This is a genomic window from Arthrobacter sp. ZGTC212, from assembly GCF_002929255.1.
Lineage (GTDB): Bacteria > Actinomycetota > Actinomycetes > Actinomycetales > Micrococcaceae > Arthrobacter_B > Arthrobacter_B sunyaminii.
Genome location: NZ_PJIJ01000004.1, coordinates 114,400 through 165,964, shown reverse-complemented (window position 1 = coordinate 165,964; position 51,565 = coordinate 114,400). Strand labels below are relative to the sequence as shown.

The 51,565-nt window shown below is 64.2% G+C and carries 44 protein-coding genes and 1 pseudogene (1 of these 45 cut by a window edge); 21 read left to right on the top strand and 24 right to left on the bottom strand.

Translation table 11 applies throughout. The annotated features are described in order from the left end of the window. Positions 1–4: 4 nt before the first annotated feature. A pseudogene (locus CXQ89_RS16305) lies at positions 5–154 on the bottom strand (isopenicillin N synthase family oxygenase); the annotation flags it as partial. Between the two features lie 49 nt (positions 155–203). Then, positions 204–1,010 (bottom strand): hypothetical protein, encoded by an 807-nt coding sequence (locus CXQ89_RS16300; RefSeq protein ID WP_104162024.1) that lies wholly within the window; start codon positions 1,008–1,010, stop codon positions 204–206. Positions 1,011–1,114: 104 nt separating this feature from the next. On the opposite strand from CXQ89_RS16300, the gene CXQ89_RS18230 reads away from it, so the two are divergent. After that, positions 1,115–2,101, top strand: a complete 987-nt coding sequence (locus tag CXQ89_RS18230; RefSeq protein ID WP_146067281.1) for a hypothetical protein — start codon at positions 1,115–1,117, stop codon at positions 2,099–2,101. Positions 2,102–2,206: 105 nt separating this feature from the next. On the opposite strand, the gene CXQ89_RS16295 is transcribed toward CXQ89_RS18230, so the two are convergent. Beyond that, positions 2,207–3,238, bottom strand: coding sequence for an isopenicillin N synthase family oxygenase (locus CXQ89_RS16295; protein WP_104162023.1), 1,032 nt, complete (start codon positions 3,236–3,238; stop codon positions 2,207–2,209). A gap of 314 nt (positions 3,239–3,552) precedes the next feature. Here CXQ89_RS16295 and CXQ89_RS16290 point away from each other — a divergent pair, with 314 nt between their 5' ends. From CXQ89_RS16290 to CXQ89_RS18665, 4 genes are read left to right on the top strand one after another with little or no spacing between them, the layout of a single operon-like run. Beyond that, positions 3,553–4,686 (top strand): ABC transporter substrate-binding protein, encoded by a 1,134-nt coding sequence (locus CXQ89_RS16290; RefSeq protein WP_104162022.1) that lies wholly within the window; start codon positions 3,553–3,555, stop codon positions 4,684–4,686. Continuing rightward, on the top strand, positions 4,667–5,782 hold the full coding sequence (locus CXQ89_RS16285; RefSeq protein ID WP_104162021.1) for an iron ABC transporter permease: 1,116 nt from the start codon (positions 4,667–4,669) through the stop codon (positions 5,780–5,782). The genes CXQ89_RS16290 and CXQ89_RS16285 overlap by 20 nt, the downstream gene beginning before the upstream one ends. After that, positions 5,779–6,678, top strand: a complete 900-nt coding sequence (locus tag CXQ89_RS16280; protein ID WP_219815630.1) for an ABC transporter ATP-binding protein — start codon at positions 5,779–5,781, stop codon at positions 6,676–6,678. The genes CXQ89_RS16285 and CXQ89_RS16280 overlap by 4 nt, the downstream gene beginning before the upstream one ends. Beyond that, positions 6,675–8,072, top strand: coding sequence for a hypothetical protein (locus CXQ89_RS18665; protein WP_219815629.1), 1,398 nt, complete (start codon positions 6,675–6,677; stop codon positions 8,070–8,072). The genes CXQ89_RS16280 and CXQ89_RS18665 overlap by 4 nt, the downstream gene beginning before the upstream one ends. Before the next feature lie 128 nt (positions 8,073–8,200). Here the strand turns inward: CXQ89_RS18665 and CXQ89_RS16270 are convergent, their stop codons facing one another. After that, complete coding sequence (locus CXQ89_RS16270) at positions 8,201–8,797, bottom strand: LysE/ArgO family amino acid transporter (protein WP_181032409.1); 597 nt, start codon at positions 8,795–8,797, stop codon at positions 8,201–8,203. A 69-nt stretch (positions 8,798–8,866) separates the two neighbouring features. Between CXQ89_RS16270 and CXQ89_RS16265 the strand changes: the two genes are divergently transcribed. After that, positions 8,867–9,736 (top strand): LysR family transcriptional regulator ArgP, encoded by an 870-nt coding sequence (locus CXQ89_RS16265; RefSeq protein ID WP_104162020.1) that lies wholly within the window; start codon positions 8,867–8,869, stop codon positions 9,734–9,736. Between the two features lie 12 nt (positions 9,737–9,748). On the opposite strand, the gene CXQ89_RS16260 is transcribed toward CXQ89_RS16265, so the two are convergent. Beyond that, positions 9,749–10,642, bottom strand: a complete 894-nt coding sequence (locus tag CXQ89_RS16260; protein ID WP_258060166.1) for a hypothetical protein — start codon at positions 10,640–10,642, stop codon at positions 9,749–9,751. A gap of 186 nt (positions 10,643–10,828) precedes the next feature. On the opposite strand from CXQ89_RS16260, the gene CXQ89_RS16255 reads away from it, so the two are divergent. The 3 genes from CXQ89_RS16255 to CXQ89_RS16245 are packed head-to-tail and all read left to right on the top strand — an operon-like array spanning position 10,829 to position 12,196. Continuing rightward, a complete protein-coding gene (locus tag CXQ89_RS16255; protein ID WP_104055710.1) occupies positions 10,829–11,128 on the top strand; it encodes a type II toxin-antitoxin system VapB family antitoxin in 300 nt (99 codons plus the stop codon). Further along, a complete protein-coding gene (locus CXQ89_RS16250) occupies positions 11,121–11,804 on the top strand; it encodes a LytR C-terminal domain-containing protein (protein WP_104162019.1) in 684 nt (227 codons plus the stop codon). Before CXQ89_RS16255 ends, CXQ89_RS16250 begins: the two co-directional genes overlap by 8 nt. Positions 11,805–11,806: 2 nt before the next feature. After that, complete coding sequence (locus tag CXQ89_RS16245) at positions 11,807–12,196, top strand: hypothetical protein (RefSeq protein WP_104162018.1); 390 nt, start codon at positions 11,807–11,809, stop codon at positions 12,194–12,196. A 4-nt stretch (positions 12,197–12,200) separates the two neighbouring features. Here the strand turns inward: CXQ89_RS16245 and CXQ89_RS16240 are convergent, their stop codons facing one another. The 4 genes from CXQ89_RS16240 to aceA form a co-directional block, all read right to left on the bottom strand. Beyond that, on the bottom strand, positions 12,201–13,562 hold the full coding sequence (locus CXQ89_RS16240; RefSeq protein WP_104162071.1) for an amino acid permease: 1,362 nt from the start codon (positions 13,560–13,562) through the stop codon (positions 12,201–12,203). Positions 13,563–13,731: 169 nt separating this feature from the next. After that, positions 13,732–14,445, bottom strand: coding sequence for a DsbA family protein (locus CXQ89_RS16235; RefSeq protein WP_104162017.1), 714 nt, complete (start codon positions 14,443–14,445; stop codon positions 13,732–13,734). 122 nt (positions 14,446–14,567) lie between these two features. Next, positions 14,568–16,199: a malate synthase A gene (gene aceB, locus CXQ89_RS16230; protein ID WP_104162016.1), complete on the bottom strand. Its 1,632-nt coding sequence runs from the start codon at positions 16,197–16,199 to the stop codon at positions 14,568–14,570. Positions 16,200–16,297: 98 nt separating this feature from the next. Further along, positions 16,298–17,596 (bottom strand): isocitrate lyase, encoded by a 1,299-nt coding sequence (gene aceA, locus CXQ89_RS16225; protein ID WP_181032408.1) that lies wholly within the window; start codon positions 17,594–17,596, stop codon positions 16,298–16,300. A gap of 145 nt (positions 17,597–17,741) precedes the next feature. Between aceA and CXQ89_RS16220 the strand changes: the two genes are divergently transcribed. Continuing rightward, positions 17,742–19,241 (top strand): helix-turn-helix transcriptional regulator, encoded by a 1,500-nt coding sequence (locus tag CXQ89_RS16220; protein ID WP_181032407.1) that lies wholly within the window; start codon positions 17,742–17,744, stop codon positions 19,239–19,241. Between the two features lie 16 nt (positions 19,242–19,257). Here CXQ89_RS16220 and map read toward each other — a convergent pair whose 3' ends face one another. Further along, entirely contained in the window at positions 19,258–20,034 is a 777-nt protein-coding gene (map, locus tag CXQ89_RS16215; RefSeq protein ID WP_104162015.1) for a type I methionyl aminopeptidase, read from the bottom strand. Between the two features lie 70 nt (positions 20,035–20,104). On the opposite strand from map, the gene CXQ89_RS16210 reads away from it, so the two are divergent. Next, complete coding sequence (locus CXQ89_RS16210) at positions 20,105–20,992, top strand: Fpg/Nei family DNA glycosylase (RefSeq protein WP_104055726.1); 888 nt, start codon at positions 20,105–20,107, stop codon at positions 20,990–20,992. A gap of 71 nt (positions 20,993–21,063) precedes the next feature. On the opposite strand, the gene CXQ89_RS16205 is transcribed toward CXQ89_RS16210, so the two are convergent. Then, positions 21,064–24,954: a S8 family serine peptidase gene (locus CXQ89_RS16205; protein WP_104162014.1), complete on the bottom strand. Its 3,891-nt coding sequence runs from the start codon at positions 24,952–24,954 to the stop codon at positions 21,064–21,066. A gap of 295 nt (positions 24,955–25,249) precedes the next feature. Here CXQ89_RS16205 and CXQ89_RS16200 point away from each other — a divergent pair, with 295 nt between their 5' ends. Beyond that, on the top strand, positions 25,250–26,227 hold the full coding sequence (locus CXQ89_RS16200) for a glycosyltransferase family 2 protein (protein WP_104162013.1): 978 nt from the start codon (positions 25,250–25,252) through the stop codon (positions 26,225–26,227). Then, entirely contained in the window at positions 26,224–27,675 is a 1,452-nt protein-coding gene (locus CXQ89_RS16195; protein ID WP_104162012.1) for a polysaccharide pyruvyl transferase family protein, read from the top strand. The genes CXQ89_RS16200 and CXQ89_RS16195 overlap by 4 nt, the downstream gene beginning before the upstream one ends. Positions 27,676–27,757: 82 nt before the next feature. Here CXQ89_RS16195 and thiD read toward each other — a convergent pair whose 3' ends face one another. The 3 genes from thiD to CXQ89_RS16180 form a co-directional block, all read right to left on the bottom strand. Beyond that, on the bottom strand, positions 27,758–28,603 hold the full coding sequence (thiD, locus tag CXQ89_RS16190; protein ID WP_104055736.1) for a bifunctional hydroxymethylpyrimidine kinase/phosphomethylpyrimidine kinase: 846 nt from the start codon (positions 28,601–28,603) through the stop codon (positions 27,758–27,760). 97 nt (positions 28,604–28,700) lie between these two features. After that, positions 28,701–29,177, bottom strand: coding sequence for a hypothetical protein (locus tag CXQ89_RS16185; protein WP_104162011.1), 477 nt, complete (start codon positions 29,175–29,177; stop codon positions 28,701–28,703). Beyond that, the gene (locus CXQ89_RS16180) at positions 29,170–29,847 is read right to left on the bottom strand and encodes a TetR/AcrR family transcriptional regulator (protein WP_104055741.1); all 678 of its coding nucleotides are present in this window, start codon (positions 29,845–29,847) and stop codon (positions 29,170–29,172) included. The genes CXQ89_RS16185 and CXQ89_RS16180 overlap by 8 nt, the downstream gene beginning before the upstream one ends. A 248-nt stretch (positions 29,848–30,095) precedes the next feature. Here CXQ89_RS16180 and CXQ89_RS16175 point away from each other — a divergent pair, with 248 nt between their 5' ends. Further along, positions 30,096–30,836, top strand: a complete 741-nt coding sequence (locus CXQ89_RS16175) for a queuosine precursor transporter (protein WP_104162010.1) — start codon at positions 30,096–30,098, stop codon at positions 30,834–30,836. Between the two features lie 8 nt (positions 30,837–30,844). Here CXQ89_RS16175 and tgt read toward each other — a convergent pair whose 3' ends face one another. Continuing rightward, the gene (gene tgt / locus CXQ89_RS16170; protein WP_181032406.1) at positions 30,845–32,119 is read right to left on the bottom strand and encodes a tRNA guanosine(34) transglycosylase Tgt; all 1,275 of its coding nucleotides are present in this window, start codon (positions 32,117–32,119) and stop codon (positions 30,845–30,847) included. 187 nt (positions 32,120–32,306) lie between these two features. Between tgt and CXQ89_RS16165 the strand changes: the two genes are divergently transcribed. Next, positions 32,307–33,356 (top strand): FUSC family protein, encoded by a 1,050-nt coding sequence (locus CXQ89_RS16165; RefSeq protein ID WP_258060164.1) that lies wholly within the window; start codon positions 32,307–32,309, stop codon positions 33,354–33,356. A gap of 51 nt (positions 33,357–33,407) precedes the next feature. On the opposite strand, the gene CXQ89_RS16160 is transcribed toward CXQ89_RS16165, so the two are convergent. After that, positions 33,408–34,280: a DUF6707 family protein gene (locus tag CXQ89_RS16160; protein WP_104162008.1), complete on the bottom strand. Its 873-nt coding sequence runs from the start codon at positions 34,278–34,280 to the stop codon at positions 33,408–33,410. A gap of 61 nt (positions 34,281–34,341) precedes the next feature. Further along, positions 34,342–34,881, bottom strand: a complete 540-nt coding sequence (locus CXQ89_RS16155; RefSeq protein ID WP_104055750.1) for an NUDIX hydrolase family protein — start codon at positions 34,879–34,881, stop codon at positions 34,342–34,344. A gap of 232 nt (positions 34,882–35,113) precedes the next feature. On the opposite strand from CXQ89_RS16155, the gene CXQ89_RS16150 reads away from it, so the two are divergent. Together CXQ89_RS16150 and CXQ89_RS16145 are read left to right on the top strand one after the other, a co-directional pair. Next, positions 35,114–35,656 carry a YdeI family protein gene (locus CXQ89_RS16150; RefSeq protein WP_258060180.1) on the top strand — a complete coding sequence of 181 codons (543 nt, stop codon included), beginning with the start codon at positions 35,114–35,116 and terminating at the stop codon, positions 35,654–35,656. A gap of 157 nt (positions 35,657–35,813) precedes the next feature. After that, complete coding sequence (locus CXQ89_RS16145; protein WP_104162006.1) at positions 35,814–36,686, top strand: class II glutamine amidotransferase; 873 nt, start codon at positions 35,814–35,816, stop codon at positions 36,684–36,686. Between the two features lie 7 nt (positions 36,687–36,693). Here the strand turns inward: CXQ89_RS16145 and CXQ89_RS16140 are convergent, their stop codons facing one another. Continuing rightward, positions 36,694–37,818: a glycoside hydrolase family 76 protein gene (locus CXQ89_RS16140; protein ID WP_104162005.1), complete on the bottom strand. Its 1,125-nt coding sequence runs from the start codon at positions 37,816–37,818 to the stop codon at positions 36,694–36,696. A 155-nt stretch (positions 37,819–37,973) separates the two neighbouring features. Here CXQ89_RS16140 and CXQ89_RS16135 point away from each other — a divergent pair, with 155 nt between their 5' ends. The 4 genes from CXQ89_RS16135 to CXQ89_RS16120 all read left to right on the top strand — a co-directional run bounded on the left by CXQ89_RS16135 (position 37,974) and on the right by CXQ89_RS16120 (position 41,053). After that, entirely contained in the window at positions 37,974–38,747 is a 774-nt protein-coding gene (locus tag CXQ89_RS16135) for a 3-hydroxyacyl-CoA dehydrogenase (RefSeq protein WP_104162004.1), read from the top strand. A 5-nt stretch (positions 38,748–38,752) separates the two neighbouring features. Next, on the top strand, positions 38,753–40,009 hold the full coding sequence (locus tag CXQ89_RS16130) for an acyl-CoA dehydrogenase family protein (protein ID WP_104162070.1): 1,257 nt from the start codon (positions 38,753–38,755) through the stop codon (positions 40,007–40,009). 147 nt (positions 40,010–40,156) lie between these two features. Beyond that, positions 40,157–40,630 carry a hypothetical protein gene (locus CXQ89_RS16125; protein WP_104162003.1) on the top strand — a complete coding sequence of 158 codons (474 nt, stop codon included), beginning with the start codon at positions 40,157–40,159 and terminating at the stop codon, positions 40,628–40,630. A 117-nt stretch (positions 40,631–40,747) separates the two neighbouring features. Further along, positions 40,748–41,053, top strand: coding sequence for a hypothetical protein (locus CXQ89_RS16120; protein WP_104162002.1), 306 nt, complete (start codon positions 40,748–40,750; stop codon positions 41,051–41,053). Positions 41,054–41,068: 15 nt separating this feature from the next. Here CXQ89_RS16120 and CXQ89_RS16115 read toward each other — a convergent pair whose 3' ends face one another. The 6 genes from CXQ89_RS16115 to CXQ89_RS16090 all read right to left on the bottom strand — a co-directional run. Next, positions 41,069–41,998: an NADP-dependent oxidoreductase gene (locus CXQ89_RS16115; RefSeq protein ID WP_104162001.1), complete on the bottom strand. Its 930-nt coding sequence runs from the start codon at positions 41,996–41,998 to the stop codon at positions 41,069–41,071. A gap of 73 nt (positions 41,999–42,071) precedes the next feature. Continuing rightward, positions 42,072–43,034: a hypothetical protein gene (locus CXQ89_RS16110; protein WP_104162000.1), complete on the bottom strand. Its 963-nt coding sequence runs from the start codon at positions 43,032–43,034 to the stop codon at positions 42,072–42,074. Positions 43,035–43,121: 87 nt separating this feature from the next. After that, positions 43,122–44,036, bottom strand: coding sequence for an RluA family pseudouridine synthase (locus tag CXQ89_RS16105; protein WP_104161999.1), 915 nt, complete (start codon positions 44,034–44,036; stop codon positions 43,122–43,124). Positions 44,037–44,139: 103 nt separating this feature from the next. Next, entirely contained in the window at positions 44,140–44,958 is an 819-nt protein-coding gene (locus CXQ89_RS16100) for an Fpg/Nei family DNA glycosylase (protein WP_104055776.1), read from the bottom strand. A 23-nt stretch (positions 44,959–44,981) separates the two neighbouring features. Continuing rightward, positions 44,982–49,976, bottom strand: coding sequence for a DNA glycosylase AlkZ-like family protein (locus CXQ89_RS16095; protein ID WP_258060162.1), 4,995 nt, complete (start codon positions 49,974–49,976; stop codon positions 44,982–44,984). A 72-nt stretch (positions 49,977–50,048) separates the two neighbouring features. Beyond that, positions 50,049–51,565 carry the 3' portion of an HNH endonuclease signature motif containing protein gene (locus CXQ89_RS16090; protein WP_104161997.1) on the bottom strand. It continues 232 nt past the right edge of the window, so 1,517 of the gene's 1,749 nt are visible here — the last part of the coding sequence; its start codon lies beyond the right edge, outside the window; it ends in the stop codon at positions 50,049–50,051.

The window sequence follows — 51,565 nt, the reverse complement described above, 5'->3', positions numbered from 1 at the left end:
CGCGTTACTTGGCGGAAACCAGCTCCGGGTGATGCAGCTGGGCAACCTGCGGATGGGCGCGCAGCCAGCCCTTGAGGACATTGGAGCCGTAGGACGCCAGCATGGGGTTTTCCGGATCATCGGAGATGCCGCGGGACTGTGCCGCCAGCTCGGCGCATTTGGCATGGTTGTCAATGGGAGGTAACTACGCCAGATCCTCCCACCTATTTGGTCATCTCAATGTATTTGGATTGTTCCGTCGTAAAGTGTGGAGTTGACTCGTCATCGCCGTAAATAATGAATTCACCAACTGTCTTCTCTATAATGTCATTGTCGCCTCCGGTTTGATATGAAACAATAATCGAGAAAGTAGAACTTTTGGTTCCGCTAACCCAGATTCTCACGGTTGCAGGACTTTCTGAGGTCAAACTAAACGGATGGAACTTGATTCCGGGCTGTAGTTCGACGGAAGGATCCAGATTACTCCAAGACTGTGTGTCCAAGGCAAGGGATAATTCCACATTATTTGTGGATGGCCCGGAACCCGCAGACGGGGGAGGGATGAAGTACCACTGTGGTTCTGGGAGATCAGACTCCGTGGGCTCTACCCTAATGTCAGTGAAAACGTAATTGCGATCCTTTTGGGCAGTTAGCGATATCAACAGGACTCCCTCGTGGAACGCCTCCAGGTCGGGATCCTTGAAGTTTTCGGGGTCGTAGTCATGACCGGCTCTGGGCATGGTGTCGGAGGTAACGCCAACGTACTGAGAGAAATCCCAACTGGTAGCAATGCCCAGCTTATCTTCGCGCAACATAGCCTTATCTTCGCGCAACATAGCAGGGCCAAAGACGGTCGCGGCGGCAGTTAGAAGGCCGGCTGCAGCCATGACGAGAACGTTCAAGACGCTAACTCTGTAGGTCTTGGCCTCGAATCCCGGCGTGTACAGACTGTCCAAACGGCCTCTGAGCAACTGATTCTCTTGTTCGAGCTTTCGTTTCTTAGCGGAAAACATGAGGATCCTCTTCTCCATGCACGCCGGTGATGGGTCAAAGGTAGCTCACTCGCCGATCGGTCTCACCAGGAAGATTAGATTTTTCTGTTGCAGTCTGAGCGGAACCGAGTAGCTTGAGCCCCATGATGGCGAAGCTGAAGTACCCATTGCTAATTTTCGGTATTTTCTTTGTAGCCGGATTGCTGATATTTTCGGGCACTTTTGGGCGGGTGATACTTGCCCCAGAAACGCCCGCGGAGCTTCAGTCTGAGACTGAAGCTCCCGCTGAAACGCCAGTGCCGTCCGACGTGAGTCCCATGGAACTCGATCCCCTAACAGCAGAAGTTCCCTCACTATGTGGTCATCCAGCAGGAAGGTTGGTTGAGGGAGCATTGCCTCAAGATGCCTCAAGATTGGGGGACACATACGTCAGAAGGTATCCGGCGGGGCAAATCATGTGGGCGACGCCGCAGAGACCCCTCTTGCAAACTGATGTCATAGCAGCGGTTCTGGCTGTCGGCTGCAATAAGGGTGGAGTGTCTTGGCCAGACACCATCCTCGCCTACAACCAGTCAGCTGAGCTTATCGGGCATATTACCTTGGATTCGGTGACCGGCGGGAGCCGTGAGGCCCTCAATTCGCTGAGTGTAGAGAATGAGAGAGTCTCTGCTTCGTGGACAACTGAGGCGAAAGGGGATCATGCATGCTGCGGAACAATTCTGGCCTCATCGACTTTCACCGTGGATGGGCCAAATCTAACAGCAGGCGACATTGACATTAAAAATGAAGAGCAATCCATGTTGGCGCTCTTGGCGGCGGTGAACGATGGTGATGAAGCGACGGCAATAAGACATATAAATGACGAAAAGACATATTCACTGCTCTTAAAGCAAGTCTCCTATGGGCCTTTGGAGTTGAGTCGTTGCTATGGGCTATTGAACTCGTATGAGATGCCAGCATCAGCAAAGAGTCTTTTCAAGCAAACCGATGCCAGTGGCAACGTAGTTTTCCCGCCTTCCGATGACATCGTGCGAATCTGTGTAGTGGAAAGTGCAAACGGTAAGACAATAGTCTTTGGTTATGCTCAGCCGAACATCGCCCAGTGGGTAGTCCGATTAATTCTGAGCTGACATTCCTAGCCCAAGGGGACATGCGTAATACAACGGCACAACCCCCTCGATGTGGTGGACGATTTCCTCGGCTTATAGGAAGCGGGGAGACGGCCACAGGCCGCGTTACTTGGCGGAAACCAGCTCCGGGTGATGCAGCTGGGCAACCTGCGGATGGGCGCGCAGCCAGCCCTTGAGGACATTGGAGCCGTAGGACGCCAGCATGGGGTTTGCCGGATCATCGGAGATGCCGCGGGACTGTGCCGCCAGCTCGGCGGGAAGTTCCACCGAGTCAATGACGGCGTCCAGGCGCGGGGACCAGAAGAACGGAATGGCGTAGCGGTCCACGCCGGGAGCCGGTGCGGTGACCCGGTGAATGGTGGCGGAAAGGTAGCCCTGCGTGGCAACCTCGAGCATCTCGCCCAGGTTGACCACCAGCGCACCCGGGATCGGCTCCACCGGAATCCACGTATCCGATTCATGCGGACGAACCTCCAGGCCGCCCACCGAATCCTGCAGCAGCAGGGTCACGAAGCCATAGTCGGCGTGCGACCCGACGCCCTGGGTGCCTGCTTCCTTGACCACGCCACCCACGTAGTGGATGAGCTTGGCCATCCACGCGGGAGTTCCTTCGAAGGGCTCGGCGAAGTGGTCTTCGGGCAGATCCAGCGAGACGGAAATGGCGCTGAGCAGCTCGGCGCCCACTTCCGACATCAGCTCGCCCCACTCCATCGACTTCTGCCGCAGCTCGGGCAGCACCTCATCGGGGAACAGGTTGGGACCCTGAACCAGCCAAAACGGCTGATCTTTCGGATAATCCGCCACGGGCTCGCGCTCCGGGCCGAAGTCCACCTGCTCGCGGGCATCCGGACGTCCCTGCGTCAGCTCGGTGCCCAGCCTGGTGTACCCGCGGAAGTGCGGAGACTTCCGGTTATCCAGCTCCAGCCGGTTTTCCAGCGGCAAATCAAAGAAGCGCTTCGTGACGTCAAACAGATCGTCCACCTTGGCTTCGCCTGCGCCGTAGCCCACCAGCTGGAAGAAGCCGATGCGGTGCGTGGCATCACGCAGCTGTGCAATGAACTCGGGGTTGAAGGAACCGTCGGCATTACGGGCGGTGCTCAGGTCCAGGACGGGAATCGAGGTGGGGATCTCAGTCATAGAGCGAAGCTACCACCGGCCGCTGTCAAGTAAGTAGCAAATGTTACGACGGCGCCATCTTGTCCCGCGCTGACCTGCACTTTTATTCCGCCCACTGTGGACGGGTGCGTAATACGGCGTCTTGTGGCGACACGATCAGGGGTTAGACCGGCCCGGCGGCGGATGGGGATTCGTGCCGGGATGAGTGATTGTATCCGCGCGGGGCGCCGTCGAATAATTAGTACACATAAATGTGCGCTAATCCGTTCCATATGGTCTGATATACACATCAGTCTTTAGGTAAGCCTTACCTACCAACCCCGATAGGAACGTTGTTGAGCGCCTCCCACCCTCCCCGCGGAACCTCCCGCCGCCATGTTCTCGGCGGTGCCGGTCTGGGTCTTCTTGCCCTTGCCCTCGGTGCCTGCTCCTCCCGTGAAACCGTTGCGGCAGCCGGAAACGCGGCGGGTTCCGGCGGCTTCACCGTCACCGACATGCGCGGCGTCGAGGTGTCCTTCGACGCGCCGGTGCAGCGCATCGCAACCACTGTGATTCCCTCGCCGTCCATGCTCGCCGCGGTGGACGGCGGCTACGGCCGCATTGTGGGCATCAACGAATCCACCCTCCAGGCCAACAAGCAGGGCCTGTTCGGTGAGATGTACCCCGAGTCCAAGAGCACCACCACCATTTCGCCGTCGAGCTTCACGCCCAACATTGAGACCATCACCAATCTGGAGCCCGACGTCGTGTTCCAGTGGGCGGACCAGGGCGACGGACTGGTGGAACCGCTGGAAAACGCGGGCTTCAAGACCGTCTGCCTGCTCTACGGCACACAGGAATACCTGGAAACCTGGGTGCAGCTGTTCTCCACCATCCTGGGCAAGCAGGAGCGCGGCACCGAAATTGTGGACTGGATGCATGCCGAGATCGCCCGGCTGAAGAAGGAACTCTCCGGCGTGTTGACTCCGGTGCGCGTGGTCCACCTGGGCCAGTCCGGTGACGGCTATTCGGCCTCCAACAAGTCCTCCTACATGCACTACTGGATGGAACTGGCCGGCGGGCGGAACATGGCAGCGGACAACATTTCCGCGGAGAACGTGGTCAGCGCCGAACAGCTCATCACCTGGGATCCGGAGGTCATTACGCTGGGCGGTTTCGACGCCCGCACCCCCGCAGAGGTTTACGCCGACAAGTCCCTGGCCTCCGTTTCCGCGGTCCGCAACCGCCGTGTGTACAAGGCGCCGCTGGGAGGCTACCGCTGGGAAGTTCCCTGCGCCGAGTCTCCGCTGATGTGGCAGTGGGCCGCCGAGCTCTACCATCCGCAACTCACCGGCCACACGCTGCGCGCCGCCATGGCCGAGAAAATTGCCTACCTGTACAACTACGAGATGTCCGAAGCCCAGATTGATGCCGCTCTCCGGATGGAACTCAACAGGGAAAGCGCCGGCTATGACGTCTTCCGCGGTTAAGCCCGGCACGACGACGACGACGGCGACGGCGACAGCTCCCCGCCCGCCAGCGCGCAGCCACCGGGTGCCGCTGCTGCTGTGCGTCCTGCTCCTGTGTGCGGTCGCGCTGATTTCGATGGCGGCCGGCCGGTACTGGGTTCCGCCGAACGAAATCCTGCGCATCCTAGCCAACGAAGCCACTGCACTCTTAGGGGCCGGCGGCGGTGAGGGCGCCGTGCGCCGGACCTGGACCGAGCAGGAAGCCACGGTGGTGCTGGATGTGCGCCTGCCGCGGGTCCTGCTGGCCTTCCTCGTGGGCGGAGCCCTTTCCCTGGGCGGTGCCTGCCTGCAGGCACTGTTCCGCAATCCGCTGGTCAGCCCGGACATCATCGGCGTCACGGCCGGCGCATCCTTCGGCGGCGTGCTGGTGCTGACCCTGGGCCTGTCCGGCGGTGCGATGGTGGGCGGAGCATTCGGCTTTGGACTGGCCGCCCTCGCCGTCGTGCTCCTGCTGGGCCGGCTGGGCGGCAGCGGCGGACCCATGCTGATGATCGTGCTCGGCGGCATTGTGGTGGCGGCGTTCTTCAACGCCCTGGTCTCCTTCATCACGTACACAGCGGACCCGTATTCCGAGCTGCCGTCGATTGTGCACTGGCTGCTGGGGTCCATCGCCGCCGCCGGGTATGACAAGGTGCTGACCGCGCTGATCCCGGTTGCCCTCGGCGCGGCCGTGGTCCTGGCTATGCGCTGGCGGCTGAACGTGCTCTCGCTGGGCGACGACGACGCCGCTGCCCTGGGCGTTAATCCGCACCGCTCCCGCGTGGTGCTGCTGTGCGCCGTGGCCCTGATGACCGCCGGGACCGTGGCCGTGGCCGGCGCCGTCGGCTGGGTGGGCCTGGTGGTTCCGCACCTGGCCCGGCTCTGGGTTGGCCCGGACCACCGTGTGCTGCTGCCCGCGTCGCTGCTGCTCGGCGGCACCTATCTGATGCTCATTGATACCCTCAGCCGCTCCCTCACCAGCAGCGAACTGCCCCTGGGCATCCTGACCGCCGTTATCGGCGCCCCGGTGTTCGTGTGGCTGCTGGCCCGTTCCCAGAAAAAAGGCGAGATGCAATGACCACCCTTCCTATCCTGGATTCCGGCTCCGCCGCGGCTTCCTCCCTGGCGGCTGCCGCATCGGAGGCCACCCTGATGCAGGTTTCCGGGCTGGGTTTCCGCTACTCCCGGGTGCGGCCCTGGCTGTTCCGAAACCTCGGCTTCACCCTGGAGCGCGGGGAAATCCTGTCCATCCTCGGGCCCAACGCACGCGGCAAAACCACACTGCTCAAATGCCTGTCAGGCCTGCTTGCCCCGCGGGAGGGGCAGGTCACCACCGCGGCTGCCGTGGGCTATGTTCCGCAGGACCACGGCGCCGGCGGTACGTCCTACACCGTGGCCGAGATGGTGCTCATGGGCCGCAGCCGCCACCTGCGCGCGTATCAGAGCCCCCGCCGGGAGGACCACGACGCTGCCGACGCGGCCATGGAACGGGTGGGTGTGGCCGGCTGGGCCAACCGCTCCTACGCCGAGCTGTCCGGCGGCCAGCGGCAGCTGGTCCTGATCGCGCGGGCCGTGGCCTCCGGCTCCGAGCTGCTTGTCCTGGATGAGCCCGCCTCGGCACTGGACCTGCACAATCAGTCGCGCGTGCTCGGTGTCCTCGCGGGACTTGCGGCGGACGGGATGGGTGTCATCATGACCACCCACCATCCGGACCACGCCCTGCATGTTTCGCGCAACGCGCTGCTGTTTGTCGGCAGCGACGACACCCGCTGGGGACCCACTGACGAAATGCTGACCAGCTCCGCACTCTCGGCGGTCTACGGACTCCCCATCTGCACCCCAACTGTGGGCACCGAGTCGGGCAACCGGGTGATCGCGGTGCCGGATTTCGGCCCTTCCTGCCGCAAGGACTGCGCACTGCCCTTCGGCTCCGCGCCCCTCACATCCATCCCCCTTCGAAAGGACCTCCCGTGATTTTCCGGCTGATCGGCGGTACGCCGATGCGCGGCCAGAACGACCCTTCCTGGCGCGGCGCACTCGAAGACGTTGACGCGTACGACTTGGACGACGACGCCGCCCGCGCCCGGATCCTGTCCGCGGACGCACTGGTGATCGGCGGGAGTGCTGACCACCTGCTGCTGTGCCGGCACCGCGAGGCACTGAGTGGTTTTGTCCGCTCCGGCGGCCGGGTGCTGGTCAACGGCCAAGTGGTGAAGCCCTTCATTGACGGACTGGCGGTCTGGCGAAAACTCGAATTCCGCGGCGCACAGGACGTCCGTCCGCATTCGGTCACCGCCCATCCGGTCTGGCACGGCGTCGACTATCGGGACCTGCACTACCGCACGGGTGTGCCCGGAACACACAGCTACGAGAAGCTGGAAGAGATCGGCGTCGCCGGCTTCTACGGCCGCGGCTACCATCTGGACCTGCCCGAAGGTGCCAGCGTTGTCACGGGCATCGGCCAGTATTCGCTGCCGCTGGACTACAGCTACCGGTTGGGCGAGGGTGAGGTGCTGGTCCACGGCGGCAATGATCTGGAGAGCTTCAGCGATGACAGGTACTCGATCGGAGAGATCGGCCCCAACCTGGTGCACTGGCTGGAGGGCGGAACCCGGACTCCCGGCAAGAAGCTGGCCGGACCGGAAACCGCCGAACGGAACTCGGTTGCCGCAGTTCCGCCGCCGCCGTCCGCCGGCCAATCCGTCGCCGTCGGACGCCGAGAACCGGCACCCGGCGCCGCCCCGCGGATCGGGCTGCTGCACTGCGGCACGTTCCCGGCGCTGCGCACGCTCGCCGATCCCGCCCTGGCCCCCTATCGGATTGAATCCGTGTACCTGCCTGAAGCTGATCCCTCAGCGCTTGCCGGCCTGGACGTGATCATCGTGGGGGACCGCCTGCACCAGGGCCAGCTTGCCCGATTTGCCCCGGCAGTTCGCGCCGCACTGCAGGACCCTGCCAAGACCGTGATCGTGCTCGGTGAGAACAAGGTGGAACAGTGGCTGCCCGGCGTCGGCTACACCTTCCGGCCCACCGTGTTCTGGACCTGGCGCACCGGCGAGGACAACGGCACGCGGCTGCGGCTGCCCGAGGACCCGATGTGGGAATACTTCACGCCGCGGGCAGTGTCCTGGCATCATCACGGACTGCTGCATCCGCCCGCCGGTGCCCGCTCTTTGGTGGTCATGGAGGAGGGCGGCACCGACTCCGGAGCCCTGCTATACGTGGACGAGGTGAACCAGCCGGCCCGTCTGCTGGTGACCACTATGGATCCGGTCTATCACCACGGTTCGGGGTTCATGCCCGGCGCTTCGCAGCTGCTGTACTCCCTGCTGCGCTGGGTGACGGCCACGCACGTTCCGAGCAGCTAAGCGTTCGTCCCCGCCGGCGGTAAATCGACCACTTTGGGATTTTCCCTCCACTTTGGGAAATCCCTGCCGTTTTAAACCGGCAGGGATTTCCCAAAACGGCGGGGATTTCCCAAAATCCAGAATGAGGGTCAGCCCAGAGCTAGCCGGACGGCCAGAACCAGCATCACGATGCCGATGAGCAGGTCCAGTATCTGCCAGGTCCGGGGCCGGTTCAGCACGCGGGACAGCGAGCGGGCGCCGTAACCCAGCGCAGCGAACCAGAGACAACTGCCGACGGCGGCACCGGCCGCAAAAACCCAGCGGGCGTCCGGCCCGTGCTGGTTCGCCAGGCTGCCCAGCAGCACCACGGTGTCCAGATAAACATGCGGATTCAGGAAGGTCAGCGCAAGGGTGGTCAGGATGACGGTTCCTTTGGCGCGCGGCGCCTGGGCGGTCAGGGCAGCGGGGCGCAGGGCAGAGACCAGCGATCGGATACCCCACCAGGCCAAGTAGGCGGCCCCGCCCCAACGGAGAATTTCAAGGGCGGCGGGAAAGCGGGCCACCAGCGCGCCGATCCCCGCGGTGCCTCCGAATATCAGCAACACGTCACTGATGATGCACAGCATCACCACCACCGAGATGTGCTCGCGGCGCAGACCCTGCCGCAGCACAAAAGCGTTCTGGGCTCCGATAGCCATGATGAGTCCCAGACCGGTGACCATGCCGGTTGCCGCGATGCTTAACATGTGTTCACCGTAGCCAGCGGCACGGATTCAATCCAACGAATGATTTTCAGGATGCATTAGCTTTGCTTCATGAACTTTGAGCATCTGAGGGCACTGGCCGCCGTTGTGGACGAGGGTACTTTCGAAGCGGCGGCAGACCGGCTGCACATCAGCCCGTCAGCGGTAAGCCAGCGGATCAAGGCGCTGGAAAACGCGGAAGGCCAGATCATGATCCGCCGCGGCGTGCCGTGCAGTCCCACGGAACCCGGAGCCGTCCTGCTGCGGATGGCCCGGCAGATGCAGCTGCTGGAGGCCGAGGCCCGGGAGGCCCTGGGGTCCCAGGCACCGGGACTGGCCGCTACGCGGTTGGCCGTGAACGCCGATTCCCTGGCCACGTGGTTCCTGCCCGTGCTCGCGGAAGCCGCTAACTGGGCGGACACCACCCTTGACCTGCACGTTGAAGACCAGGATTACAGCAGCCGGCTGCTGCGGCAGGGTGACGTGATGGGGGCGGTGACATCGGACCGGTCTCCGGCGAACGGCTGCCGGGCGATCCGGCTGGGAGCAATGCGTTACGTCCCTGCCGCCGCTCCCGGGCTGCGGGACCGGTTTGCCGGGGCAGGCGGCCCGGACTGGGACGCCATGCCGGTGCTGCAGTTCAACGCCAAGGATGACCTGCAGCGCGGTTTCCTGGCCTCCCGGAGCACCTCCGGCAAACCTCCGATGCACACCGTCCCCTCGTCGGAGGCTTTCGTAGCCGCCATACGCGCCGGGCTGGGCTGGGGGATGGTGCCGGAACTGCAGGTGGATTCGGACTTTGACGACGGCACGCTGGTACTGCTCGATGCCCGGGCACACCACGACGTCGTTCTGTACTGGCAGTACTGGGGGCTTCAGTCCAAGCGCCTTGACCGGCTCACAGCAGCGGTCCGCCGGGCAGCCCGTCAGCTGCGCGACTAGCCCACCTGAAAATTAGCTCACGCCGTCGTCGCCGGCTGCCCGGCCCGCAGCCATGGAAGCCCAGCGCGCAAAGTAGGCACCGCCGGCGTCTTCATGGATGCGGTCGCCCGCGGTGAGCACCGGATACGGTTTGGCCGGAACGCCGTCGGCCGGGCGGACGTCCACGTGCGCAACGTCGTAACCCAGCGCGTGCAGCTCATCCGCCATCGCGTAATCCGTGCGGGAATCCCCGACCGTGCGCCAAATGTGGGGAATCTCCGTGCCGGCTGACTCCAGAAGTGAGAGAGCGCGGCGGGCACCGAGGTCCTTGCCGACGCCCAGCGCTTCTATATCGGTGGAAATGATCGTGGGATCGATGCGGTAGTCAATGGAATCGTCGCTGTCGGGAGCGTGGTGTTCCAGCCGGCACACTCCGAGGTCGAACTTCTCCATCAAGGCCAGGGCATCGGCGTCGAACTGCTGCTGCTCGGCCAGGTAATCGGCGTTGGCCACGTCCACGTGCTGCTCCACGGACACCATGGCCCGTTTCGTTTCGTCGTAGAACATGTGCCCGCTGTACTTGGCTGCCACCAGCTGCCGGACGGCGTCGGCATAGTTGCCGGGGAGGGCCAGCGCGGAATCAACCTGCGGATCACCGGGGCCGGAACCGGTGAAGGAGAACCAGACAGCACCCTTTTCACAGACGGCATGCACAGTGGTGTCAGCCGGAAGGCCCGCGGCGATCATCGGCGCCATCACCTGCTCGCGGATGAAGGCATCGGACCGGCCGGTATTGAAGATGACAGGCCATCCGGCGGTTGCAAGCTCCACGAGATCCGCAATAATCCCAGCGGGCACGGATCGGGTCACAGGGCTGGCCACCGGGCCGTCGACGTCGAGCAGGAGTCCAAATCGGGAGAAAGTCACTGTGCCAGTATTCCACCGGGCCAGGTCCCGGAAAAATGCCCGCTGCCATGCGGAGGGCTGCATTTGTGCTGGTGGGAGGCAGGATCCGGCCCATCAGGCTCCGCGGTGACCCTTTTGTAACCGAATGCGAACGCCCCGCCGGGGTGCGCTGTTTCAAAGGATGCAGATCTTCTTTAGTCTGTATTAGTGATCTTCAAAGCTGTTGGCGACGGACGCCCTTACCCCGACCATGGATATGTAACACCCAAGGACTGGGCAGCGGTGCCTCCCCGGCAGGTCCGGCTCGATGAGCTGGTCACCACCAAGAGCACTCTTGACCTTGGTGCCCTGCTGGCAGAGGATTCCACCTTCTTCGGAGATTTATTTCCGCACGTTGTGCAATGGAGGGACACCATGTATTTGGAAGACGGACTTCACCGGGCGGTGCGAACCGCCCTGCACCAGCGGACCATCCTGCATGCACGCGTCCTGGTGATCGATGACTGACAAGCCCTCCGGTGTGCAGCACCGGAACAGGGCAGCCAAGAGCGATCCCACCGAATGGCACGGTCACCGGATTGTCACGGAGGATGATCTCGGGGCCGTGTTTGACGCGGAGGCGAATGAAGCGGCAAGAGTTCGGCTGGCGCGCCGCCGGCAGCAGCGGCACCGGATTGTCATAGGCCTGCTTCTGGCGGTGCTGCTGGCCGCAGCACTTTTCGCCCTAGCTGTCCTGCGGGGCTGGATTGTCCTCTCGGAACCCGAAACAAAACCGGTTGCCTCCACGGAATGTCCCGCGGGACCGTTTACCTATCAGGATCCGGACACCATCACGGTGAATGTCTACAACACGACGGCGACCGCCGGGCTGGCCTCCCAGGTCTCCGAAGCGCTCGCCCAGCGGGGCTTTCAAAAGGGAATCGTGGGCAACGGCTCGGTCAACCGCGAGGGCATGACCGCTATCATCATCTCCGGTCCGGACGGTGAAGAGGCTGCGTTTACGCTGCAGCAGCAGATCCCCGCAACACAATATGTCCAGGATGACCGGGCCGACACCACGGTGGACGTGGTTCTGGGGTCAGGGTATGCGGCACTGGTGCCCGCGGATAAGATTTCGGCCTCAGCCGCCGGACCGATGAGCTGCCCGTGGATGTCCGAGACGCCGGCACCGCCGGCAGGCTAGCGATGAGGCGCACCCCGGAAGAGCGCGCACTGATCGGACTGGAATTTGCAACGTCCGCGGCGGCTCTTGGCGGCGGGCTTCTCCTGGCCGTGCGGCCGGACGGCGCCTTCCTGCATGCCGACCCGTCAGTGCTGCGGCGGACTCCGTTTACCGACTGGAGGCTTCCCGGGCTGCTTCTGGCCGCCGGCTGCGGAGGCGGTTACCTGATCGCCGGGCTGCTCACCCTGCGGCGTCACCGGGCCGCACCCCTGGTCTCCGCTGCCGCCGGAACTGCGTTGATCGGACTGGAAGCGTGGGAAATCGCCTTCATAGAGTTCCAGCCGCTGGAGGCGGTGTTCGCGGGGGTGGGAGCCGCCGTCGTCGTGCTGGCGCTCCGCACCCGGCCCGTCTAGTTTCTCAGGCCGAGGAACCCGCCCGGGAGTCGACCGTTTCATCCGCCAGATCGGCCCGCACCCGTCCGTCGCCGCGGACCCACAAGCGGTAGGCCACGAAGAGCAGCGCTATCCAGGCGGCGCCCACGATAAGGGCCACCCGGGTGCCCGGCATGACACCGAGCAGCACCACAATGAACACCATGAAGGCCAGCGCAGCATAGGAAGCAACGGGCCAAAACGGTACACCGAACTCCGAGGCGGGCAGGTTGCGCCGGGCGATGTCGCGCTTCATCGAAATGTGCGACAGCAGGATCATCAGCCAGACCCACACAGTGGCGAAGGTGGCAATCGAGGCGATGATCGTGAACAGCGATTCGGGCAGCAGGGCGTTAAGCACGACGCCGGCCAGCAGCACTCCCGCCATAGTGGCCACGGTCATCCACGGCACACCGTTTTTCGAGACTCTGGCGAACGACGCCGGTGCCTGGCCCTGCCGCGCAAGCCCGTACATCATGCGGCCGGCACCGAAAATATCGGCGTTGATGGCGGACAGGGCGGCGGTGATGACCACTGCGTTGAGGATGTGCGCCGCGGCGGTAATGCCGAGCGAATCAAAGATCTGCACAAAGGGACTGGTGGAGCCGTCAATATCCTGCCACGGAAAAATCATCATCAGCACGGCCAAGGTGCATACATAGAACAGAAGGATCCGGAACGGCACGGTATTCACCGCAGCGGGGATGGCCTTCTTCGGATCCTCCGCCTCGCCGGCGGTGATGCCGATGGTCTCAATGCCGCCGAAGGCAAACATCACGATGGAGAAGGACGCCAGCAGGCCCCAGAAGCCGTTCGCGAAGAAACCGCCGGAACCCAGGAGAGTGCCCATGCCCGGGTTGGCGCCGTCGTCGAGCCCGAAACCGAACACGATGATCGCAATACCGCCCACAATCATGGCGATGATGGCACTGACCTTCAGGATGGAGAGCCAGAACTCGGTTTCGCCAAACACCTTGACCCGCATCAGGTTCAGCGCCGCGATGAGCAACACCACCGCCAAAATCCAGATCCAGCGCGGCACGTCCGGGAACCAGAAGCCCATGTAAATGCCGAAGGCGGTGACATCGGCAATGGCCACCACCGCCATTTCGAAGGCGAAGGTCCATCCGGTGATGAAGCCGGCAAACGGACCCAGATAGCGGCTGGCATAGTCGCCGAACGAGCCGGAGACCGGATGCCGCACCGCCATCTCGCCCAGCGCCCGCATGACCAGGAACACAGCCGCGCCGCCGATCATGTAGGCCAGCAGGACCGCCGGCCCAGCGGACTGGATGGCCGACGCGGACCCGTAGAACAGTCCGGTGCCGATGGCCGAGCCGAGCGCCATGAAGCGGATGTGCCTGACATTCAGGCCGCGGGCCAGCGCCTGGGTAAAGGAGGACTTCAAAGAGAACGCACCTTGGAGATTGGGGGATAGGCCGAATAGTCGGCCTATCCATATTACGCCCGTGCGTGTGGATCGTGATTTTCAGTCCTTGAACCTGCCGGCTAAGTCCCTAGCAGCCGTCCGGGCCGCAGGCTGGGCCGTCGGCGGAGGCCGAGGCCGACGTGGGGTTCACCAGGGGGTGGGATTCCTGCCAGGCCTGTTCCACGGCGGAGGTGAAGAGTGCGACGGGCTGTGCGCCGGAAATCCCATACTTTTCATCGAGGACGAAGAACGGCACGCCGCTGACTCCCAGGGACCGGGCCTGCGCAATGTCGGCGTTTACGGCGTCGGAGTATTCGTCGGTGGCCAGCATGGAGCGTACCCGGTCCGGGTCAACGCCCGCTGCGGCACCGATCCCGGTCAGCACCTCCGTTGACCCGATGTCCTGCCCCTTCTCGAAGTGGGCCGAAAGCAGCGCCTCCTTGACGGCGTCGGCCGCTTCGGAGCCGCCCTCTGCACGGGCCAGATGGATCAGACGGTGGGCCGGAAAACTGTTGGCCACCACCAGGGAATCGAAATCGTAGGACAAGCCCTCACCGGCGGCCTGGGCGGTCACCTGCTCCAGCATGCCGGCCAGCTGCTGCGGATCGATGCCCTTGCGTTCGCTGAGGTACTGGACCTCGGTGCCGTCATAGTGAGCCGGCAGGGAGGGATCGAGCTGGTAGCTGCGCCAGGTCACCTCCACCTCATTCCGGTGCGGGAAAGCTGCCAGGGCAGCCTCGAAACGGCGCTTGCCGATGTAGCACCACGGGCAGGCAATGTCGGACCAAATATCAATCTTCATAACCCCTGCAACGCAGAAAGGACCGGGACCCATTCCCGCAGCGTCATGGAACGCTTTACGGAAAAACGGTCCCGGTCCTTCGCCGGTGCGGATACTGAAGGCGTATCGGCACCGGCGGGAGGTTAGGCCGGCTCCAGTTCCTTTGCCTCGTGCAGGAACCGGGCGTAGGCCGGCACCGTCAGGAAGGTGGGGAACTGCTCGCCGCAGGCAACCTCTTCAAAGAGTTCCCTGGCATCCTCGAAACGGTCGCCGTCGAAACGCTGCAGGTTCCCGAACTCCTCGTCCAGCAGTTCCTCCACCCAGCGGTGCGTAATGATCTCGCCCTCGTCCGTGACGGCCGAGGCATGGATCCACTGCCAGATCTGCGAACGGGAGATTTCCGCCGTGGCGGCGTCCTCCATCAGGTTGTTGATGGCGGCCGCACCGTTGCCCCGCAGCCAGGACTCGATGTAGCGGATGCCCACCTCGATGTTGCTGCGGATACCGGCTTCGGTGATGACACCGGGGGTGGAAGCGACGTCCAGCAGCGCCTTGTCATTGGGGACTACGTCTTCGCGGGTGCGTTCCAGCTGGTTCGGGCGCTCGCCGAGGACGCCGTCGAACACCTCCATGGCCACCGGAACCAGGTCCGGGTGCGCCACCCAGGAACCGTCAAAACCGTCGTTCGCCTCGCGGGTCTTGTCGGCGCGCACCTTTTCCATGGCGACGTCGTTGGCTGCCGCGTCCTTGCGGTTGGGGATGAAGGCAGCCATGCCGCCGATGGCATGGGCTCCGCGGCGGTGGCAGGCACGCACCAGCTGCTCGGTATAGGCGCGCATGAACGGAGCGGTCATGGTCACCATGTTGCGGTCCGGCAGCACGAACCGGGGTCCGCGGGTGCGGAAGTTCTTGATCACCGAGAAGATGTAGTCCCAGCGGCCGGCGTTCAGGCCGGCGGCGTGGTCCCGCAGTTCGTAGAGGATTTCCTCCATCTCAAATGCTGCGGTGATGGTTTCGATCAGCACCGTGGCACGGATGGTGCCCTGCGGGATGCCCATGAGGTCCTGTGCCAGGACAAAGATGTCATTCCAAAGCCGGGCTTCGAGGTGGTTCTCGATCTTCGGCAGGTAGAAGTAGGGGCCGCGGCCCTGCGAGATCAGCCGCTGGGCGTTGTGGAAGAAGTACAGGCCGAAGTCCACGATGCCGCCGGCGATCGGAGTGTTGTCCACCAGCATGTGCTTCTCGGGCAGGTGCCAGCCGCGCGGGCGGACCACGATGGTGGGCAGGTCTGTCAGGGACGTGCCCTGCACCTTGTAGTCCTTGCCCTCCGGGGAGGTGAAGTCGATTCGGCGGTCCAGGGCGTCCCGCAGGTTCAGCTGGCCGTTGATGACGTTGGACCACGACGGCGTGGAGGAGTCCTCCATGTCCGCCAGCCACACCTTGGCGCCGGAGTTCAGGGCGTTGATGGTCATCTTGCGGTCCACCGGACCGGTGATTTCCACGCGCCGGTCCTCCAGCCCGGGGGCCGTGGGGGCCACCCGCCAGGAATCGTCTTCGCGGATGGACCGGGTCTCAGCCAGGAAGGAAGGATCGGCCCCGTTGGAGATCTGCGTCCGGCGGGCCTGACGCTGCTGGAGCAGCTCCTGCCGGCGGGAGGCCGTGGCCCGGTGCAGTGCCTTGACGAAATCAAGCGCCTGCGGGGTGAGGATTTCCTCCTGCCGCCGCACAGCGGGAGCGGTGAGGGAAATACCGTTCAGGGTGATTGGGTCATTCATGGCGTTCTCCTTGGGATGATTCAAAGCTGTGGGATAGACGCAGCGGGGGTGGGGAAGATTCCGCCACCCCCGCCGTATCCGGCTTCTGAGAGCCAGGGTTAGTGGAACTGGGCGGACTCTGTGGAGCCGGCCAGGGCCAGGGTGCTTCCGGTCGGGTTCAGCGCGGTGGCGATGGCATCGAAGTATCCGGTGCCGACCTCGCGCTGATGCTTGGTGGCGGTGTAGCCGCGGGATTCGGAAGCGAATTCCTTCTCCTGCAGTTCCACGTAGGCGCTCATGCCGTTGCGGGCGTAGCCGTGGGCCAGATCGAACATGGAGTAGTTCAGGGCGTGGAAGCCGGCCAGGGTAATGAACTGGAACTTGAAGCCCATGGCGCCGAGCTCGCGCTGGAACCGGGCGATCGTGTCATCGTCCAGGTGCTTCTTCCAGTTGAAGGACGGCGAGCAGTTGTAAGCCAGCATCTGGTCGGGGAACTCGGAGCGGACGGACTCCGCGAACTTGCGGGCCAGCTCCAGGTCCGGGGTGCCGGTCTCCATCCAGATCAGGTCCGAGTACGGGGCGTAGGCCTTGGCTCGGGCGATGCAGGGCTCGATCCCGTTGCGGACCTTGTAGAAACCTTCGGGGGTGCGCTCGCCGGTGATGAACTCCTGATCGCGCTCGTCCACATCGGAGGTGATGAGCGTGGCGGCCTCAGCGTCGGTGCGGGCAATGACGACGGTGGGCGTGCCGGCGACATCCGCCGCCAGGCGGGCGGCGTTCAGGGTGCGGACATGCTGGCCGGTGGGGATCAGGACCTTGCCGCCGAGGTGGCCGCACTTCTTCTCCGAGGCGAGCTGGTCTTCCCAGTGAACGCCTGCCGCACCGGCCTGGATCATGGACTTCATCAGCTCGTAAGCGTTCAGCGGTCCGCCGAAGCCGGCTTCGGCGTCGGCCACGATCGGGACCATGTAGTCCTCCACGCTCTGGATACCTTCAGCGAACTCAATCTGGTCGGCACGGAGCAAAGCGTTGTTGATACGGCGGACAACGGTGGGAACCGAGTTGGCCGGGTACAGGGACTGGTCCGGGTAGGTGTGGCCGGAGTTGTTCGCGTCGGCTGCGACCTGCCAGCCGGAGAGGTAGATGGCCTTGAGGCCGGCCTTGACCTGCTGCACGGCCTGGTTGCCGGTAAGGGCACCCAGGGCGTTGGTGTAGCCCTCGTCGCCGGCGTTGCGGAGCTGGTCCCAGAGCTTCTCAGAACCGCGGCGTGCCAGCGTGTGCTCTTCCTGGACGCGGCCGCGGAGCTTCACGACGTCGTCGGCGGTGTAGTCGCGCTCGATGCCGGCCCAGCGGGGATCCGAAGCCCATTCGGAAGTAAGCTGCTCGGCGGTGGGTGCGGTGTTCTGTTCCTGGGTCATGACCAACGTCTCCTTGAAGTGTTGCTGCATCTCCGGCCGTTTCAACCGGTGATTTCCTCTGTGCAACTAACTCTGCGGCAATAACAAACCCCTTTCTAGGAGTTTTCTCTGGCAAGAAATGCAGTTCTTCGCATAATGTGAATTTGTGACCGACACAACATGGAACCGGCCCGCTCCGGCAGCCCGCAAATCCGCTCCGGGGTCCGAAGCGGAGCGCACTTTGGACGTGATCAGCCTGGGCCGGCGCGTCCGGCACCTGCGCAAAGCCAAGGGGATGACGCTCGATGACCTGGGCGCCGCCGTCGGAACCGTGGCCTCCCAGCTGTCGCTGATTGAGAACGGCAAACGCGAACCGAAGCTGGGCATGATGCAGGCGCTGGCCGCCGCACTGGACGTCAGCATCGATTCGCTGCTGGGTGCCGAGCCGCCCAGCCGGCGTGCTGCCCTTGAAATTGAGTTGGAGCGCGCCCAGCGCGGGCCCCTCTACGCGTCCTTGGGACTGCCGAAGGTGAGGATCGGCTCCCGGCTGCCCATCGATGTCCTCGAATCCCTGGTGGGACTGCAGGCGGAGCTCGAGCGCCGGCTCAATGAACAGGTGGCCACGCCCGAGGAAGCGCGCCGGGCCAACGGCGAGCTGCGGGCCATGATGCGCGAGCGGAACAACTACTTCCCCGAATACGAGGCCGAGGCGCAGAAGGTGCTGGATTCGGTGGGACACACGTCCGGTCCGCTGTCCCAGCATGTGATCGCCGATATCGCTGCGCACCTGGGCTTCAGCCTGCATCATGTGAATGACCTGCCGCACTCCACCCGGTCCGTCACGGATCTGAAGAACCGGCGGATCTATCTCACGCAGTCGCAGCGTTCGGACCACGATCCGCGCTCGGTGCTGCTGCAGGCGCTGGGCCACTTTGTGCTCCAGCACCAAACCCCCAGCAGTTACGGCGAGTTCCTGGGCCAGCGGGTGGCCACAAACTACTTTGCCGCGGCACTGCTGCTGCCCCAGAAGGCCACCGTGGAGTTCCTGCAGCGGGCCAAGGCCGCCAAGGAGATTGCCGTCGAGGACATCCGCGATGCCTTCGCCGTGTCCTACGAGACCGCGGCGCACCGGTTCACGAACCTCGCCACGGAACACCTGGGCATCCCCACCCACTTCCAGAAGGTGCACGAGAGCGGCATTGTCTACAAGGCCTATGAGAACGACGGCGTGACGTTCCCTGCCGATCACACCGGCGCCATTGAGGGGCAGCCAATCTGCCGGTACTGGACCTCCCGGGAGGTCTTCTCCGTCCCGGACCAGTTCAGCGCGTTCAACCAGTACACCGATACACCGGCAGGCACCTACTGGTGCACGGCACGCATTGAACGGGGATCAGCCGGCAAGTTCTCACTCAGCATTGGCGTGCCGTACCAGCACGTGAAGTGGTTCCGGGGCCGGGACACCACCGAGCGGTCCAAGTCCCGCTGCCCCGATCCGGACTGCTGCCGCACGCCGCCGGGCGAATTGGCATCGCAGTGGTCGGGGTTTGCCTGGCCCAGCGCCCGGGCCCACTCACACCTTCTGGCGGCGCTGCCGCCGGGCGCATTTCCCGGTGTGGATGAGACAGAGGTGTATTCATTCCTGCAGGCCCACGCAGGGGACTGACCGCAGCGCAGCGCAGTTACGACGACGAAGGCAGCGTGAGGACCTCCGCGCCCTCGTCCGTTATGACGATGGTGTGTTCGCTGTGCGCGCTGCGGGCGCCGGTGGCACTTCGAAGCGTCCAGCCGTCGGCATCGAAGGTGAGCTGAGCTGTGTCGGCCATGATCCACGGTTCCAGTGCCAGCATCAGTCCCGGCCGGAGCGTGTAACCGCGTCCCGGCCTGCCCGTGTTGGGGACATGCGGGTCCTGGTGCATGGTCGACCCGATGCCGTGGCCGCCGAACTCGGTATTCACCTGATACCCGGCATCAGTGAGCACCATTCCGATCGCGTGTGAGATGTCACCGATGCGTGCCCCCGGTCCCGCGGCGGCAATTCCGGCAGCCAACGCGCGCTCGGTCGCGGTGATGAGCTCAACGCTCTGTGCCGGTCTGGTGTCTCCCACGATGAAGCTGATGGCGGAGTCGGCGGCAATTCCTGCCTTGGCTACGGCCAGGTCCAGGCTCAGGAGATCACCGTCCTGCAGCTCGTAATCGTGGGGCAGGCCGTGCAGCACTGCATCGTTGACGCCCGTGCAGATGTAATGCCCAAACGGTCCGCGGCCAAAGGACGGGGCATAATCCACGTAGCAGGATTCTGCTCCGGCGTCCTGGATCATCCGGGCTGTCCACTGGTCGATCTCCAGCAGGTTGGTGCCCACGGCGGCTCGCTTTTTCAGGGTCTGCAGGATGTCTGCGACCAGTCTTCCGGTGACCCGCGCCTTTGCTACTTCGGCCGGGTTCAGGATCTCGATCATGTGGCGCCTTTCTTGGGCGGTGGAAATACGGATCTGTTCTGCAGTCTGGCAGACCGTCTAGGGTGTATGCATGCCTGAGATGCCGGAAGTGCAGGGACTGGCCGATTTTTTGCGGACCAAGCTGCTGCCCGAGGACGCGCCGCCGGCCCGGGTGGCCGATGTTGAAGTGCTTTCCTTCGCTGTGCTGAAAACTGCCGGCGTCCCGCTCGACGCACTGCAGGCGGGACCTGTGACGGCTGTGGAGCGCCGGGGCAAGTACCTCATCATTACCGCCGGGGGAGCGCATCTGGTGATGCACCTTGCCAAGGCCGGCTGGCTGCGGTGGTCGGACGCGCTCAAGCCTGGAAAACTGCGTCCCGGCAAGGGACGGATGGCGCTGCGGGTCCGGTTCGCATCCCGGGAGGCGGGCGGTGATGAGCCGGGGTTCGACCTCACCGAAGCCGGAACCAAGAAGTCCCTGGCCGTGTATCTGGTGCGGGACCCGGCGGAGGTGCCGGGCATTGCGCGGCTGGGACCGGAGGCGTTCGACGTCGGCTTCGAGACGTTCGCGGCGCTGGTGGCCGGGCACCGGGGCCAGATCAAGGGGCTGCTGCGGGACCAGTCAGTGATCGCGGGAATCGGCAACGCATACAGCGATGAAATCCTGCACGCGGCGCACCTCTCACCTTTCGCCAACGCATCCAAGCTCCATCCGGAGGAAGTGGAACGGCTCTACCAGGCCATGCGTGCGGTACTGGAGTCCGCGAACGAGAATGCTGCGGGCCGTCCGGCGGCTGAACTCAAGGATTCCAAACGCCGGGCCCTGCGGGTGCACGCCCGCACAGGGGAGCTGTGTCCGGTGTGCGGGGATACGGTTCGTGAAGTTTCCTTCGCTGATTCCTCACTGCAGTACTGTCCCACCTGCCAGACCGGCGGCAAGCTGCTGGCGGACCGCCGGATGTCCAGGCTGCTGAAATAACACCAGCGCAGGACAGCAAAACAGCGGGCCCGGGAGATTCTCCCGGGCCCGCTGTTTGTAACCGCTGGTGCTTACTTGCAGCTACCGCCGTTGTCGGTGGTGTAACCGTCCAGGCGGTTGATGAACGCCGCCATGGCTTCACGCGAGACATCCTCAAGCGGACGGAACGTGCTGTCCGGCCAGCCTGTGGAAACGCCCGAATCCTTCATCCACGAGATTTCCTTGTGGAAGAGGTTGTTCGTGGCAACGTCGGTGAAGGAAGCCTCACCCGGGGACTTGTAGCCCGAGGCGTCCTCAACGGAGCACTGCTCGCCGGCGAACCGGTTCATGAACGCAGCCATCGCGTCACGCTTGACCGGAGCCAGCGGGCGGAAGGATCCGTCCGGGTAACCGGTGGAGATGCCGGTCTCGGCGAGCCAGGAGATTTCCTTGTAGAACTGGTTATCCGTGGCTACGTCCGTGAACGGGCTGGTCGCCGGCGCGTTGTACGACGGGGATCCGGCCAGGCGGTAAAGGAACGCCGCCATGGCGTCACGGTTGATCGAGCCGAGCGGGCGGAAGGTACCGTCCGCATAACCCGTGGTCAGGCCCTGATCTGCCATCCAGTTGATTTCAGTCTCGAACTTGGTTCCGGCGACGTCGGAGAAGCGCAGGGCGCCCACCTCAATCGGAGTGACCTGGTCCTTGACCCCTTCGGCGTTGTGGTGCTGCAGGAACAGGGCCTTGGCGTCCGTGGTGCCCGCCTGGCGGTTGACACCCAGAACGGTCTTGTCCTGTGCAACGAAGGTGCTGACATTTTCGCTGCCCTCTGTGCCGTTGAACCACACAGCGGGCTGTGCGACGTCGAAGGCGATCCAGTCGGTGGAATCGACCGGAACCATCTGTCCGCTCTCATCCACGTTCATGACGTTGGAGGTCATGACGCGGTAGTTGATCGGTGCCGAGGTGCTCAGGTCCAGGCCCAGTGCAGCGGCCGGGATCGGAAGCGTCACCACGTTGGTGTCGAAGATGTTGGTATCAACATCACCGAACTGGCCGTTGGCCAGTCCCAGGAAGTCCAGCGGAGCAGCGATTTCATCGTTTTCCACGGACAGGATCTGGAACACGGTCTGGTCCAGGCCGGTGGCCCGGGCGGTCAGGGCAACGAAGTTGGCCTTGCCGTCCGAGTCGGTGTCCAGTTCGACCTGGATCTGGCTGTTGCTGTTCAGCGTGGCCCAGTTCTGCCACGTGCTCAGGCCGATGGTCAGGTCCGCTGCATTTACATCCGCGCCCGCTGCTGCGAGTGCGGGTGCATTGGAGGACGCTCCCACAGTCCGCAGGTCCAGTGAGGACAGGGACTCCAGTGCCAGGTTGGTCCGGCGCGGGCTTTCTGCACCGAGGACCAGCGGGGTGACCAGTGAGACGTAGCCTTCACTCTTCTCGCCCTGGGCAAGGCCACGGCCGTTGAACGTGGCTGCAGTGGAGAGGGCGTCCGCGCTCGGGAACGTGATCTTGCCACCGGTCTTGAGGTCCGAAACAGGCTTCGGAGCCGAGTACACCGGAACCCGCAGGACCGAGTCGTCGCTGGTCAGCTGCAGGCGGCCGGAGGCTTCGGCCAGGTACTGGCGGGGAACGCCAAGCTGATCCTTCTCAGCGGCCGGGTCAATGGTCTTGGCCAGTGCTGCCGGATCGTCAACACGCAGGGTGACGGCAATTTCGGTCTTGCCGTTGGCGGGGACCGTTACCGGACCGCCGTCAACAGTGATCGATACTCCCGGGACCTTGGTGGCTTCGAGGTACTCGGCCGTGTAGGTCTTCGGGGAATCGCCCTTGTTCTCGATGGTCACCGAACGTGAGAGTTCAACCGGGGAGGCACCGACTTCCAGGACACCAAAGTTGACTGACGTCAGGCCCTGCTGGTCGGTGGCGTAGGCGAAGACCTTGGTGTTCAGGGCATCGAGCGCATCCACGCGGCCCGAACCAACGCGGTTCGGCGCGTAGGCCACTCCGTCGCCGGTCAGGAGGTCATGGGTGGCCGTATTCATGATGATCGACTTGACCTCATACGGGTTGTAATCCGTGGCGCCCACAACCAGCGCGGCGAGGCCGGCAACGTTCGGGGCGGCCATGGAGGTGCCGCTCTTGATGGAAGCTCCGCTGCCGGTGCCTACCTGTGCGGACTTGATCTGCGTTCCGGGTGCAGCGACGTCGGGCTTGATGACGCCGTTGGTACCGTGGACGCCCCGCGAGGAGCTGTCGTTCAGGGTATCGAGTGCACCGGACTCGCCGGTCACGCTGCCTACGAGGGTCGGATCCAGCCGGACCTCAAGGGTTCCGGCCTCGGCGGCGGGACGCAGTTCCTCGGAGGTCTTGGCCGTGAACTGCATGCCCGGGATGGCGGCGTTTCCGGCAATGCCGGCGCTGAAGCCATTGAGGGTGGAGTCGATGACGACGCCGGCGTAACCGGCTGCTGCTGCGTTGTTCCAGCGGACGCCGGAACCGCATTCGCGGGTGGCCGCATTCTCATCCCAGGAAAGCCAGACCCACTTGCCGGCATCAGCGCCGGCGTCGAGCGGTGCGCAGCCGTCGGAGTTGTCACCCTCAGGGCCCATGACGACGGTTCCCGTCAGAGCCTCGGTCGAAGCATTGGCGTAGTTGAAGCTGGCGGTGTACTGGCCGGCTGCGACGGCTTCTGCCGGGGCAACAACCTGACCGGCGTCCAGAGTGGTCTGGGAGCCGACGCTGTTGGCCACGGTCAGTGCGGTTTCGGCGCTGCCGGGGGAGCCGCCAATGTCGTAGATATCTCCGGAGTTACCGGAGGAGACCACGGACAGGATGCCCTGGGCGGTGAGGGCGTTGACGATGTCGTTTTCGGGATCGTCATAGGCAGGGAAGCTGGAGCCGAGGGACATGTTGACGACCTGTGCGCGGTCGCTGAAGTCGCCGTCGTTATTGGGGTCAAGGACATAGTCCAGGGCCTGGCCGACAACTTCGGAGGAGCCTTCGCAGCCAAAGACGCGGATGCCGACAATCTTGGCTTCGGGTGCCGTGCCCGGGCCGATTCCCATCTTGTTGACGTCCTCGGCGGTGAGCGCTGAGTAGTCGCCCCTGAAGGTGGTGCCGTCGGCGTTGGTGCCGTAGCCCGCGGCGGTGCCCGCCACGTGCGAGCCGTGGCTCTGGCAGTCCAGGGGATTCGCGTCAGGCTTCGGAATGGGGCTGTACAGTGCTGGATCCGAGGGATCCGCGTTGTATTCGTCGCCCACGAGGTCCCAGCCGCCGGCGAACTTCTCCGGGTCATAGAGGCCCGAGTCCGCGGCCGGCACAGTGTCGGAGGCCTGCGCCTGGGCGAAAGCCTCAAGGGTGCCGGGGCCGCCGAAATCGGAGTGGGTGTAATCCAGTCCGGTATCCAGCACGGCGATGGTGACACCCTCGCCGGTCTGGTCCCGCTGAACCCAGGAGTCCAGAGCGCGGACGTCGATATCCCCGCCCTTGTTGTCGAAGGTCTTGGGGACGATACCTGTGATCTTGGCGACGTCCCCGCGGGCTGCCAGGGCACGGATGGCTTCGGCGTCTCCGTTGATGGCTACGCCCGGAAGGGTATTGGTGGTGGTGTAGATGATGCTCGATGAAGCCTGCGCTGCAACTTCCTCAGCCTGCGCTTCAATGGCAGCCCGGATCTGCTGGACTTCCGGGGCCTTATTGAGCGGTGCAGCGAATCCGTCCCGGACTTCCTGCGGCTGGGTCTGTTCAAAGGCGCCCTTGCCCGTGAACTGGACGAAGACGGACACTGGGCCCTGCTTCGTCTTCAAATCTGTAGAGACTTTCAAATCCGGCGTTACCCGGGGAAGTCCCTGGGCTGTCGGATCCCCCGGTGTGTTCCCCTCAACGGCCGCAGCCGGGGTCCACATGCTGGAGACCAAGGCCAGGCCGGCAATTGTTGCCAGCGCAGCCTTTCCTGATCTCCGATGGTTTGGATTGTTCATTTTTCTCCTTGTTAGAGAGTTCGCCGGAGCTTGGGGCCGCAATCTGGTGATTCCGGAACCCACCGACCGTGACCGGGCAATGAGGAAGTGACTAAATGGCTGAGCTGGTTATGGTGGAGCTGAATTAGGTCCATGATTCTTTCGGTCAGGATCCAAATCATGGCGCTACTGGTACTTTTGTTTGTCTCTAATCGGATGTCAACAGTAAGTAGCATTCCTTTTTTTCATTACGGCGCAGCCCGTTGGAGGATCGGTATATCGTGGTAGCTGAACCCGACCGAACCGTGGGAGTGAAGTGCCAGCGCAGGATCCAGTAGCCGTCATCGTCCGGACCAAAAACCGGCCGCACTTCCTCCAGCGGGCTCTCCAGGACATTTTTGACCAGACCTACCGTCAGTTCCGCGTGGTGATCGTCAATGACGGCGGCAGCGCCGAGCCGGTGGACAACGTGATCGCCGGGTTGCCGGAGGCGGCCAGGGAACGCGTTGACATCCTGCACAACAAGCAGAGCCTGGGGATGGAAGCTGCATCCAACACCGGTGTTCAGAGCTGTGATTCCGAGTACATCGTCATCCATGATGACGATGACCTTTGGCACCCGGAATTCCTGCAACGGACAGTTTCCTATTTGGAAAACTCTTCGGATGCAGGGGTTGTTGTGAGAACCCAAATAAGGTATGAGGAAATTGTCGACGGACAAATCCTCAAGACCGGTTCGGCGCCTTTTTGGGAAAACATGCAGCAGATATCACTGGGCGACATGCTGCAGATTAATCGCGCGGTGCCCATCTCGTTCCTTTACCGCCGCTCCCTGCATGAAGAACTTGGCTATTACAACGAATCCCTCCCTGTCTGCGGTGACTGGGAATTCAACCTCCGGGTGCTGTCGCGCCATCGTATTGGATTCCTCGACGGGGAGCCGCTGGCGTTCTGGTGCCAGCGGCCCTCAACAGGAGGTGACGACGCCAACAGCCTGTTCGCCAAGGCGCGGGACCACGAGCGGTTCGACCGCAGCATCCGGGATGAGTATCTGCGCAGGGACCTCAGCAGCGGCAGGGACCTGGGAGTCCTTCTCCAGATCAGCGCCATGATGGCCGAGCAGGAACAGATGCTGCTGGAGAACCGGCAACGGATGGTCCAAATGCAGGAACAGCTAACCGAGGCCACGCAGCGGCTGGAACACATCATGATGCAACGGACCAGCATCCTCGCGCGGGCAGGCACGGCGGCAGCAAAGCTCAAGGGTGCGCTTAAGGGAGTGCGACGGCGATGACCCTGCGGATTGCCGTCCTCGCCGATCTCGGCCAGGACACGTACCATGCCGGTGACGAGGCCATGGGGCACGCGGCCGCGGATGAACTCCGGAGCCGCGGACTGCAGGTCCTGATGCTGTCCCGTAATCCTCAGCAGACGGAACGGCTGTTTGGCCTGGACGCAGCACCTGCGCTTGCTTTCCCCTGGCCGCCTGCCGAGCGGGAAGACTATCTGCGCCGAATCCGGGCACACCTGGCCGGCTCTGCCGAACTGCCGGCCGGCGACCCGGCGCTGGGGCTGATCAGTGAGCTGGGGAAGTGCGACGGTCTGGTCATTGCCGGCGGGGGAAATCTAAATTCACGCTACGGCTGGCTGCTGTATGAACGTGCCGCTGTGGTCGCCATCGCGAGGTCGCTGAACATGCCCGTTGTGGTCTCCGGGCAGACGCTGGGGCCGCAGCTCAGCGCCGCGGACACCGTAGTCCTGGCCGATCTGCTCCGCGCCGCGGAGCTGACCTCCGTGCGGGAGCAGTCTTCAGCTGAACTCGCGCGCCGCATTGGTGTTCCCGCCGTGCGGGGGGTGGACGACGCGTCATTCCTGTCCGGAGGGCGCACCTTTGATCCGCCGGAGCCCCGGTACGTAGCGGTCACAATTTCTCCGCTTTCCGGGTCCATGGAAAATCTATATGCCTTGCTGGGCGCGGAGTTGGACGCTCTGCACCGTCAAACCGGGCTGCCTGTGCTGTTCCTTTCCCATGTAGGGATCGGAGACGAGGACGGTTGGGACAAGTCCGCCCATGCCCGCATTGCCGAGTCCATGTCCTCTCCCTTCCGTCTCATGCCGGTTCTCACCGCACGGGAAACTGCTGCACTGACTGCCGGCGCTTCGCTGATTGTGACGTCCCGTTACCACCCGGCGGTATTCGGGCTTTCCCGCTCAGTGCCCGTTGTTGGCCTTGCCGTGGATGATTACAGTGCGGTTCGGCTGAAGGGCGTCTTGGCCAACTGGGGTCTTGAAGATTTTGTCCTTCCCCTTCCGGGGCTGCAGGAGGGGCTGCTGTCTCCGGCCCTGACAGAGGTCTGGGAGCGGAGGGAGGAAGTATCAGCTCATCTGAGCACGGTCCTGCCCGCCCGGAACCGTTGGTCCAAGCAGTGGTGGGACGGTGTGACGGCAGTCTTCTCGGACCGGGCAGTATCCGGCCCGCCGCAGGATCTTCCACCGGTGCCCGTCTTTCGCGCTGCCGGGCAGTGGGCGGCATCAGCCAGGGTCCTTGGCGAGAAGTTCTACGCGCAGTCTGCGATGGCTGCCCAGTCCGAGGTCGAGGAGGATCGGCTGGGGTCCTACCTCGCACAAGCGCACGGGGAGCTAGCCTCCCTGCGGGATGAACACCGGCGGCTGGTGAACTCACGAACGGTCAGGACGGCTCTTTCCCTGCATCGGGTGTACGCGAAGCTTCGCCGGCGTTAACCGGCGGCGTTAACTGATGCCGCAGAAGGTACCGGCGGCCATTGGCCACCGGTACCTTCTGCGGACCAAAGTTGCAGGGTTATTAGAGCGCCGGGCCATTCCCCGCGTTACCCTGCCACAGGGCGTCAAACGGGGTGTGGGAGGAAACCCGGTTCCGGATCCCCTCGGTCACAAAAGCCTTTGCGGTCTTCGCCGCTTCCAGCGGGGTGGCTCCCTTGGCGAGCTCGGCAGTAATGGCTGCCGCCAGGGTGCAGCCGGCGCCGCTGACAGCCACTTCGCCGACCTTGGGCGCCCGGAGCACTTCCATCGTCTGGCCGTCGTAAAACACATCCACGGCGTCGTCGCCCTCCAGGCGTACTCCGCCCTTGGCGAGTACCACGGCTCCGGACGCTTCGTGGATGCGGCGGGCTGCCTCCTGCAGGTCTTCGACGCTTTCGATGGAGTCCATGCCGGACAAGGACATCGATTCAAAGTGGTTGGGGGTAACGAAGGTTGCCAGCGGCAGGATCTGCGCCTTGAGTGCCCGGTCCGTGTCCAGGGCGGCTCCCGGCTCCTGACCCTTGCAGATCAGCACCGGGTCAAGGACGATGTTGGTCCATTCCTGGCTCTGGAGGGCCTTGGCAACGGTGTCGATCGTGGCGGGCGTTCCCAGCATGCCGAGCTTAACAGTGGTCAGGTCATAGGCGGTCTGGATGGCCTCGAGCTGGTCACTGATGACCTGGGGTTCCACCGGGACAAAGCGGTGACTCCAGTTATCTTTCGGATCAAAGGAAACGATGCAGGTCAGGGCGGCTATCCCGTACGTTCCGAGTTCCTGGAACGTTTTTAGGTCGGCCTGGGCGCCGGCGCCGCCGGTGGCCTCGGAGCCGGCAATAGTCAGGGTGACGGCCGGGGAGGCTGTTTCGGCAGAGTGTGTGTTAGCAGACATGAGTCCATCTTCCACCCAAAGCGATCTTCGGTGCCACCGCGGCTTAATGCCGGACAGGCGGGGTGTTTGAGGCGGGAACAAGGCCCGGAACCGGAAGCTAGGCGCGGGCGAAAGGCCAGATGGTCGCCCGGCCGGCTGCCATGGCCAATCCGATGGCAACACCCATGAGCAGCGGCACCAGGACGGCATGAACGCTCAGGCCGATGATGACCCAGCCGAGCAACAGCGGCACGATGAAGAAGGCCAGCACGTGCAGGCCCTGGTGCTGGACGCCGCGCAGGAACCATCCCAGAAGCAGGGCGAGGGGAAGCGCGGAGAACAATCCGAGACCGGCTGCGTAGAAGGCGGCCACAATAACGGTCCAAACGTAGCCCCAGAAGTCCCGGGACGTCCCCCACCCCACCACAATTGTGGCGATTGCGGCCAGGACAATGCAGGCAACTCCGTACCCCAGAGCAACGGCCAGCGGGCCGGGTGGAACATATTGGTGCTGCGGCGCAACGGCGGCGGGAGCAGCCTGGGCGGGTATCAACGCGGGCGGAAGCACGACGTCGTCGCCGCCTTTGTCAGTCATCGCGTCGGGCTCCCTGGAAGAGGTGAACTACATCCTCCACAATATTGCGAACCACGGGCAGGCGGGAGAGGATGACCAGCTTCGCGGCCAGCGGAGCGACGTTCTCCACCAAACGGCGCGAGCGGCGCTGTCCCGGCGAGCGGTCATAAATCCAAAAAAGTGTCACCCCCATGTGCACCAGCCACAGGAGCTCGGGCAGGTCGTCGCGGATGGCGAGCGGCGGCTGCGGGCGTGACACGGTGACGGCCTGGCGGAACATGGCGATCGATTTGGCCCGGCCAACTCCCGTATCCGCACCGGCGCGGCTGCCCTGCGGGGAGGCCGACGACGGCGGCATGGCAGTGCGCAGGAAATGGGCGCCAAAATCGTGAAACGGGCCCATGACGTCCAAGTTGGCCAACAGAATCAGGCGCAGGTGCTCACCCAGGTTGTGTCCGTCGCGAAGAAGGGGCAGGGCGGCGCTGCGGTGTTCATCCTGCAGATGCCGGTACAACTCGGCAACGAGTTCATCTTTGGAGCGGAAGTAATAGTACGCATTGCCCACTGACACCCCTGCCGTTTCGGCGATGCAGCGCATGGTGGTGTCGGCGTAGCCCCGGGTGCGGAACAGGGTGAGGGCGGAATCAACCAACAGCCGTCGGGTCTTTTCACTCTTGACCGTCGCCGTCATCAGCGCTCCTTAGTTCAGTTGTTGGCGCTGGTTCGGTTAGAGGCGCAGATCCGCTTATGTGCGCCCGGTTTCCGGCACGCCTGCAAGAATACAGCACTTTTTTGAACGTGTTCAAAAAGACGATGGCGGTGCGGCCGGGCAGAACGTGGCAGAATTGACGGCGGCCCCCTGCGGGCCGCCCGGTGCAGCGGGCACAGTGCTAATACAGCCGGCGGAAGCCAGGCGAACCACTAGGAAACGGAAGACCCATGCACACCTCCACCGGCATCGATCCGGCGCCTGCTCCGGCATTTGCCGTCCGCGGCAGCTCTCACTACGACATCATCCTGACGCTCATGTGCGTGGTGATCGTCATTTCCAATATCGGCGCCACCAAGGGCGTGGTGCTGGGGCCGTTCTTCGGCGACTTCAGCATCGTGACCGACGGAGGGTTTTTCCTCTTCCCGCTGGCCTACATCCTCGGCGACGTCATTAGCGAGGTCTACGGCTTCAAGGCGGCGCGGCGGGCCATCTTCACGGGCTTTGCGGTTGCGGCACTGGCTGCGGCCAGTTTTGCCGTGATCATCGCACTGCCGGGATTCGACGACGACTACGGGCAGGCCAAACAGGCGGCGCTGGAGCTGGCACTGGGCCCGGTGTGGCAAATCGTGCTGGCCAGCCTGCTCGGCTTCCTGGCCGGACAAACCCTGAATTCCTGGGTCCTGGTCCGGATGAAGGAAAAGTTCCGGGAACGGGCACTGATCGGACGGCTCATGGCCTCCACCGGCGTGGGAGAGTTCGCCGACACCCTGATCTTCTGCGCCATTGCCGCGCCGGTCATCGGCATCACCGACGCGGGCGGCTTCATCAATTACGTGATCTTCGGTTTCGTCTACAAGACGCTCATTGAGTTCCTGTTTGTTCCGGTTACCGCCGTGGTCATTAAGGCCATCAAGAAGCGCGAACCAAGTTACGGCGCTGCAGTGCCTGCCGGTACGCCGGAAGGCTGAGCTGCCGGCTAGACCTTGGCGCTGTAATAGTTCCCGAGCGTTTCGGCCTTGAAGTCGAAGAACGATCCGTTTTCAATGGCCAGCCGTGCGTCGTCCACAAGCTTCACCGTGAAGCGTTCATTGTGGATCGACACCAGGGTGGAGGCAACCATTTCCTTGGCCCGGAACAGGTGGTGGATGTACGCCTTCGTATAGTGCGCGCAGGCATAGCAGTCGCAGCCCTCCACCAGGGGAGTGAAGTCCTTTTTGAAGCGGGCATTGGAGAGGTTCAGCCGCCCGTGCGGCGTGTAAAACGCCGACGTGCGGGCCACGCGGGTAGGGGAGACGCAGTCGAAGGTGTCGGCACCGTTTTCAATGGCGGTGAAGATGTCGTCCGGTTCGGAAATCCCCAACAAGTGGCGAGGCTTGTCTTCGGGCAATTCCTCGGTGCACCAGCGCACGATCGTTCCGAGGTTTTCCTTCTCGAGGGCTCCGCCGATGCCGAACCCGTCAAAGTCCATGGCGCCCAGATCCCGGGAAGCCTTCCGGCGCAGGTCCTCATACTGGGCACCCTGCAGGACGCCGAACAACGCCTGGTAGGGCTTTCCGACGCGCTCCTCGGTGAGCCGCTGATGCTCGGCGATGCAGCGCAGAGCCCACAGCCGGGTGCGTTCCAGTGACATCTCCTGATATTCGCGGGAGTTCATCAGCGTGGTCAATTCATCGAACGCGAACATGATGTCGGCGCCGATTTGGTGCTGGACCTGCATGGAGACTTCAGGCGTGAAGCGGTGCTTGTCGCCGTTGAGGTGGGACTTGAACCACACGCCGTCGTCATCGATGTGGGCCAGGCGCTCCTTGCCGGGAGCGACGGCGTCGTCCGCTCCGGTTGCGTGGGTGGTGCCGTCCGCATTCATGTTGATGACCTTCTTGAAGCCGGCGCCCAGGCTCATCACCTGGAAGCCGCCCGAGTCGGTGAAGGTGGGGCCGGACCAGTTCATGAACTTGCCCAGCCCGCCCGCGGCGTCGAGCACGTCCGGACCGGGCTGGAGGTACAGGTGGTAGGCGTTGGCCAGGAGGGCCTGGGCGCCAAGGTCCGCCATGGATTCGGGCAGGACCGCCTTGACCGTGGCCTTGGTGCCTACGGCAATAAAGGCCGGAGTGGCAATTTCGCCGTGCGGCGTGGTGATGGTGCCGGTGCGGCCCTGGAACTCACCGCCGTTGGCCTGCGTCTGCTCAGCTGAGGGGGCAGTGGTTTCACGCAGGCGCTTACCGAGGGCGAAGGAAAATGTTGAGGAGGACACCCCTCCATTTTGCCTTACCCGCCGACGCCGGCAGTCCGCCGGAGCCCGGGACGTTCCGGCTGGGATGCGCGCCACATATTTCAGGGTGCGGCAACAGGCGGGCGTACGGTGGAAAGGCCGGCATCGGCCGCACCCCAGACACCTGCAAAACGTACCTGAAAGCTGCCTCTTGAACCTGCTGCGCGATATGTTCCGGATCGCACCCGCCAACAATGATCATCAGGTGGCGGTGCGCTGTGGTCTGGGGGTGGGGATTCCCCTGCTGCTGCTCTTGGCTTTCGGCCGGATTGACCTGGCCATCTTTGCCACCTTCGGTGCCTTTACCGGCATCTACGGCCGGAATGAGCCGCATCGGCAGCGGTTCGGCCACCAGCTGCGGGCCGGTGCGCTGATGCTCGCTGTCATCACCGCCGGAGCGCTGACCTCCCGGCTGGAGCCGGACGCGTGGGGAATTGTCCTGGGCACCACCGCGGTGGCGGGACTGGGGACACTTGGCACCGGGTTCTGGCGGCTTCGTCCCACCGGTTCGCTGTTCCACATTTTTGCCTACGCCGCCATCTCTTCGGTGCCGAACCAGCCGCCCGTGTGGCAGGCCCTCTTGGTGGCTGTGGGAACTGTTAGCTTTTCCGTGCTGCTCGGCCTGTCCGGGCGGCTCCATTCTGCGCACCGCACCCCGTGGGTGAAGCCTGAAAGGCCCCGCTTTACTGCCGCCCAGCGCAGAACCGTGTGGATCGACGCGGCCCTCTACGCAATCGCTGCCGCGGTTGCCGGGTCCATCGCCACGTTGATGGGCATCGGCCACAATTACTGGGCGATGGTTGCGGCAACCGTGCCGCTGGTGGGGGTGGGCGTGCGCCACCGGCTCTACCGGGGCCTGCACCGCATCCTGGGGACCTTTGCCGGGCTGGTGCTGACCGCACTGATTCTGCTGCCAGGGCTGGAACCGTGGCAAATGGTCGTCGTGATTGCGCTGCTGCAGTTTGGGGCGGAAATGCTTGTGGTCCGGCAATATGCACTGGCCCAGGTGGTCGTCACGCCGCTGGCACTGGTCAGCACCGAGCTGGCGCATCCGAGCAACTCGGCGTTGCTGATCAAGGACCGGGCCGTGGAGACGGTTATCGGAGCGGCAGTGGGAATGGTCATGGTCCTGATCATTCACTTGCACAGCCGGCGCACGCGTCGCCGGGCACATCCGGAAGCGGCTTCGGGGCAGCTGCCAGCCGCGAGCCGGCCCTAGGGGTCCCGCCGCTACAGACGGCCCCGGCCCGCTACAGACGGCCCCGGCCCGCTACAGGTCGAGGTTCAGGCCGCGGACGGCAATCAGCTCGTTGCGGATGCGCCGGTCCAGCTCATGCTCCGAAAGCGTCTGGGATCCGCCGTGGGCGCGCAGGTACAGCAGGGCATCCAGCCTCAGGACACGCCAGTCGCGTTCGCCGTGTTCATCGCCGGCCTCCCCTGCGCGGTGGATTTCCCGGTCATACAGGTTGGGTTCATTCAGCTGGCGCTGCAGCAGTTCCGCGGCCAGCTTGGCCTTCAACGGATCGCTTTCCGCTGCGTCTCCGGCGCGGACAGCCTGCGCATAGGCGGCTGATGTTTCCTCGTCGCCCGCTTCATGGGTGATATGCGCGGCCAGGGAGAGGGCCCCCTGGATCCAGTTCCACCGGCCAAAGTTGCCGTCAAAGGGCAGCCCCGTGATGATGTTGCAGACCTGCAGGGCGTTTTCGGCGTCGTCCAGGTCCACGTACAGGGTGTGTGCCAAATCCCGGACGTCCTGCAGGTTGCTTCCGGACTTTACATTCAGTCCACGGCCGAGCCGTGCAGCCACTTCCTGGACACGGTCCGCATCCGGGTGCGCAGCGGCGGCCGCGGCAACGACTGCGGCATAGTCCTCCTCCTCCACCGGTGCCACCCGGACCGCGTCCGCCGGAGAACCGGACGGTGCCGGTGCCTGGACACGCACGGAGGAGCCGTAGGCCAGGCGCAGCGTCATGCCGTCTTCGAGAACAAGGAGAACCAGGGCGGGCACGCCGAAGTCGTCATTCTCCACGGAGCTGTCCTTCACCGGAGCCAGTGAGGTGCTTTCATGCACCGGAATTTGCCCGGGTGCAAGCAGCTCGGCATTGACCCGGAATGTGTAAGACTCCGGCTGGCTCTCAGGCATAGCAGATTCCTTCTCTTCGCAGCAGTCGGCCCTCAGTATATAAAGATGCTGTAACGGGTACTCAGCGGCCCCAGCTGGCCGACGCCAGTGCCTGCCGCAGCAGGTCACCGCGTCCCCCCGCAAACTCTGCATAAATGTCAGGGCTTAGCGCTTCCTCGGGCGTCAGCCAGGACAGTTCCAGGGCGTCCTGCCGGGGGTCGCATTCACCGGTGACGGGGATCAGGTAGGCCAGTGCGACGGCGTGCTGGCGCTCATCGGTCAATCCCGACTGGGAGGGGGAGGGGAAATACTCGGCCACGGCAAACGGAACCAGGGCCGGCGGCAGCTGGGGCAGGGCCATCGGGCCAAGGTCCTTTTCCAGATGGCGCAGCAGTGCGGCGCGAATGGTTTCCCGGTACATCACGCGTCCGGAGACAAAGGTCCGGACCATCTTGCCCTCGGCAGTGGCCTGCAGCAGCAGGCCCACTTCCGTGACGTAACCCAGGGGATCGCAGCGAACCGGAACGGCTTCGACATAGACCATCGGAAGCCGTTGCCTCGCCTCGCTGAGCTCATCTTCTGAAAGCCAGCCGGGATAGGGGTCAGGGGTACGAACACTCATAGAAGTGTTTTACCGCAAACCGGGGAACGCGCTCAGCCGACGCGCGGCGCTTTGGCCCTCGGCTGAACTGCCGAAGGTACTTTTGCCCGGTGCGGGACCGGTTTACGCTCTGAGGATGACCAGCAGCGACCCGCGGCCGCCACCGCCAAAGCCGCCGCCAAAATCACGGCCAAAGCCGCCGCCGAAGCCGCCGCTGCCCGAGCTGCTGCTCCCGCACGCGGAGGCATGGCGCATGTGGCTGGCAGCTCATCATGCAAGCTCGCCCGGGGTGCAGCTGATTCTGGGACGAAAGGGCGGGACCGTAACAAACCTGTCCTACGCCGGAGCACTGCAGGAAGCGTTGTGCTTTGGCTGGATTGACGGACAGGCCAACAAACGCGACGGCGAAAGCTACCTTCAACGGTTCACTCCGCGGGGCAAGCGCAGCATCTGGAGCCTGCGCAACGTGGGATACGTGGAACAGCTGGAAGCTGAAGGCAGGATGCAACCGTCCGGGCGCGCCGCCGTCGAGCAGGCAAAAACCGACGGCCGCTGGGACAAAGCCTATGCGGGGCCCGCTACAGCTGTGATGCCCGCGGACCTGGTGGCTGCGATTGCCGCGGTGCCCGAGGCGCAGGCAACGTATGACATCTTGAACTCCCAAAATCGGTATGCATTGTTTTTTCGGCTCAGCACGCTGAAGACTGCTGCCGCACGGGAACGCAGGATTGCTGCCGTCGTCCGAATGCTGGCAGACGGCGAGACTCCCTATCCGCAGCGACGCACGCTGCCCTGATCAGCCTGCCGTGCCCGGGTCCCCATACCTCTGTGGTCCCCATGTGTCCGCGCACTCTTGTCTTTGGAAAATGCCCGCGGGACTCTTGAATGCAAGCACCACTGATCAAGCCCGCGGCAGTTGAGCCTTGCTGCGGCAAATCTGCGGAGGACCATCAATGTGTCGTCTCTTTGGCATGCATGCCGGTAAAACCCCCGTCAAAGCCACCTTCTGGCTCCTCACGGCGCCGGACAGCCTGTCCCGGCAGAGCCGGCGGGAAGCTGACGGATTCGGGATTGGAACCTTCGACGGTGAGGGGCGGCCGGTGGTGGATAAAGCTCCGATAGCAGCCTACGAGGACAAGGCCTTCGCCGCGGAAGCCCGGGATCTGTCCAGCACCACGTTCCTCGCCCATGTGCGGTATGCCAGCACCGGCGGCAACCTGTTGGTGAACACCCATCCCTTCGAGCAGGACAACCGCCTGCTCGCCCACAACGGAGTGGTGGAGGATCTGGACCGGCTCGAGGCGCGGCTGCGGCAGCTTGGCGTGATGGACCTGGTGAAGGGCGATACCGACAGCGAGCGGGTCTTCGCCCTGATCACGGCGGAGGCGCGCAGCAACGGGGGCGACGTCGAAGCGGCCATCGTCTCGGCGCTGGCGTGGGTGGCGGAAAACCTGAGGCTTTTTGCGGTGAACATCATCCTGACCACCGGGTCGGACGTGTGGGCGGTCCGGTATCCGGACACGCACCCCCTCTATGTCCTGGAGCTCGCCGGATCCGAGCCCCACGCGGGGATGCGCACACAGCGGATCAGCGTGCACAGCCAGGAGATGGCCGAAGGCCGGCGGCCTGCGGTGCTGCTGGCCACAGAGAAAATGGACGACAATCCCAAGTGGCGGCTGATGGACTCCGGCGAGGTCCTGCACATCGATTCGTCACTGAAGGTTCACAGCAGCAATCCGCTGCCGCCTGAACCCCGGTATCGGTTGACGCTGGCTGATCTGGATGTCACGGCTGCGGCGTCACAGCAGCCCCTGAAGGTTGGCTGAGCACGTCTCAGCCGTGGCCGCGCCGGACCCTTGCCGCCGCCTCCAAAATAATCCACGCTGACAGCTGGGTAGAGAGGCCGACGCCGGTTCCACCCGGATAATGCCGTTCGGCCGCCTCCAGCGGATGCGGAGAGAAGACCGTCCGCTGCCCCCGCTTTGTCCGTCCTGCCCAGAGCGCTTCAGCCGTGGCGCTGACCATCGCGGCGGCCTGTTCCCGGTGGCGTTCCGGCAGGGTCGGAGACACTGCGGCCAGGGCAAGATATCGGGCCAGAATGCCGGTGAATAAGCCGGCATCACCGGTGCCGTGGGTGACGAGTACCGCTGTGCCGGAGTGGGTGAGCACCCGGTGAACCGCATCGATGAGCTGGGCTGCCCGGGCCAGGTTTGCCGGACCGCCCAGTTCCAGCAGGGCGCCCAGGACCGGGCCCTGGTTGTAGGAAAAGACAGCCCGTTCCACCACAGGATCCGCCGTGGTTCCTCCCGCCTTGATGCCGTCGAGGTACAGTCCCGTTTCGGCATCCAGGAGGCTGGAGTTGAGCCAGTCAATCAGGGCCTGGGAGCGCTCGCGTTCACCGCTGCGGGCGAAGTGCAGCGCGGCCGGCCCGGTGGCCGGTGTGTTCTTGAAGGTCCGGCGCCGGTTCCAGTACAGCCCGCCGCCAAACTCCATGGTGTGGGCCGAGCGCAGGGCCTCCGTCAGTGCAGCCAGCATCCGGGGATGGCGCCGTGCCGCGGGCCGGCGGGGAGCTCCGCCGTCGTCGGACCGCCGCACCGGCCGGGAGGGAAGGAGGGCATCGAAGCGGGCCACAGCAAGGGCCAGCCAGGCCATGTCGTCGAAATACCAGTTGGTGGCACGCAACCCGTTCCGCAGCCGAATGGTGCGGATGAGCTGGTGGGCCTGCCCGACGGCGTCGGGAGCTCCGCGCAGCGCTGCGTCAACCAGCGCATCCACGTAGTGGGCCTGCCACCAGTAATGCCACGGCCCGGGCAGCAGGCGACGCGGGGCCGGGCTTTCGACGGCGGCCAGCCTGGTTCCCGGAAGCCCCAGCAGCGGGCGGGCGAAGGCGGCAGCAACAGACGCCGCCGCGTCATCGGCGCGGGCTTGGATCTCGTGCAGCGGTTGCTCGGACAGCATGCGAACCACCCTAGCCCCGTGAGGTCTGCTGTCACAGTTAAAGCGGCTGCGGCTGGCCGAGGAAATCAGCGCGAAGATGCGATGTGTGCCGGATCACAGTAGGCTCAAGTGGCGCCACCGCAGGGGCAGGCGCAAACTTTGACGCAGGAGTACGGATGGACATTTCAGGGGCATCGGCAGTTGTTACCGGGGGCGCTTCCGGGCTGGGACGGGCTACGGCCCGGAGGTTGTACGACGCCGGAGCGTCAGTGATCCTGGTGGATCTGCCCTCCTCGGGCGGCCTGGCATACGCTGCTGAGCTGGGCGACAACGCCCACTTTGTTCCCGGTGATGTCACTGATCCCGAACAGATGGCAGCAGCGGTGGAAGCCGCTATGAACGCTGGACCGCTGCGTGTGGCTGTCAACTGTGCAGGCATCGCGACCCCCGGCAAGGTGCTGGGCCGCAACGGTGTACTGCCGCTGGAGGATTTTGCCCGTGTGATCCAGGTGAACCTCATCGGAACGTTCAACGTCAGCAGGCTCGCCGCTCAGGCCATGGCGGAGACTGAACCGGTGGAGGCCGGCGGCACCTCCGAGCGCGGCGTCATCATCAACACCGCGTCCGTCGCAGCTTTCGACGGACAGATTGGCCAGCCGGCCTATTCCGCTTCCAAGGGCGGGGTTGCAGCCATGACGCTGCCGCTCGCCCGGGAGCTTGCCCGCCACTTGATCCGCGTGGTCACGATTGCTCCCGGGATCTTTGAGACCCCCATGATGGCGGGACTGCCGCAGGAAGCCCAGGACTCCCTGGGGCAGCAGGTGCCCCATCCGTCCCGTTTGGGCCGGCCGGACGAGTACGCCGCACTGGCTGCACACATTATCGAAAACCAGATGCTCAACGGCGAAACCATCCGCCTGGACGGCGCCATTCGGATGGGACCGCGCTGATTTTGTTGGCTGCAGATGAAGGAAGACAGCCCGGTGCTGCGGGGCTCCCGGATGCCGATTTTTATGCGTTCGAGGACCTGCTGAGCCAGCGCGAACAGGAAAAGCTTGCCGAGCTGCGCACCTTTTTGGCGGCCGAGGTGGCTCCGTATGCCGGGCAGTGGTGGCAGGACGCGTACTTCCCTGCCGAGCTGTTGCCCAAGCTGGCGGCGCTGGAACTGTCCACCCCGGTGCAGCAGGGCTACAGCCCGCTGTTTGCGGGGCTCGTCATTGCGGAAATGACCCGGACAGATACCTCGATCGCCACGTTCTTCATGGTTCACCATGATTTGTTCGTGGAAGCCCTGCACGCCTTCGGGTCCGCAGAGCAAAAGGACCGGCTGCTGGCCGACGCGATGGCACTTCGCATCACCGGAGCCTTTGCCCTGACCGAACCGGAGCACGGCTCCGACGTTGCCGGCGGGATGGAAACCACGGCGGTCCGGGACGGGGATGCCTGGCTCCTCAACGGCAGCAAACGCTGGATCGGCAACGGAACTTTCTGTAACTACATGCTGTTGTGGGCACGGGAACCCGGAACCGGCAAGGTGCGGGGCTTCCTGCTGGATGCTTCGCTCCCGGGTGTCCACCGCACCCGGATCGAGAACAAGACGGCGCTGCGGACCGTGCAGAACGCGGACATTACCCTGACGAATGTCCGGGTCAGCGAAGATGACCGGCTTGCGGGAATCGATAGCTTTGAGGACATCAAACACCTCCTGCGCGGCTCGCGCATCATGGTGGGCTGGCAGGCGGTGGGGGCGCAGCTCGCAGCCGTAGACGTTTCCCGGGCGTATGCCGTGGAACGCCAACAGTTTGGCCGTCCCCTGGCCTCGTTCCAGCTGGTTACCGAACAACTGGTGCGCATGCTGGGAAACACCGTGGCCAGCACCGGGATGCTGGCCCGGGTGTCCGAGCTGGAACGGGGAGGTTATCCCTCGGAGGCGGGCAGGAGCGGTCCGGGAACCGACCAGGGGGCAGCGGGGGTGCGCGGATCCGACGGCGGCATGGCGCAGGCCGCTTTGGCCAAGTCCTATGCCAGTGCCAAGATGCGCGAGACCGTGGCGCTGGGGCGCAGCATCCTGGGCGGCAACGGCATTGTGACCGACCACCGGATGGCAAAGATCTTCGCCGATGCCGAAGCCATCTATACCTACGAGGGAACCTACGAGATTAACTCCCTCATTGTGGGCCGGGACATTACCGGCATTTCGGCGCTGCGCTAGGGCGGCAGGGCCTCTGGCCATGCTGCCGGGTGCGGGATCCCGGGTGGTGCTGAAGCCTCCTCATCAGTAGGCTTACTAATGAGCATCTGCCGGCGGTTCGGTTCAGCCGGACGCAGGCAGCGACAAGCTGAAGGAGAGGCACGATTGATGGACGAGCAGAGCATTCCCGACCCCGAGCTGGGCGATGATCCCGTATTGGCCGATGATATTGCCGATGTTGTGACTCCGGATGAGGTGGCCGAGGTGCCGCTGACCGACATGGTCGATGCAGACGACCTGTCCGCCACGGACGAGTTTGTGGACCCGGAGGCCCTGAGCTACCCCGGTGCGGCCGAAGACAACCCCGACCGGTGGCAGGAGGACCCGCTGCTGGCCGGTGAGCCCCTTGCCAACGAACCCGGATTGCTGTCTGACCAGACGCTGCGGGACGAAACCGCCGAAGAACGGTACGAGGAAGGCGCCTCCCAGATCCCGCCCGAGGTTCCGACCATCGGAGAAGCGGCAGCCGACGTCGACTTTGATGACCCGGTAGCCACTGACGAGCAGGACGGCAGTGACGATCCGGCCCACCTCGGCGGAGATCCGCTGGCCGACTTCGACTCCGAGGAACGCGAACTCTAAGCTCCGTTTGGTCCGGGAGCGCCGAAAATCGGTGAGAGCGTGAGCGCGCTCATCCGCATCCCTTTTCGGCGGTCCCGGCGGGCTGGGCCTGACAGAGCCACCGTCTAACCTGTTCTTATGCCTTCTTTCCGAGCCCAACTGAACATCACGGGGCTCAAGCCCGGAACTCCGCCGGAAGCGGTAATGGAAACGGCAGTGGCGGCTTTGGCGGCCAGCCACCACGTCGAAGCGAATCAGCTCGACATCGTTTCAGGAATTCCACGCATCACTCTTCGCTTCATGGTTCCCGACAACGAATGGTCGCTGGAGAACTCCCAGGCCCTGCGCGCCGCAGCGAACATGCGCCACGCGGTGGAGACCGTTGCCGCCGCAGAACGGCTGCGGGTTCTGCGGCGGCAGCGGGGCCGCTGGGTTCCGCTCTAAGCGGTTTTGCGGCGCTTAGAAGAGCAACACCAGCCGACCGCGCACTCCGCCGGCTTCCAGCCTGCGGTGGGCTTCCTCCGCCTTTTCCGCCGGGATTCGATCGGCAACCCGGAGAGTCAGCGTTCCGTCCTCGGCGAGGCGGCGCAGAGCTTCGAGCTTCTGGCCGGAATGGTATTCATCCCGAACCGCAATCGGATGAACAGTGATGCCCCGCCCCGGGTCTTCCTGCCACCACCGGTACGTGGCAAAACCTCCGTTGTCCTTGACCGCCGGTGCGGCTTTTTCGTTCATCACGGCCGCATCGGCGAGGGCGTCCACGCCCTCGGGGAAGAACTCCCGGATCCGCTCCGCAACGTCGTCGCCGCGCTCCACGATGTAGTCCGGTCCCAGCCCGGAGACCAATGAGCGGTCCTTTTCCGCGGCATCGGCTACAACCACCAACCCGGCATGTTTGGCCAGCTGCACCAAGTAGTTTCCCAGCGTTCCCGCTGCTCCGGTCACGGCAAGTGACTGGCCGGGCTGGAGGTCAAGCTTCTCCAGCGTCTGGACGGCGGTCAGGCCGTTCATGGGCAGAGTTGAGGCTTCGGCTAAGTCCATGCCCGCCGGGATATGGGCGAGGGAGTCCGCCGGAGCCACCAAGTATTCCTGATACGCTCCCCCATGCTCGCCGAGGGGCAGCACAATGGCCATGACTTTGTCTCCTACCTGCCACCCGCCGGAACCGTCCGTCTCGTCAATGATCCCGGCGGCGTCCATGCCCGGCACTGCCGGGAGCTTGCCGTCTCCCTTGCTCTGTCCGCCTGCCCGCAGGACGGTGTCGGTCGGGCTGACAGCAGCAGCCTGGACCCTGATGCGCACCTCGCCCGGTCCTGCATGGGGATCGGCAACGTCCAGGACGGTCAGCGCTTCGGGTCCGCCGAACTTTTCCACTCCGATGATCTTCATACTCGGCGGCAACCACCGCAGCTGCCGCGGTATTCCACTAACGAATCCGAGGAAGTGACGCCGGACCGCGGGACTACAGGATGACTGGCCGGAGTGGTTCCGGATGAAGCCGCCCTTCTGCCTGCCGTTCGCTGCGCCGCCGTTCATGATCGACCTGATGCCGGCGGGAGCCAGCCGAGACCAGGACCAGGAAAGCGGCCACGGCTGCTCCCACGCCAATACTCATGGAGTCCGGAGATCCCGTCAGCCGCTCAAAAGCGATACACGACAATCCCCAGACGATGGCGAGAGCCAGCGACAAATGGCCTCGATCGGTCATGCAAATCACGGTGATGCCCACCATGACCGTGATGAGGCTGACCAAGGCCCAAACGGTAGCGCCCCAGCCCGCGAGATCTGCTTCCGCTCGGGTCAGAGTGAAGGCAAGGGCCGCAACGAGGGAGAGGACGCCCGCGGCCAGCGATACCCTCAGGGGCGCGTCAGCCAGGATTCCTTCCACAACAGACGACGGCGGGTGGATGTTCATGCTGTGCACCGCCACCAGGCCCACTGCTATTTGCGCTGCGGCAACGGGCAGGAGGAGACCGGCGTTCACCTCGGAGACTGCCAGCAGCCAAGCGAAGGCCACGATCTGGGATGCCAGGATAAGCCAGCCGAAGCGTTCCTGCCGAGGATTCTCCCGCTGCCGGGGAAGCCACTGGTAGAGCGCATATCCCAGCCACGATGCTGTAACCGGCAACCACATCCACCACGCCTCGGCGGCCGGCGCGAGGTGCGACGCCGCGGAGCCAAGCACAGAGTCGGGACTGCGTTCAACCAGGGAGCCGTCGGACCGGACAAGGACGAGAGCGGTCGCTGCGGCGGCAGCTGCTGCCAGGGATACGGCAACCCGGCGAATGAGGCCAACGGGGAGCCTGTTTTCTGCTCCGAGCAGCCGGGATTCCGGCTCCATGCTGACACCGGACTTTGCCTCGCCGGGCGCAGGGCCAGCCAGTTCGAGGCGTTGGGCATCAGATAGGTTCGACGGCGGAATCATCAGGGTCCTTCCCCTGCCGGAGTATCCGAAGTTGGCCTCCCCGGACGTTTTTCCCACCCTATCCATTGACAAAGCAAAAAGGCTACGTTAAATCCGGCTGGCCTTGGGAGCGAATGCCAGAGAGAGACGGCTGCGGTACTGAACGGGCTGCCTCGTCAAAGGGTCAACAAATTCCACGGACCGGGCAAGCAACTGAAGGGGCCGGTCGTAGTCATCCGGCGCCTGCGGCAGCAGCTCGGGGTAGAAGGAATCATGGAGGATCCCGATTCCCTGAGATGCCATATGCACCCGCAGCTGGTGTGTCTTGCCCGTGTGCGGCTGGAGGCGGTAGCGGCCAACGCCGTCGTGCGCCTCCAGGAGTTCGATGCGCGTTTCGGCATTGGGTTCCCCCTCCACTTCCTGCGCCAGCAGGTAGGTGCGCGACTTGATCATGCGGCTTCGCACAACTCGGGGCAGTTCGAGGTCGTCGAGGACCGGAGCGACGGCCTCATATTCTTTGCTGATCCGACGCTTTTCAAACAGGGTCTGATACTTTCCACGGGTTTCCGGATTGGTTGAAAACAGGAGCACCCCTGCAGTCATCCGGTCCAGGCGGTGCATGGGAATGAGGTCCGGAATGTCCAGCTGCACGCGAAGGCGAACCAGCGCAGACTCGGCCACGTACATGCCTCCGGGCGTGGTGGGCAGAAAGTGGGGTTTGTCGACCACCAGCAGGTTCTCGTCCTGGTGCAGGACGTTGATTTCCACCGGGAGCCGCTGTTCGGGCGGCAGTTCCCGGTAATACCAAATGAAGGTGTGCTCGTGCAGTGGAGTCTCCTGGGTCAGCGGAATACCGCCCAAACCCACAACCTCGCCGCGGGCAAACCGGTCGGCAATGCCACCCGGGTCGACATGGCCAAACCGGGACAAAACGTAGTCCATGGCCGTCTTCCAGGGACCGTCATCCGGCAGCCGCAGGCGGGTGGCATTCACGCCGTTGCGTACGGGAAGGGGAGATTGCATCACCCTTCCAGAGTACCGAGGCGTGGAATCGTTCCATGACGCGGGGTGCCGGGGGACCGGGACAGCAGCGGCGGCAAACGCAGCTTTCGGCTGCGACTGGCTTTTATGTAGCCGGCGCGGAGGAGGCCGCTGCCGCAGGCTGGCAATGCGGGCAGTAGTACAGGTCCCGCAGCTCCAGTGCGTTGTCGCCGACAAGTTCGTGGGCCACCTTTGTTCCGCAGCGGAGGCAGCCGCGGGTTTCCCTGTTATAGACCCAGAGAGGATCTCCGCCCATGTTTCCGGTGGTGATCCTGCGGCTTCGCGTTTTGTTGGCTTCGAGCAGCCGCTTGGACAGATCGATGATCCTGGGCAGATTCCGCACCTCCCCGACGGGGGTCAACGGATGGACTCCGGCGAGGAAACAGATCTCGCAGCGGTAGACGTTGCCGATCCCGGCGAGGTTGCGCTGATCCAGTAATGCCAGTCCGATAGGCCGCTCCGGGACGGACTCAATCCGCCGCAGTGCCTCTGCTGCGTCCCAGTCCGGTCCCAGGAGATCGGGACCAAGGTAGCCGACGGCGTCGTTCTCCTCCGAGCGCGGTAGGACACGAAGGAAACCAAGATCGAAGCCGACCACCTGTTTTTGAGCCGTCTCCAGGACGCAGCGTGCCTTGAACGCCGGACGGCGCCATCGCTGGCCACGCTCGTAAACGTGCCAGAGGCCCTCCATTTTGAGGTGGGAATGCAGGATCCAGCCGCTGTCTGCATCGTCCAGCCGGATCAGCAGGTGCTTGCCGCGCGCGACGACGTCGGTAACTGTGCGGCCCGTGAAATCGGTCGTGGCGAACTTGGGTACGCGGATGTCACATTTGGTCAGGGTTTGGCCGGCCAGCGCGGTGTTGAGTTCGCGGGCTGCCCGCCAGACTGTATCGCCTTCAGGCATGCTGTCCTCCGTGTCCGTTGACGTTAGACACGGTAACGCAGTCCTTTCGGCGTGGTGTAGAAACCTGCTTTGGTCAGGGCACGGGCAGCTTCCGTGTCGAGGACGTCCTGGCCGTTGACCTTCTCGATGGCCATCTTTTCCGCAGCACCCCGGCGAATAATGTCGACCAGAGCTGCGGCGGAAAGCTCCAGTGCCGCCGGATCCTCCGTGAAGGTCAACAGGGTTTTTCCTCCCCGCTCCGCATACAGGGTCAGGTTCCCGTCGACCAGCACCACGAGCGCGCCCGCCTTACGTCCGGGCCGGTGGCCGCCGTCGAGGGTTGGCCACGGAAGGGCCGCACCAAACGGATTTGCCGGATCGGTTGCCGCCAGCGCCACCGCTGACGGTTCAGGTTTGCGCAGCTGGGAGTCCTCCGAAAAGGACCGCAGCCGATCCACGGTGGCAGGAACGGCAAACTGCGCAGCACCGAGTTGTTCAATAAAGTACCCGCGGCGGCAGCGGCCCATTTCTTCAAGCCGGGCGAGAACACGGTACAACAGGGCGAAACCGCCCGGTGTGCCCTCGCTGGCAACCGATCCCCGGGTGACAACGCCGTAGCGGTCCAGCAGCAGTTCGGCTGTGGCATGGGCGGAGATGGTGGTGTCCTGTTCCACCGCGGGCAGCATGCTCCAGCGCCCGGCGACGAGCGGAGGAGAGTTGCGCAGCGCGGAGGGCTGGTTGCCGGCAGCCAGGCGCATGGAGCTTCCGGTGAGGGAGGCTCCCGGAGCACGGCCCAGCCTGCCCAGCCGGGCAGTGCGTGCACGGGGCGTCGCGGCGCGTTGTTTGTGTGCCGTTTTTCCTCCGGAGAGCAGGGACCGGACCGGGGTGAAAGTGTCGTTGCTGATCCTTCCCGCCCACACCAGATCCCACAGGGCGCTGATGACGTTGGCGTCAGAAGATTCGGCCCCGTTGGCGGCCAGGCCGTCGACCAGCTGCCGGAAGAAGTACGCTCCGCCGCCGGACAGCAGATCCAACAGTTGCTGCTGTTGGTCCGAGGGGACAAAATCCGGTGCGGGATTGAGCGTCAGCGGAGCGTTTTCGGCCAAATGCAGCGCAATCCAGCCGTCGTTCCCGGGCAGGGAACCGGTCCCTGACCAGAGGACCTCACCGGTGGCGGTAAGTTCGTCCAGCATGGAGGGGACGTAATTCCGGATCCGTGATCCGAGAATGAGGGGTTCCCAGGCAGATGCGGGAATGGGGACGCCGGAGAGCTGGTCTATCACGGTGGCAACCCCGTCGAGCCCGCGCAGGGAAGAGCCCACATTCTGCCAGGCAGGAAGGAAGCGGGCATAGGTCGCCGGATCCACCGGTTCCACTTCTGAACGCAGCGCGGCGAGGGACCGCCGGCGCAGGCGGCGCAGCACCTCGACGTCGCACCATTCGGTGCCGGCTGGAGTACCGGGAACCGTGATGACACTGCCGGGGGTTTGGTCCACGCCGGCCGCAGCGTCCAAAATCAGGGTTTCGGCCGGGCGGAACTCGCCTTCGATAACGCGGCCTTCACCGGCAAGGCGCTGCAGAGTGGCGGTGACGACGGCGACGCCCAGTCCCAGCCGCGCTGCAGCTTCTGCTGCGGTAAAGGGGCCGTGGGTACGCGCGTAGCGGCCAATCAGGTCGCCCAGGGGATCAGCCACAGGTTCGATGAAGGCCAGCGGGACACCCATCGGCAACGGCACGCCCAGGGCATCGCGCAGACGGGCGGCATCCTCGATGGCGGCATAGCGCTGCTGCCCGGCCACGCCGACTTTCAGCGCGCGGTTGGACCGGACCAGCTGCTCCAGCAGGTCGAGGGCATTGTGCACCCCGCCGCCGGTGTCATCCGAGGTGCTTTCGGTCTGGTCCGCTTCATTGGGCTGCAGCCGGGCAGCAACTTCGGGAGCGGTCAAAGGCCCCAGCAACCGAAGCAAATCGGCGACACCTTCGACACCCCGGACCCGGCGATCCTCGGCCAGCCGCTGCAGTTCCCGCTCAGTCTGGGCGATGATCCGCGCGTCCAGAAGTTCGCGCAGTTCGGCCCGGCCGAGCAACTCATTGAGCAGGGTCGGATCCAGCGACAGCGCGGCAGCACGCCGCTCCGCCAGCGGAGAGTCACCCTCGTACAGGAAAGCACCGACGTAGCCGAAGAGAAGCGACCGGGCAAAGGGCGACGGCGAGGGCGTGGTGGTTTCCACCAGCCGGATCTCCCGGCGCTCGATTCCGGCGGCAATGTCTTTCAAAGCAGGCAGGTCGTAAACGTCCTGAAGGCATTCGCGCACGGTTTCCAGCACGATGGGAAACGTCGGGTATTTCTTGGCGACGTCCAGCAACTGTGCGGACCGCTGCCGCTGCTGCCACAGGGGTGTCCGTTTTCCGGGATTCTGCCGCGGCAGCAGCAGGGCGCGCGCCGCACATTCACGGAAACGAGAGGCGAACAATGCCGATCCGCCCACTTCTGCGGTCACGATCGAGTCGAGCTCATCCGCGTCGAAGATGAACAGCTCTGCCCCCGGCGGTTCATCCTCCATCAGGGGCACCCGCAGCACGATGCCGTCGTCGGAGGCCATCGCCGAGCCGTCCAGGCCGTAGCGCTGATGAAGCCGGGCGCCGACGGCGAGGGCCCAGGGCGCATGGACGGGCATGCCGTACGGGCTGTGCAGGACCACCCGCCAGTCGCCGAGCTCATCGTGAAAACGCTCCACCACCAGCGACCTGTCATTGGGCACCACATCGGTGGCCTGCTGCTGTTCCCGCAGGTAGGTCATCAGGTTGCCCGCAGCCCAGTCATCGAGCCCGACGGCGGCCAGCCGTTTGGCGGCGGTCTCGTCATCGGCGCCGGACATTTCACGGACAAAGCCGCCCAGTGCCCGGCCCAGCTCCACCGGCCGGCCGAGGGAATCTCCCCGCCAGAACGGCAGCTTTCCGGGCTGCCCGAACGCAGGGGAAACGAGCACCCGGTCATGGGTGATGTCTTCAATCCGCCAGCTGGTGGCTCCCAGGGCAAAAACGTCGCCCACCCGGGATTCGTAGACCATCTCCTCATCGAGTTCCCCGACGCGGCGGCTGTTCTTGCCTTCGGAGTCGCCCACCAAATACACGCCGAACAGTCCGCGGTCCGGAATGGTGCCGCCGGAGGTCACGGCCAAACGCTGCGCGCCGGGTCTCCCAGTGATGGTGCCTTCGGTGCGGTCCCAGACGATGCGCGGCCGCAGTTCCGCAAACTCGTCGGATGGATAGCGTCCCGCCAGCAGGTCCAAAGTGGCGTCAAAGGCTGAGCGCGGCAGACCGGCGAAAGGCGCGGACCGGCGGACGACGTCGAACCATTCCTCCACGTCAATGGAGCCGAGGGCGGACGCGGCCACCGTTTGCTGGGCAAGGATGTCCAGAGGGTTGGCAGGGATGTACAGGGGTTCGATCTGTCCGGCCAGCATCCGCTCGGCGACAACCGCCGTGTTCAGCAGGTCTCCGCGGTGTTTGGGGAACATGACGCCTTGGGACGTCTCGCCCACCTGGTGTCCTGCCCGTCCCACCCGCTGCAGGCCACTGGCCACTGACGGCGGCGATTCAACCTGGATGACCAGGTCCACGGCACCCATGTCGATGCCCAGTTCCAGGGAGCTGGTGGCCACGACGCAGCGCAGCCGTCCGGATTTGAGGTCATCCTCAATCAGCGCCCGCTGGTCCTTGGACACTGAGCCGTGGTGGGCGCGGGCAAGAACCGGATTGTCATCATCAACGGCAACCTGGTCCGGCTGGCGGTAGCGGATGGATACGCCAGCCTGAGCCATGAGCTGGGCCGGCGGACGTGCTGTGGGGAGGTCCGAAGACCCGGCGGACCCAGCGGCCGGTTCAGACCCAGCCACAGTTTCGAACGCGGCGGGAGCATCAGACCCAGCGTTGGAGCCGGCACCCTCTGTGCCGGTTGCTGCTGCAGACAGCGACAGGGCCGATGCTTCCAGCCGGTAGGTGTGAATTTCGTTGAGCCGTGCGGTCAGCCGTTCCGCCAACCGGCGGGAATTGGCGAACACTATGGTGGAGCGGTTCGTTTCGATGAGGTCGACGATTCTCTCTTCGACGTGCGGCCAGATGCTTGCCTGCGGCGCGTACCCGCCCTCGATGGTGTCTTCCACGGCCGGCGCGCCGCCGAGATCGGACATGTCCTCGACGGGAACGGTCACGGTGATGTCCCAGGACTTCTTGGCTGCCGGAGCCACCACCTGCACGGGAGCGTTACCTCCCAGGAACCGCGCAACCGTCTCATGCGGCTCCACCGTTGCGGACAATCCGATCCGCTGGACCGGTTTGGGGAGCATGGCATCCAAGCGGGCCAAAGTAACTGCCAAATGTGCACCGCGCTTGGTGCCGGCAACCGCGTGCACTTCGTCGACAATGACGGTGTCCACCTCGGCCAGGGTTTCGCGTGCGCGGGACGTCAGCATAAGGAACAGCGATTCCGGCGTGGTGATGAGGATGTCCGGCGGCCTGGTGAGCAGGGTGCGGCGTTCGTTTTGGGGTGTGTCTCCCGACCGGACTCCGACGGTGATGGATGGTGCCGGGAGTCCCAGCCGCTTGGCTGTCTGGGTAATGCCGATCAATGGGGAGCGCAGGTTTCGCTCCACATCCACACCGAGGGCCTTCAGCGGCGATATGTACAGAACCTTGGTTTTGCGTTTCGGTACAGTATTCCGTTTACGTGCGGACGCTTTGGCGCCGTGCTCAGCCAAGGGGGCGGCGAGGACTGGTTCGGTGGCGGGGACATGAGCTGCGGCTGCGCCCGCTGAAGATTCACCGCCCGCAGCCGAGGCAATAAAACTGTCCAGCGCCCACAGGAAGGCAGCCAAGGTTTTGCCCGAACCTGTGGGTGCCACTACCAGGGCGTTGGCACCCTTGGAGATGGCGTCCCAAGCTCCGGTTTGTGCGGCTGTCGGCGCATCAAAAGCACCCTCGAACCACTCTCTGGTGGCGGGGGTGAACTTCTGCAGAACCGAAGCTCCGGATGTCATGTGAACCATTGTTCCGCACGGGCCTGACACTTTCGGCTTCCGCGGTGCAGTTTGGCTGCAGGCCGAATTCGCTCAGCTTGCGGAGCGGCGGGAGGGAACATCCGCCACCGATGAACGGAAGTACACGTTGCGCAGAGGCACCCGGTCAGGATCCACATACGCCGGCGGAACGAACCAGGGAACACCGGCTCTGACCCTGATCTTCCAATTCTCTTTGTGTACCTCATGATGGTGGTGGGAGCACAAGAGGACGCCGTTGTCCGTTGATGTTGGACCACCGCGGTTCCAATAGCGGATGTGGTGGGCTTCGGTCCACGGGCCGGGAATGCTGCAACCGGGAAAAGCGCATCCTCCGTCCCGGGCATGGAGAGCTCTGCGCATATGCGGCGGGAACAGCCGTTGCGCCCGTCCAACATCCAGGATCCGGCCTTCACCCGAGAGCACAACGGGCAGCATCTCCGCGTCGCAAGCGAGTTCTCTGACGGTGGCCGCCGCCACCGGGCCGGTGAAGGCAAAGGAACCAGGACTGACTGTTTCCGGGTCCTTTGTCTGCCGCGGAGTCTTCTTGCCCACCGGGATATTCATGGAATCCAAACCCTTGACGACTGATCCGTATTTGAAGTCCTTCAACAGGGACGGCGCATCAATAGTCACCATGACCTGAGGGCGCAGCCCGCCGCTGGAAGGAACGCCGCCCGTGGCCAGGGCGGCCTTGGCCGCGGCGATCAGCCCGCTAAGAAGCCGCTGGGGACGGGTCCGCCGATCCAGTCGAGATGAAGTCCCGGCATCAGGCGCACTACCGTCGGCATGCTCAGCCAACCCCGGGCCGGCTTGTTCGGGCCTGCGGCCGCCGGTGGCTGTCGCCGCCTCTGGCGCCGCATCCGACGCCCTGGGGCCGGCAACTGCATTCATCACGGTCAGGAGCGTTTCGTGCTGTTCAGCGGTGCAGTAGATGCTGAGATGGTTCAGCCCGTTCTTTTTTCGACCGGGGAACACCCCTTGGAAGCGGCGCAATTCATCATCGGAGGGTTCGGTTCCGTCCTGGTCTGCCAGCAATACCCACCGGCGCGCAGTTCGGGCGAGAAAGTCAGCGTCGTGCCGGCTCCCCAGGGACGCCAGATCCGACTCCATAGCGTCGGCGGTTTCGGTGCCGCTTCGCTGCCTCACCTGATCCACTGCCTCGGCAATGATGAGGGCGGACACGGACGAGATTTGACCGGCCGCTGCGGCTCCGGCCAGAACAGGCAAAGCGGCCGGAACGGTGTGCCCGCTGTTGCCGGAAGCCGGCAGCAGAACGGAAGCCAGTTTCAGACGCCGCTGTGCTTCGCCTCGGCTGATCCGCAACCGGCAGCGCATGTAGTCAGCAGTGGTGCGGAACTCGGCACGGACTTTGCCCGCCGCCTGCTGAGCAGGTGAAACCGCCTCGGCCCAGGTGTTGTTCCAGGCTCCAGCTCCTTCGGCATGTGCAGCAACTGGTGGGTCCTCTTCTGTGAATGGTGCAGCAGGTGCGCCGGCCGGACCGGTCGAGCCGAAGGTTTCGGCAACCCGGTGGTTCTCCAAGACCCCGGCACAGACGATCTGCAGGTAGT

Bases quoted from the DNA above. Each gene is read 5' to 3' on its own strand.
- CXQ89_RS16175 (WP_104162010.1), top strand. From the start codon at position 30,096: ATGCACACCTCCACCGGCATCGATCCGGCGCCTGCTCCGGCATTTGCC.
- CXQ89_RS16235 (WP_104162017.1), bottom strand. From the start codon at position 14,445: ATGAAGATTGATATTTGGTCCGACATTGCCTGCCCGTGGTGCTACATC.
- CXQ89_RS16245 (WP_104162018.1), top strand. From the start codon at position 11,807: ATGAGGCGCACCCCGGAAGAGCGCGCACTGATCGGACTGGAATTTGCA.
- CXQ89_RS16210 (WP_104055726.1), top strand. From the start codon at position 20,105: ATGCCTGAGATGCCGGAAGTGCAGGGACTGGCCGATTTTTTGCGGACC.
- CXQ89_RS16180 (WP_104055741.1), bottom strand. From the start codon at position 29,847: ATGACGGCGACGGTCAAGAGTGAAAAGACCCGACGGCTGTTGGTTGAT.
- CXQ89_RS16120 (WP_104162002.1), top strand. From the start codon at position 40,748: ATGCCTTCTTTCCGAGCCCAACTGAACATCACGGGGCTCAAGCCCGGA.
- CXQ89_RS16195 (WP_104162012.1), top strand. From the start codon at position 26,224: ATGACCCTGCGGATTGCCGTCCTCGCCGATCTCGGCCAGGACACGTAC.
- CXQ89_RS16270 (WP_181032409.1), bottom strand. From the start codon at position 8,797: ATGTTAAGCATCGCGGCAACCGGCATGGTCACCGGTCTGGGACTCATC.
- CXQ89_RS16300 (WP_104162024.1), bottom strand. From the start codon at position 1,010: ATGGAGAAGAGGATCCTCATGTTTTCCGCTAAGAAACGAAAGCTCGAA.
- CXQ89_RS16285 (WP_104162021.1), top strand. From the start codon at position 4,667: ATGACGTCTTCCGCGGTTAAGCCCGGCACGACGACGACGACGGCGACG.
- aceA (WP_181032408.1), bottom strand. From the start codon at position 17,596: ATGACCCAGGAACAGAACACCGCACCCACCGCCGAGCAGCTTACTTCC.
- CXQ89_RS16165 (WP_258060164.1), top strand. From the start codon at position 32,307: ATGTTCCGGATCGCACCCGCCAACAATGATCATCAGGTGGCGGTGCGC.
- thiD (WP_104055736.1), bottom strand. From the start codon at position 28,603: ATGTCTGCTAACACACACTCTGCCGAAACAGCCTCCCCGGCCGTCACC.
- CXQ89_RS16240 (WP_104162071.1), bottom strand. From the start codon at position 13,562: ATGGCGCTCGGCTCGGCCATCGGCACCGGACTGTTCTACGGGTCCGCG.
- CXQ89_RS16150 (WP_258060180.1), top strand. From the start codon at position 35,114: ATGTGGCTGGCAGCTCATCATGCAAGCTCGCCCGGGGTGCAGCTGATT.
- CXQ89_RS16250 (WP_104162019.1), top strand. From the start codon at position 11,121: ATGACTGACAAGCCCTCCGGTGTGCAGCACCGGAACAGGGCAGCCAAG.
- CXQ89_RS16155 (WP_104055750.1), bottom strand. From the start codon at position 34,881: ATGAGTGTTCGTACCCCTGACCCCTATCCCGGCTGGCTTTCAGAAGAT.
- CXQ89_RS16110 (WP_104162000.1), bottom strand. From the start codon at position 43,034: ATGATTCCGCCGTCGAACCTATCTGATGCCCAACGCCTCGAACTGGCT.
- CXQ89_RS16160 (WP_104162008.1), bottom strand. From the start codon at position 34,280: ATGCCTGAGAGCCAGCCGGAGTCTTACACATTCCGGGTCAATGCCGAG.
- CXQ89_RS16145 (WP_104162006.1), top strand. From the start codon at position 35,814: ATGTGTCGTCTCTTTGGCATGCATGCCGGTAAAACCCCCGTCAAAGCC.
- aceB (WP_104162016.1), bottom strand. From the start codon at position 16,199: ATGAATGACCCAATCACCCTGAACGGTATTTCCCTCACCGCTCCCGCT.
- CXQ89_RS16185 (WP_104162011.1), bottom strand. From the start codon at position 29,177: ATGACTGACAAAGGCGGCGACGACGTCGTGCTTCCGCCCGCGTTGATA.
- CXQ89_RS16115 (WP_104162001.1), bottom strand. From the start codon at position 41,998: ATGAAGATCATCGGAGTGGAAAAGTTCGGCGGACCCGAAGCGCTGACC.
- CXQ89_RS16125 (WP_104162003.1), top strand. From the start codon at position 40,157: ATGGACGAGCAGAGCATTCCCGACCCCGAGCTGGGCGATGATCCCGTA.
- CXQ89_RS16205 (WP_104162014.1), bottom strand. From the start codon at position 24,954: ATGAACAATCCAAACCATCGGAGATCAGGAAAGGCTGCGCTGGCAACA.
- CXQ89_RS16140 (WP_104162005.1), bottom strand. From the start codon at position 37,818: ATGCTGTCCGAGCAACCGCTGCACGAGATCCAAGCCCGCGCCGATGAC.
- CXQ89_RS16280 (WP_219815630.1), top strand. From the start codon at position 5,779: ATGACCACCCTTCCTATCCTGGATTCCGGCTCCGCCGCGGCTTCCTCC.
- CXQ89_RS16265 (WP_104162020.1), top strand. From the start codon at position 8,867: ATGAACTTTGAGCATCTGAGGGCACTGGCCGCCGTTGTGGACGAGGGT.
- CXQ89_RS16100 (WP_104055776.1), bottom strand. From the start codon at position 44,958: ATGCCTGAAGGCGATACAGTCTGGCGGGCAGCCCGCGAACTCAACACC.
- CXQ89_RS16095 (WP_258060162.1), bottom strand. From the start codon at position 49,976: ATGACATCCGGAGCTTCGGTTCTGCAGAAGTTCACCCCCGCCACCAGA.
- CXQ89_RS16295 (WP_104162023.1), bottom strand. From the start codon at position 3,238: ATGACTGAGATCCCCACCTCGATTCCCGTCCTGGACCTGAGCACCGCC.
- CXQ89_RS16135 (WP_104162004.1), top strand. From the start codon at position 37,974: ATGGACATTTCAGGGGCATCGGCAGTTGTTACCGGGGGCGCTTCCGGG.
- map (WP_104162015.1), bottom strand. From the start codon at position 20,034: ATGATCGAGATCCTGAACCCGGCCGAAGTAGCAAAGGCGCGGGTCACC.
- CXQ89_RS16105 (WP_104161999.1), bottom strand. From the start codon at position 44,036: ATGCAATCTCCCCTTCCCGTACGCAACGGCGTGAATGCCACCCGCCTG.
- CXQ89_RS18230 (WP_146067281.1), top strand. From the start codon at position 1,115: ATGATGGCGAAGCTGAAGTACCCATTGCTAATTTTCGGTATTTTCTTT.